The organism is Lysinibacillus sp. A4 (genome assembly GCF_024919535.1).
In the GTDB taxonomy this organism is placed as follows: domain Bacteria; phylum Bacillota; class Bacilli; order Bacillales_A; family Planococcaceae; genus Lysinibacillus; species Lysinibacillus capsici.
This window is the reverse complement of record NZ_JANWTB010000006.1, coordinates 230,687-288,357: the sequence shown is the minus strand read 5'-3', so window position 1 is coordinate 288,357 and position 57,671 is coordinate 230,687. Positions and strand designations below refer to the sequence as shown.

At 37.6% G+C, this 57,671-nt stretch carries 61 protein-coding genes and 1 other annotated feature (2 of these 62 running past the window's edge); of the genes, 51 read left to right on the top strand and 10 right to left on the bottom strand.

Annotated elements, in window-relative coordinates; genetic code table 11:
• A protein-coding gene (locus NY607_RS14485; RefSeq protein ID WP_004224775.1) for an ABC transporter permease crosses the window boundary here: on the top strand, positions 1-97 show its 3' portion. It extends 698 nt beyond the left edge of the window; the window shows 97 of its 795 coding nt (coding positions 699-795); the start codon falls outside the window, past its left edge; its stop codon occupies positions 95-97.
• 54 nt (positions 98-151) lie between these two features.
• Here NY607_RS14485 and NY607_RS14480 read toward each other — a convergent pair whose 3' ends face one another.
• Positions 152-355, bottom strand: a complete 204-nt coding sequence (locus NY607_RS14480; RefSeq protein ID WP_004224776.1) for a YlaI family protein — start codon at positions 353-355, stop codon at positions 152-154.
• Positions 356-366: 11 nt separating this feature from the next.
• The gene (locus NY607_RS14475) at positions 367-867 is read right to left on the bottom strand and encodes a molybdopterin-binding protein (protein WP_131521650.1); all 501 of its coding nucleotides are present in this window, start codon (positions 865-867) and stop codon (positions 367-369) included.
• Positions 868-1,049: 182 nt separating this feature from the next.
• Between NY607_RS14475 and NY607_RS14470 the strand changes: the two genes are divergently transcribed.
• Genes NY607_RS14470 through pyc form a run of 3 tightly spaced genes read left to right on the top strand, consistent with a single transcriptional unit; the run spans position 1,050 to position 6,020 of the window.
• Positions 1,050-1,331: an Fpa/YlaN family protein gene (locus tag NY607_RS14470; protein ID WP_004224778.1), complete on the top strand. Its 282-nt coding sequence runs from the start codon at positions 1,050-1,052 to the stop codon at positions 1,329-1,331.
• Positions 1,332-1,391: 60 nt separating this feature from the next.
• Positions 1,392-2,573, top strand: coding sequence for an FtsW/RodA/SpoVE family cell cycle protein (locus tag NY607_RS14465; protein ID WP_131521649.1), 1,182 nt, complete (start codon positions 1,392-1,394; stop codon positions 2,571-2,573).
• Between the two features lie 12 nt (positions 2,574-2,585).
• Entirely contained in the window at positions 2,586-6,020 is a 3,435-nt protein-coding gene (gene pyc, locus NY607_RS14460) for a pyruvate carboxylase (protein WP_259419893.1), read from the top strand.
• Positions 6,021-6,285: 265 nt separating this feature from the next.
• On the opposite strand, the gene NY607_RS14455 is transcribed toward pyc, so the two are convergent.
• Positions 6,286-7,209: a COX15/CtaA family protein gene (locus tag NY607_RS14455; RefSeq protein WP_048394700.1), complete on the bottom strand. Its 924-nt coding sequence runs from the start codon at positions 7,207-7,209 to the stop codon at positions 6,286-6,288.
• Positions 7,210-7,545: 336 nt separating this feature from the next.
• Here NY607_RS14455 and cyoE point away from each other — a divergent pair, with 336 nt between their 5' ends.
• From cyoE to NY607_RS14420, 7 genes are all read left to right on the top strand, one after another.
• Positions 7,546-8,463, top strand: a complete 918-nt coding sequence (cyoE, locus tag NY607_RS14450; RefSeq protein WP_131521647.1) for a heme o synthase — start codon at positions 7,546-7,548, stop codon at positions 8,461-8,463.
• Positions 8,464-8,562: 99 nt separating this feature from the next.
• Positions 8,563-9,651: a cytochrome c oxidase subunit II gene (coxB, locus tag NY607_RS14445; protein ID WP_131521646.1), complete on the top strand. Its 1,089-nt coding sequence runs from the start codon at positions 8,563-8,565 to the stop codon at positions 9,649-9,651.
• Between the two features lie 40 nt (positions 9,652-9,691).
• A complete protein-coding gene (gene ctaD / locus NY607_RS14440; RefSeq protein ID WP_131521645.1) occupies positions 9,692-11,575 on the top strand; it encodes a cytochrome c oxidase subunit I in 1,884 nt (627 codons plus the stop codon).
• Positions 11,575-12,201 (top strand): cytochrome c oxidase subunit 3, encoded by a 627-nt coding sequence (locus NY607_RS14435; RefSeq protein WP_004224788.1) that lies wholly within the window; start codon positions 11,575-11,577, stop codon positions 12,199-12,201. Before ctaD ends, NY607_RS14435 begins: the two co-directional genes overlap by 1 nt.
• On the top strand, positions 12,201-12,545 hold the full coding sequence (locus tag NY607_RS14430; RefSeq protein ID WP_004224789.1) for a cytochrome C oxidase subunit IV family protein: 345 nt from the start codon (positions 12,201-12,203) through the stop codon (positions 12,543-12,545). Before NY607_RS14435 ends, NY607_RS14430 begins: the two co-directional genes overlap by 1 nt.
• 181 nt (positions 12,546-12,726) lie before the next feature.
• On the top strand, positions 12,727-13,650 hold the full coding sequence (gene ctaG, locus NY607_RS14425) for a cytochrome c oxidase assembly factor CtaG (RefSeq protein ID WP_131521644.1): 924 nt from the start codon (positions 12,727-12,729) through the stop codon (positions 13,648-13,650).
• A 40-nt stretch (positions 13,651-13,690) separates the two neighbouring features.
• On the top strand, positions 13,691-14,152 hold the full coding sequence (locus NY607_RS14420; protein ID WP_016992774.1) for a DUF420 domain-containing protein: 462 nt from the start codon (positions 13,691-13,693) through the stop codon (positions 14,150-14,152).
• Between the two features lie 14 nt (positions 14,153-14,166).
• Here the strand turns inward: NY607_RS14420 and ytvI are convergent, their stop codons facing one another.
• Positions 14,167-15,228 (bottom strand): sporulation integral membrane protein YtvI, encoded by a 1,062-nt coding sequence (gene ytvI, locus NY607_RS14415; RefSeq protein ID WP_131521643.1) that lies wholly within the window; start codon positions 15,226-15,228, stop codon positions 14,167-14,169.
• A gap of 145 nt (positions 15,229-15,373) precedes the next feature.
• Complete coding sequence (locus NY607_RS14410) at positions 15,374-15,775, bottom strand: YugN family protein (RefSeq protein ID WP_004224795.1); 402 nt, start codon at positions 15,773-15,775, stop codon at positions 15,374-15,376.
• A 147-nt stretch (positions 15,776-15,922) separates the two neighbouring features.
• Between NY607_RS14410 and NY607_RS14405 the strand changes: the two genes are divergently transcribed.
• Together NY607_RS14405 and NY607_RS14400 are read left to right on the top strand one after the other, a co-directional pair.
• Positions 15,923-17,077, top strand: coding sequence for a CAP domain-containing protein (locus NY607_RS14405; RefSeq protein ID WP_259419892.1), 1,155 nt, complete (start codon positions 15,923-15,925; stop codon positions 17,075-17,077).
• 151 nt (positions 17,078-17,228) lie between these two features.
• Entirely contained in the window at positions 17,229-18,701 is a 1,473-nt protein-coding gene (locus NY607_RS14400; protein ID WP_048394690.1) for a UDP-N-acetylmuramoyl-L-alanyl-D-glutamate--2,6-diaminopimelate ligase, read from the top strand.
• Here NY607_RS14400 and NY607_RS14395 read toward each other — a convergent pair.
• The gene (locus tag NY607_RS14395; RefSeq protein ID WP_066037197.1) at positions 18,682-19,182 is read right to left on the bottom strand and encodes a PaaI family thioesterase; all 501 of its coding nucleotides are present in this window, start codon (positions 19,180-19,182) and stop codon (positions 18,682-18,684) included. The two genes, NY607_RS14400 and NY607_RS14395, sit on opposite strands and share 20 nt — an antisense overlap.
• Before the next feature lie 87 nt (positions 19,183-19,269).
• Here NY607_RS14395 and NY607_RS14390 point away from each other — a divergent pair, with 87 nt between their 5' ends.
• Together NY607_RS14390 and NY607_RS14385 are read left to right on the top strand one after the other, a co-directional pair.
• On the top strand, positions 19,270-19,716 hold the full coding sequence (locus tag NY607_RS14390; protein WP_004224800.1) for a YlbF/YmcA family competence regulator: 447 nt from the start codon (positions 19,270-19,272) through the stop codon (positions 19,714-19,716).
• 108 nt (positions 19,717-19,824) lie between these two features.
• A complete protein-coding gene (locus NY607_RS14385; RefSeq protein ID WP_259419891.1) occupies positions 19,825-20,877 on the top strand; it encodes a tartrate dehydrogenase in 1,053 nt (350 codons plus the stop codon).
• 90 nt (positions 20,878-20,967) lie between these two features.
• Here the strand turns inward: NY607_RS14385 and NY607_RS14380 are convergent, their stop codons facing one another.
• Positions 20,968-21,879: a glycerophosphodiester phosphodiesterase family protein gene (locus NY607_RS14380; RefSeq protein ID WP_259419890.1), complete on the bottom strand. Its 912-nt coding sequence runs from the start codon at positions 21,877-21,879 to the stop codon at positions 20,968-20,970.
• 403 nt (positions 21,880-22,282) lie between these two features.
• Between NY607_RS14380 and NY607_RS14375 the strand changes: the two genes are divergently transcribed.
• Positions 22,283-22,555 carry a YlbG family protein gene (locus NY607_RS14375; protein ID WP_004224806.1) on the top strand — a complete coding sequence of 91 codons (273 nt, stop codon included), beginning with the start codon at positions 22,283-22,285 and terminating at the stop codon, positions 22,553-22,555.
• Between the two features lie 2 nt (positions 22,556-22,557).
• On the opposite strand, the gene NY607_RS14370 is transcribed toward NY607_RS14375, so the two are convergent.
• Positions 22,558-22,947: a DUF7147 family protein gene (locus tag NY607_RS14370; protein ID WP_036077099.1), complete on the bottom strand. Its 390-nt coding sequence runs from the start codon at positions 22,945-22,947 to the stop codon at positions 22,558-22,560.
• A gap of 56 nt (positions 22,948-23,003) precedes the next feature.
• Here NY607_RS14370 and NY607_RS14365 point away from each other — a divergent pair, with 56 nt between their 5' ends.
• From NY607_RS14365 to coaD, 3 genes are all read left to right on the top strand, one after another.
• Positions 23,004-24,425: an RNA polymerase II gene (locus NY607_RS14365; RefSeq protein WP_131521637.1), complete on the top strand. Its 1,422-nt coding sequence runs from the start codon at positions 23,004-23,006 to the stop codon at positions 24,423-24,425.
• 71 nt (positions 24,426-24,496) lie between these two features.
• Positions 24,497-25,063: a 16S rRNA (guanine(966)-N(2))-methyltransferase RsmD gene (gene rsmD / locus NY607_RS14360; protein ID WP_048394681.1), complete on the top strand. Its 567-nt coding sequence runs from the start codon at positions 24,497-24,499 to the stop codon at positions 25,061-25,063.
• A gap of 1 nt (position 25,064) precedes the next feature.
• Positions 25,065-25,556 (top strand): pantetheine-phosphate adenylyltransferase, encoded by a 492-nt coding sequence (coaD, locus tag NY607_RS14355; RefSeq protein WP_237899535.1) that lies wholly within the window; start codon positions 25,065-25,067, stop codon positions 25,554-25,556.
• A 58-nt stretch (positions 25,557-25,614) separates the two neighbouring features.
• Here the strand turns inward: coaD and NY607_RS14350 are convergent, their stop codons facing one another.
• Complete coding sequence (locus tag NY607_RS14350) at positions 25,615-26,514, bottom strand: hypothetical protein (protein WP_227744967.1); 900 nt, start codon at positions 26,512-26,514, stop codon at positions 25,615-25,617.
• A 118-nt stretch (positions 26,515-26,632) separates the two neighbouring features.
• On the opposite strand from NY607_RS14350, the gene NY607_RS14345 reads away from it, so the two are divergent.
• Entirely contained in the window at positions 26,633-27,679 is a 1,047-nt protein-coding gene (locus NY607_RS14345; RefSeq protein ID WP_131521635.1) for a SepM family pheromone-processing serine protease, read from the top strand.
• Between the two features lie 44 nt (positions 27,680-27,723).
• Here the strand turns inward: NY607_RS14345 and NY607_RS14340 are convergent, their stop codons facing one another.
• Positions 27,724-28,935 carry a nucleotidyltransferase gene (locus NY607_RS14340; protein WP_259419889.1) on the bottom strand — a complete coding sequence of 404 codons (1,212 nt, stop codon included), beginning with the start codon at positions 28,933-28,935 and terminating at the stop codon, positions 27,724-27,726.
• Between the two features lie 167 nt (positions 28,936-29,102).
• Between NY607_RS14340 and NY607_RS14335 the strand changes: the two genes are divergently transcribed.
• The 31 genes from NY607_RS14335 to ileS all read left to right on the top strand — a co-directional run.
• Positions 29,103-29,636: a YceD family protein gene (locus NY607_RS14335; protein ID WP_004224818.1), complete on the top strand. Its 534-nt coding sequence runs from the start codon at positions 29,103-29,105 to the stop codon at positions 29,634-29,636.
• A 24-nt stretch (positions 29,637-29,660) separates the two neighbouring features.
• Entirely contained in the window at positions 29,661-29,834 is a 174-nt protein-coding gene (gene rpmF / locus NY607_RS14330) for a 50S ribosomal protein L32 (RefSeq protein ID WP_004224819.1), read from the top strand.
• 163 nt (positions 29,835-29,997) lie between these two features.
• Positions 29,998-30,765 carry an enoyl-CoA hydratase/isomerase family protein gene (locus NY607_RS14325; RefSeq protein WP_016992547.1) on the top strand — a complete coding sequence of 256 codons (768 nt, stop codon included), beginning with the start codon at positions 29,998-30,000 and terminating at the stop codon, positions 30,763-30,765.
• A gap of 110 nt (positions 30,766-30,875) precedes the next feature.
• Positions 30,876-31,253, top strand: a complete 378-nt coding sequence (locus NY607_RS14320; RefSeq protein ID WP_004224822.1) for a transcriptional regulator — start codon at positions 30,876-30,878, stop codon at positions 31,251-31,253.
• Between the two features lie 376 nt (positions 31,254-31,629).
• Positions 31,630-32,532, top strand: coding sequence for a ketopantoate reductase family protein (locus tag NY607_RS14315; protein WP_131521633.1), 903 nt, complete (start codon positions 31,630-31,632; stop codon positions 32,530-32,532).
• Positions 32,529-32,924, top strand: a complete 396-nt coding sequence (locus tag NY607_RS14310; protein ID WP_131521632.1) for a DUF3397 domain-containing protein — start codon at positions 32,529-32,531, stop codon at positions 32,922-32,924. Before NY607_RS14315 ends, NY607_RS14310 begins: the two co-directional genes overlap by 4 nt.
• Positions 32,925-33,319: 395 nt before the next feature.
• The gene (gene bshC / locus NY607_RS14305; RefSeq protein WP_131521631.1) at positions 33,320-34,936 is read left to right on the top strand and encodes a bacillithiol biosynthesis cysteine-adding enzyme BshC; all 1,617 of its coding nucleotides are present in this window, start codon (positions 33,320-33,322) and stop codon (positions 34,934-34,936) included.
• A gap of 253 nt (positions 34,937-35,189) precedes the next feature.
• Entirely contained in the window at positions 35,190-35,621 is a 432-nt protein-coding gene (gene mraZ / locus NY607_RS14300) for a division/cell wall cluster transcriptional repressor MraZ (RefSeq protein ID WP_048394670.1), read from the top strand.
• 62 nt (positions 35,622-35,683) lie between these two features.
• Entirely contained in the window at positions 35,684-36,634 is a 951-nt protein-coding gene (gene rsmH, locus NY607_RS14295; protein WP_048394669.1) for a 16S rRNA (cytosine(1402)-N(4))-methyltransferase RsmH, read from the top strand.
• Complete coding sequence (gene ftsL, locus NY607_RS14290) at positions 36,635-37,006, top strand: cell division protein FtsL (protein ID WP_004224836.1); 372 nt, start codon at positions 36,635-36,637, stop codon at positions 37,004-37,006. It begins immediately after the preceding gene.
• Positions 37,003-39,225 (top strand): penicillin-binding protein, encoded by a 2,223-nt coding sequence (locus NY607_RS14285; RefSeq protein WP_131521630.1) that lies wholly within the window; start codon positions 37,003-37,005, stop codon positions 39,223-39,225. The genes ftsL and NY607_RS14285 overlap by 4 nt, the downstream gene beginning before the upstream one ends.
• Positions 39,226-39,282: 57 nt before the next feature.
• A complete protein-coding gene (locus NY607_RS14280; protein ID WP_103117543.1) occupies positions 39,283-41,199 on the top strand; it encodes a stage V sporulation protein D in 1,917 nt (638 codons plus the stop codon).
• A 125-nt stretch (positions 41,200-41,324) separates the two neighbouring features.
• Complete coding sequence (gene mraY / locus NY607_RS14275; protein WP_131521629.1) at positions 41,325-42,296, top strand: phospho-N-acetylmuramoyl-pentapeptide-transferase; 972 nt, start codon at positions 41,325-41,327, stop codon at positions 42,294-42,296.
• Positions 42,296-43,645 (top strand): UDP-N-acetylmuramoyl-L-alanine--D-glutamate ligase, encoded by a 1,350-nt coding sequence (gene murD / locus NY607_RS14270; protein WP_131521628.1) that lies wholly within the window; start codon positions 42,296-42,298, stop codon positions 43,643-43,645. The genes mraY and murD overlap by 1 nt, the downstream gene beginning before the upstream one ends.
• 40 nt (positions 43,646-43,685) lie before the next feature.
• Entirely contained in the window at positions 43,686-44,765 is a 1,080-nt protein-coding gene (ftsW, locus tag NY607_RS14265; protein WP_131521627.1) for a putative lipid II flippase FtsW, read from the top strand.
• A 21-nt stretch (positions 44,766-44,786) separates the two neighbouring features.
• Positions 44,787-45,620, top strand: coding sequence for a cell division protein FtsQ/DivIB (locus tag NY607_RS14260; RefSeq protein ID WP_048394656.1), 834 nt, complete (start codon positions 44,787-44,789; stop codon positions 45,618-45,620).
• Positions 45,598-46,326 carry a DUF881 domain-containing protein gene (locus tag NY607_RS14255; RefSeq protein ID WP_131521626.1) on the top strand — a complete coding sequence of 243 codons (729 nt, stop codon included), beginning with the start codon at positions 45,598-45,600 and terminating at the stop codon, positions 46,324-46,326. Before NY607_RS14260 ends, NY607_RS14255 begins: the two co-directional genes overlap by 23 nt.
• Positions 46,327-46,449: 123 nt before the next feature.
• Positions 46,450-47,169 carry a DUF881 domain-containing protein gene (locus NY607_RS14250; protein WP_237899549.1) on the top strand — a complete coding sequence of 240 codons (720 nt, stop codon included), beginning with the start codon at positions 46,450-46,452 and terminating at the stop codon, positions 47,167-47,169.
• Positions 47,170-47,172: 3 nt separating this feature from the next.
• Positions 47,173-47,544, top strand: a complete 372-nt coding sequence (locus tag NY607_RS14245; RefSeq protein WP_004224852.1) for a small basic family protein — start codon at positions 47,173-47,175, stop codon at positions 47,542-47,544.
• A gap of 95 nt (positions 47,545-47,639) precedes the next feature.
• Positions 47,640-48,923, top strand: coding sequence for a cell division protein FtsA (gene ftsA / locus NY607_RS14240; RefSeq protein WP_004224856.1), 1,284 nt, complete (start codon positions 47,640-47,642; stop codon positions 48,921-48,923).
• A 53-nt stretch (positions 48,924-48,976) separates the two neighbouring features.
• Positions 48,977-50,134, top strand: a complete 1,158-nt coding sequence (ftsZ, locus tag NY607_RS14235) for a cell division protein FtsZ (protein WP_004224858.1) — start codon at positions 48,977-48,979, stop codon at positions 50,132-50,134.
• Between the two features lie 182 nt (positions 50,135-50,316).
• Complete coding sequence (locus NY607_RS14230) at positions 50,317-51,150, top strand: sigma-E processing peptidase SpoIIGA (protein WP_131521624.1); 834 nt, start codon at positions 50,317-50,319, stop codon at positions 51,148-51,150.
• Between the two features lie 13 nt (positions 51,151-51,163).
• Entirely contained in the window at positions 51,164-51,871 is a 708-nt protein-coding gene (gene sigE / locus NY607_RS14225; protein WP_009373518.1) for an RNA polymerase sporulation sigma factor SigE, read from the top strand.
• 114 nt (positions 51,872-51,985) lie between these two features.
• On the top strand, positions 51,986-52,759 hold the full coding sequence (gene sigG, locus NY607_RS14220; protein ID WP_004227313.1) for an RNA polymerase sporulation sigma factor SigG: 774 nt from the start codon (positions 51,986-51,988) through the stop codon (positions 52,757-52,759).
• A 131-nt stretch (positions 52,760-52,890) separates the two neighbouring features.
• Positions 52,891-53,133, top strand: a complete 243-nt coding sequence (locus NY607_RS14215; protein WP_225340754.1) for a PRC-barrel domain-containing protein — start codon at positions 52,891-52,893, stop codon at positions 53,131-53,133.
• Positions 53,134-53,252: 119 nt separating this feature from the next.
• Positions 53,253-53,957 (top strand): YggS family pyridoxal phosphate-dependent enzyme, encoded by a 705-nt coding sequence (locus NY607_RS14210; RefSeq protein ID WP_054549893.1) that lies wholly within the window; start codon positions 53,253-53,255, stop codon positions 53,955-53,957.
• Positions 53,941-54,438, top strand: a complete 498-nt coding sequence (locus NY607_RS14205) for a cell division protein SepF (protein WP_004227319.1) — start codon at positions 53,941-53,943, stop codon at positions 54,436-54,438. The genes NY607_RS14210 and NY607_RS14205 overlap by 17 nt, the downstream gene beginning before the upstream one ends.
• A gap of 20 nt (positions 54,439-54,458) precedes the next feature.
• Positions 54,459-54,740 (top strand): YggT family protein, encoded by a 282-nt coding sequence (locus NY607_RS14200; RefSeq protein WP_004227322.1) that lies wholly within the window; start codon positions 54,459-54,461, stop codon positions 54,738-54,740.
• 169 nt (positions 54,741-54,909) lie between these two features.
• Positions 54,910-55,698 carry a YlmH family RNA-binding protein gene (locus tag NY607_RS14195; protein WP_237899562.1) on the top strand — a complete coding sequence of 263 codons (789 nt, stop codon included), beginning with the start codon at positions 54,910-54,912 and terminating at the stop codon, positions 55,696-55,698.
• A 95-nt stretch (positions 55,699-55,793) separates the two neighbouring features.
• Positions 55,794-56,318, top strand: coding sequence for a DivIVA domain-containing protein (locus tag NY607_RS14190; protein WP_131521621.1), 525 nt, complete (start codon positions 55,794-55,796; stop codon positions 56,316-56,318).
• A gap of 96 nt (positions 56,319-56,414) precedes the next feature.
• Positions 56,415-56,638, top strand: a binding site (T-box leader).
• A 112-nt stretch (positions 56,639-56,750) separates the two neighbouring features.
• Positions 56,751-57,671, top strand: the beginning of a protein-coding gene (gene ileS / locus NY607_RS14185) for an isoleucine--tRNA ligase (protein WP_259419888.1). The gene runs 1,848 nt beyond the window's last position; the window shows 921 of its 2,769 coding nt (coding positions 1-921); the start codon lies at positions 56,751-56,753; its stop codon lies beyond the right edge, outside the window.

Here is a 57,671-nt window from a genome sequence, read left to right as displayed (position 1 = left end):
TGTCCTTATGTCACTTCTGATCATTGCCTTTTTTGCTACCATTATGTATCAAGTTGTAGAATTAGTTGAAAAGACGATTATTAAAAATAATGCATAGTAGAAAAAAGAGGTGTCTCAAAATAGAGGCACCTCTTTTTAATCTGTTCTTTAGTTAAAATTCTTTATCCATCTGGGGTGAAGTACGATAAAAACGGAAATTGCCTGTTTCCATTCGTGCTACAGTATTTTCCGAAATGCGATCATGACAGATATTGCACATATAAGTATGAATTGGTCGATTACGCAATTTTTTTGCTAAAGGTAAATTATCATCTAAATTATGAATCGTATCGCAAATAACGCATTTAACGCGCATTGCATTCCCTCCTATTCAGCGCGAATGGCTGATACGTTTTTAATAGGATTGTCAATATTTGAACCGTCTCTTAGTAATACATGGATTGGACCGTCTTCTAAAAGAGGCTTACCGTCTTGGCTATATTTTAAAATAAGTGTATAAGCCTCTTCTATTGTGAAAGGATATTCTTGCCCATCTTTGCAAGTTAAGACGATTGTTGTCGCTTCTGGTTTAATTTCAGCATTCTTCAAGAAATGACTTAATTCGATACCAAATGTACCTGTCTCCATTCCTTTACGGTCAAATTTCCTTTCTGATTTTAATGTAGGTGGGAATGTTGCTCCTTCCATAATTTCACGTGACCAGTGTGCTCCTACTTCACGCATATATTTGACGTCAGCATCTTCCTCAACATTTTGAGTAGTGAAGTAAGTGTTTAAATCTAATTTACGATCATCGAAAATCCACACAGTAGGATCTAATGTTAGTTGGTATGTGACTGCACCTGTGATAGGAATTATTGTTTCCATAATAGAAATCCTCCTCAAATCTTGTATATCCATGACATAGTATAACGCTAATGCCTAGAGATAATAAAGAAATATAATTCGAAATCTCTATTTTCCAATGAAGACACTTGCATTTTTATCGACTAAAAGATAAACTTTATTAAGATAGAATCGAAGAAATATCAGATAATGGGGGCGTCCTCATGGATACGAAATCACAAACTTCTTTTCAAGAGAAGGCTTTGGAGCTATTAGTTGCTGATGCAGATAAGATTGCTCGCCTTATTCGAGTACAAATGGATCATTTAACAATGCCACAATGCCCTTTATATGAGGAAGTATTAGATACACAAATGTTCGGTCTATCACGTGAAATTGACTTTGCTGTGAAGCTTGGATTGATTGAACGTGAAAAAGGCAAAGAAATTCTCGATTCACTCGAGAAGGAACTTTCTGTACTACACGACGCGTATACAGACAAATAAAAAGAAAAACTCAAACGCTTCTTTGCGCTTTGAGTTTTTTTACTAGAACGAGGTTTTCCAATGAGACAATACTTAAAACGCTATGCACAAAATTTTGATTACCCCTTATTTTTTACGGTCCTATTATTAAGTTTATTTGGGTTAATAATGATTTACAGTTCAAGTATGATGGTTGCTATTGCACAGAAAGAACAGGCACCTGATTATTTTTATCAAAAACAAGTGACTAATTTAATGGTGGCTTTCCTCGGCTTTATAGTGACCGCCTTTTTCCCATATAAACATTATGCGAATAAGAATATTATGTTGTTACTAACGGTCGTATTGGCGGTGTTATTCACATGGTTAAAATTATTTGGTCATGGGGCAGATGAAGTAGGCTCTCAAAGTTGGATTGCTATCCCAGGATTAGGGAATTTCCAGCCTTCGGAGTATGCGAAACTATTTATAATTTTATATTTTGCAGCTGCTTTTTATCGAAAAGCGCAAAAATATACGTTTGAAAAGCTACAACCTACTGAAATTTTTTATCCAATTTTTCTATGGATTTTAGTAGTTGCTGGGGTAGCCTTTGAAACAGACTTAGGAGCAGTCATTATTCTATGTGGTATTGCTGTTTCAGTGGTAGCTTCAAGTGGTATTCCATTTAAAACATTTTGGAAATTTTTCGGTGTATTAGGTGCATTTGGTACAGCTATTCTTGGTATTCTATGGGTATTTAAGGGAGAGCTACTAACAGGAAATCGAAAAGGACGGATATTATCTTACTTAAATCCGTTTGAGTATGAGGATGGTAGTGGTCATCAAGTGGTGAATAGTTATTATGCCATTGGCGGAGGCGGCTTAGAGGGACGTGGTCTAGGTCAATCCATTCAAAAACTAGGTTACTTACCTGAACCACAAACAGATTTTATTATGGCAATTATTATGGAGGAATTAGGAATATGGGGAGTTTTAATTGTCCTAGGTGGTTTAGGATTTATTGTATATAAAGGTTTTTCTATTGCATTGCGAACAAAAGATCCATTGGCACGCATGATTGCGGCTGGTATTGCGAGCTGGATAGGCTGGCAGTCGTTTATTAATCTTGGGGGTGTAACCGGGTTAATCCCGTTAACCGGTGTAACGTTACCTTTTATAAGCTATGGCGGTACATCTATAATCATTCTATCTTTAGCGATGGGAATATTGATCAATGTTTCTATGTTTGAAAAGGTAGAGAGGAAAAAAACACAATCATAAAGGGGGATACCTATGGAATCAATCAACAAAATTCTCGTAGCCAATCGAGGAGAAATTGCAATTCGTATTTTCCGTGCTTGTACGGAGCTGAATATCCAAACTGTTGCCATCTATTCAAGAGAAGATAGTGGTGCTTTTCATCGCTTTAAGGCAGATGAAGCTTATTTAGTGGGAGCTGGCAAGAAACCAATCGATGCTTATTTAGATATTGAAGGTATTATTGCCATCGCAAAAGATGCAGATGTTGATGCGATTCATCCAGGGTATGGTTTTTTATCAGAAAACGTGGAATTTGCACGTCGCTGTGAGGAAGAGGGCATTGTCTTTATCGGACCAACTTCTCAGCATTTAGATATGTTCGGAGATAAGGTCAAAGCACGTTCTCAAGCCATTGCGGCTGAGATTCCTGTTATTCCTGGTACAGATGGCCCAGTAGCCGATCTAGCAGAGGTCGAGACGTTTGCTAGCAATTATGGCTATCCAGTTATGATTAAGGCAGCACTTGGCGGTGGTGGTCGAGGGATGCGTCTAGTCCATACGCCAGAGGATCTTGCTTCCTCCTATGAAAGAGCAAAATCTGAGGCAAAGGCTGCTTTTGGTTCCGATGAAGTATATGTAGAAAAAGCAATCATAAAACCCAAACACATTGAAGTACAAATTATTGGCGATAAACATGGCAATATTGTGCATTTATATGAGCGTGATTGCTCAATTCAGCGTCGTCATCAAAAAGTGGTAGAAATTGCGCCATCTCATTCGATTTCACAAGAGTTAAGAAATCGTATTTGCGATGCTGCTGTGAAATTAATGAAGAATGTCTCGTACATAAATGCAGGGACAGTGGAATTTTTAGTCGCAGGAGACGATTTTTATTTCATCGAGGTAAACCCTCGCATTCAAGTAGAACATACAATTACAGAAATGATTACAGGTGTTGATATCGTCCATGCCCAAATTAAGGTAGCGGCAGGCTATGGACTTCACAGTGAAGAAATTCATATGCCAAAGCAAGAAGATATGCCAATGATTGGCTATGCCATTCAAGCCCGTGTGACAACAGAAGACCCTGCAAATGACTTTATGCCAGATACAGGAAAGTTAATGGTTTACCGTTCAAGTGGTGGTTTTGGCGTGCGATTAGATGCTGGGAATGGGTTCCAGGGTGCTGTCGTAACACCATACTACGACTCTTTGTTGGTGAAAATTTCCACTTCGGGTATGAACTTTAAAGAAGCTGCTGCGAAAATGGATCGTAATTTAAAAGAATTCCGTATTCGTGGCGTTAAAACAAATATTCCGTTTTTAAATAATGTGGTGACACATGAGAAGTTTTTATCAGGTGCCTTTGATACTAGCTTTATTGATACAACACCAGAGCTTTTCGAGTTTCCTGTGCGTAAAGACCGTGGAACAAAGCTGTTAAGCTATATTGGGAATGTGACCTTAAATGGCTTCCCTGGTGTAGAGAAGAAGTCAAAACCTATCTTTGTCCAGCCAAACCAACCTAAAATTGATCCTTTAATTGTACCACCAGCAGGTACAAAGCAGATTTTAGATACACAGGGAGCAGATGGCTTAGTGCAGTGGATTTTAGCACAGGAAGACGTACTACTAACAGATACTACATTCCGCGATGCTCACCAATCCCTGCTTGCAACACGTGTTCGTTCACAGGATATGTATCAAATTGCAGATGCAACAGCTCGCATGATGCATCAGTTATTCTCGCTGGAAATGTGGGGCGGTGCAACATTCGATGTAGCTTATCGCTTCTTAAAAGAAGATCCATGGGAGCGACTAGCGAAACTGCGTGAGCAAGTGCCGAATGTGCTATTCCAGATGTTACTGCGTGGAGCTAATGCTGTTGGTTATACAAACTATCCTGACAATCTAATCCGAGAATTTATCGCTGAATCAGCTTCATCAGGAATTGATGTATTCCGTATTTTCGATAGCTTGAATTGGATTAAAGGCATGGAAGTAGCAATAGATGCTGTGCGTCAATCAGGAAAAATTGCTGAAGCGGCAATCTGTTATACAGGGGATATCCTCGATGACAGCCGTGTGAAATATTCGGTGCAATACTATAAGGATATGGCGAAAGAGCTTGAAGCAGCTGGCGCCCATATTTTAGCAATTAAAGATATGGCTGGTTTATTGAAACCAGAAGCGGCGTACCGTTTAATTTCTGAGTTAAAAGAGACGACAAGTCTGCCAATCCACTTGCATACACATGATACTAGTGGCAATGGAATTTACTTATACGCTAAAGCGATAGAAGCAGGTGTTGATATTATTGATACAGCGCTTGGATCTATGGCAGGCCTAACATCTCAACCGAGTGCAAACTCCTTGTACTATGCAATGAAGGGCGGCAAGCGTGAGGTACGAGCAGATATCGATGCATTAGAAAAATTATCGTACTACTGGGAAGATGTTCGTAAATACTATAAAGATTTTGAAAGTGGCATGATCAGCCCACATTCTGAGATTTATGTGCATGAGATGCCTGGTGGTCAGTATAGTAACTTACAGCAGCAAGCAAAAGCTGTAGGGCTTGGTGATCGATGGGAAGAAGTGAAACGCATGTATTCCCGTGTAAATCTACTATTTGGAGATATTGTTAAAGTTACACCATCTTCAAAAGTGGTAGGTGATATGGCTTTATTTATGGTGCAAAATGATCTAGACGAAAATACGGTCTTAACAAGAGGAAAAACGATTGACTTCCCAGATTCTGTGATTGAATTCTTCCAAGGTTATCTTGGGCAGCCACATGACGGGTTCCCAGAGGCATTACAACAAGTAGTGTTAAAAGATCGTGAAGCAATTACAGTTCGTCCAGGAGAATTATTAGAGCCTATTCAGTTTGATCAATTAGAGGCTGTACTAGAGGAAAAGTTAAATCGTCCAGTTACGAAAAAAGATGTACTAGCTTATGCACTTTACCCAAAAGTCTTTGAGGAATATGCGAAAACAGCAGAATCCTTTGGCAATATTTCAGTTCTTGACACACCGACATTCTTATATGGCTTAAAGCTTGGAGAAATTATTGAGGTCGAAATTGAAAAAGGTAAAACATTGATTATTAAACTCGTTTCAATCGGGGAACCACAACACAATGGAACACGTGTCCTTTACTTTGAGCTTAATGGACAATCGCGTGAATTGGTGATTCAGGATATGACAGTTGAAGTTGATGGTAATCTAGCATTAAAAGCCGATCCAAGCAATCCAAACCAAATCGGTGCTACAATGCCAGGTACTGTGCTGAAAGTTGTTGTTTCTAAAAGTAGTCCTGTAAAACGTGGTGATCACCTGTTAATTACAGAAGCTATGAAAATGGAAACAACTGTACAAGCACCTAAAGATGGTATTGTTAAAGAGGTATACGCAAGTGCAGGAGATGCCATTTCAACAGGGGATCTATTAATTGAAATTGAATAAATAGTCGTGAAAAAAGGTTATATAGATGCTTTTATTAGCATCTATATAACCTTTGTTATTGTGTGTAAGCGATAAATTATTATTATACCGACTCGTAACGTTAATTTGTCTATATTTTGACATTTCTTTTCCAACATTTTTTTAGGATTATGCACTAGTGTCCATGATTATCTTCATTGTTGGAATTATAGAAGCTATGAAGAAACCAAAATTGTCATAGAAAAAAGATTCGACACATCGTTGGTGGCGAATCTTTTTTAATGGGCTATTTCTTTTTCTCATTATAATTACTTCGAGCAACTAGCATGATCATATAGCATAATAAACCGAATAAAAGGGAAATAAATAATGAATGCAGTAAAGCTACCGTTAAATTCAGTTTAGTAAGGACTACTAACATACCTGCAATAACTTGTAAAACTACTATAGTAAAGGCAATTATCCATCCATAGTATATAACACGTTGATGTTTATATTCCTTTACAGCGTGCCAAGTTATGTATGCAATCCAAATGAAAATAATAAGAACAGCTAATCGATGTCCCATTTGCACCCATTCATACATATTATTCGGGGGTGCTAATGGTGTTTCATTATAGCAAAATGGCCAATCAGGACAAATTAAGCTCGAATCTGTATGACGAACTAGCGCCCCAGTATAAACGACTAAATAAGAATAAATTGTGACAGCAATTGTATGCCAACGTAACTTTTTACCGATAAATACGTTATCGGCATCAAATTTCCGATCGACTTCAAATACAATCATAGAGAGAAGAAGAACCGCAGCAAAGGAAATCAGAGATATCCCAAAATGAAGTGCTAAGATGAAATCACCTTGCCCCCATAATACTTGAGCTGCTCCAATAAGAGCTTGCGCGATTAAGAAAAACATTGCTAAGAAACCTAATAGTTTTACTTCGCGAATATGTCCGAGCTTACGCCATGTCCAAACGGTTAATACAAGAATTGAAATAGATACAACTCCTGTTACGAGACGATGTGAGAATTCAATAAGGACTTCTGGTGTAATCTCCTTTGGAATAAGAGATCCATTACAATCAGGCCAGTTTCGACCACAGCCTAGGCCACTATCTGTTTTGGTAACGAGAGCCCCACCTAGTAATATAAGGAGCATCCCTACTGTAGCGGCAACAGCAAACCACTTCAAATACCTGTTGTGTTGCATAAAATGAGTCACCTACTTTATCTATCAACATTACAAGAACGTAATGTTTCTGCTACTAGATAATATCGAAAATACGTATAAAAAACAACTTGTAAAGAGAAGGGACTACTAGATGTCGATTCCATTTCACAAATTGTTCATAATTTCGTGCTTTAACCTTCACAATTCATTTTAGAAAATGTTTTACTATAGATATGTTGTTTTTAATTATATTTCTAGACAAAACTAATTTTTACAACTTCATCTAAATTTCACTTAATGTCTAGAAATCAATCGCAAATTTCGCTATAGTTATTGTTAGCGGAATATGCTTACAAAAATGAAAGGAGAGGTATTATGTCAAACGGTCGTACACTGGCGGCTACTAGAAATCCTGGTCCAGAAACAACATCTGTTGTAAAAGATTTCTTAGCACTAATAAAAATTGGAATCGTTAACTCGAATCTTGTCACAACGTTTACAGGGATGTGGCTGGCTTTTCAGTTTACTAGTAGACATTTCTTGCAAGAGCTTGATGTCATATTTTACACCATGCTGGGTGCGGCATTAATCATTGGTGGCTCAGGTGCAATGAATAACTTCATTGATCAGGATATAGATCCAATCATGAAAAGAACAAAGGCAAGACCGACAGTGACAGGCAGATTTAAGCCAAACCTTGTGTTGACCATTGCCCTCTCATTTTTAATTGTAGGTGAAATTTTGTTATTTGCGGCATCGTTTGCAGCCGGCATGTGGGGACTAGTAGGAATATTTGCTTATGTCGTTCTGTATTCAATGTGGTCAAAGAGGAAGCATGTTAGTAACACGGTTGTAGGTAGTATTTCGGGGGCTATTCCTCCTGTTATTGGATTCGCAGCGATTGAGCCTGCCTTAGGTCCAGGAGCACTAGCCTTATTCCTTATCATGTTTGCATGGCAACCACCACATTTCTATGCGCTTGCAATGAAACGGACTGAGGAATATCGTGCAGCTAAAATACCAATGCTACCTGTTATAAAGGGATTTAAACGTACAAAGTACTCAATGTTATTCTGGATTCTTTTATTATTACCGTTACCTTTCCTTTTAACAGAGCTTGGAATTGGCTTTTTAACTCTTGCTACTGCATTGAACTTGGGTTGGTTAATACTAGCTCTGAAGGGCTTTACAACAAAAGATGATATGAAATGGGCAAATAAAATGTTTATTTATTCGTTGAATCATATGACCATACTATTTGTATCCATCATAATATTTGCGGTGTTTAGCTAAAGTTAGGGATTCTTTCTTTTTATAAGAATTCATATAGACAGAACTGATGTCCTAGGTACACATGAAAATACAACAAAGAAAGAGGGGTTTAATTAAGCTATGATGAAAGGGCTTAAAAAATGGCGTCTTTTTTCACTTCTAGCAGTGATGATGGTTTTCCTTTCAGGTTGTGGTGAAGATTATCTTTCTACACTAAAACCATCTGGAGAAGTAGGTAAACAACAATTGAATTTATTACTGTTAACTACTGTAATTATGACGCTAGTAGTAGTAATAGTATCCGTTATTTATTTACTTGCATTCCTAAAATACCGTCGCTCACGCGTTGGTGAAAATGTTATCCCTAAGCAAGTAGAGGGTAGTCATACTTTAGAAGTGATTTGGACAGTTATTCCGATTATTTTATTATTAATTATCGCTGTACCAGTTGTTACAACTACTTATAAATTTGCAGATGTAGCTGCAATGGATGAAGTAGATGAAGAAGGGAACAAAACAGCCCTAACGATCAATGTAACGGCAAAATTATACTGGTGGGAATTCGAATATCCTAACCAAGGTATCGTAACGGCTCAAGAGCTAGTGGTACCAACAGGTGAAAAAGTTTACTTTAATTTAAAAGCTGCCGATGTTAAGCACTCATTCTGGATTCCTGCTGTAGGCGGTAAAATGGATACAAACGTAGAAAACTTAAACAAATTCTACTTAGTATTCGATAAAGAATCAAAAGATCTTAAAGATGGCGTATTTTATGGAAAATGTGCTGAATTATGTGGACCTTCACATGCATTAATGGACTTTAAAGTAAAAACGTTAAGCCCAGATGCATTTGACGCATGGGTTGATGCAATGAAAGCGACAGAAGGACAAACAGCTGACAAAGCTTCAACTGATCTTGGTGAAGCAACTTTTGCTAATAGCTGCTTAGGCTGTCATGCTATCTCTGGTTCTGGAGCAGGTGGTACACCAGGTCCAAACTTAACTACGTTTGGTGACCGTAACCGTGTTGCTGGTTTCTTAGAGCATAATGAAGAAAGCTTAAAAGCTTGGATTAAAAACCCTGAGGAATTTAAACCAGGTAACTTAATGATGAATGCTGAAGGCACTGCGCCTATCTACGGTGATTTATCTGATGAAGAAATTGAAGCTCTTGCAACTTACATCATGGGCTTATCAGTAGAAAAATAATTTTCGTTCAATGTAACAAATTTTGAGGGAGGTAAAAGTTGTGAGCTCATACACACAGAAAAAGGGCTTTGGAGCAGCTGTCTGGGATTACATCACTACTGTTGACCATAAAAAGTTAGCAGTGATGTATTTATTAGCCGGTACATTGTTCTTCGCTATCGCTGGTTTTGAAGCATTATTAATGCGTATTCAATTAATGAAACCAAATAATGATTTCATATCAGCTGGTTTTTTCAATGAATTATTAACGATGCACGGAACAACAATGTTATTCCTAGCTGCTACGCCACTACTATTCGCATTTATGAACATGCTTGTACCATTACAAATTGGTGCGCGTGACGTTGCATTCCCGTTCCTTAACTCATTAGGGTTCTGGTTATTCTTCCTAGGTGCAGTATTCCTTCACCTGTCATTCTTTATGGGTGGCGCTCCTGATGCGGGCTGGACTTCTTATGCATCATTATCTTTATACTCTCCAGGACATGGTATTGATTTCTATGTTCTTGGTTTACAAATTTCAGGGGCAGGTACTTTAATTTCAGGTCTTAACTTTATCGTTACGATTATTACAATGCGTGCTCCAGGTATGACATTTATGCGTATGCCATTATTCACTTGGACTGCTCTTGTATCAAGTGCATTAATTTTATTCGCATTCCCTCCATTAACAATTGGTTTATTAATGATGTTATTTGACCGTATGTTCGGTGGTAACTTCTTTGACCATACAATGGGTGGTAACACAGTAATTTGGGAACACTTATTCTGGATCTTCGGACACCCAGAGGTTTATATCTTAGTATTACCAGCATTCGGTTTATTCTCTGAGATTATTCCAGCGTTCTCTCGTAAACGTCTATTCGGATACTCTTCAATGGTATTCGCTACAATTTTAATTGGTTTCTTAGGGTTCATGGTTTGGGCTCACCATATGTTTACAGTTGGTCTTGGGCCAACAGCAAACGCAATCTTCGCTGTTGCAACAATGGCAATTGCGGTTCCAACAGGTATGAAAGTATTCAACTGGATCCTAACTATTTGGGGTGGATCTATTAAAGTTACGACACCAATGCTTTATGCACTTGGTTTCATCCCGTCATTCGTTGCGGGTGGTGTTACAGGGGTAATGCAAGCATCTGCACCTCTTGACTACCAATTACATGATTCTTACTTTATCGTTGCTCACTTCCACTACGTAATCGTTGGTGGTATCGTTACAGCATTATTCGGTTCAGCGCACTTCTACTGGCCAATTTTCTTCAACCGTATGTTAAACGAAACGCTTGGTAAGATTACTTTCTGGGTATTCTTTATCGGATTCCATTTAACATTCTTCCTTCAACATTTCTTAGGTTTGATGGGTATGCCACGTCGTGTATTCACTTACATGGATGGTCAAGGTTGGGATCAATTCAACTATATCTCTACAATCGGTGCATTAATGATGGGTGTAGGGGTTATCTTAATGGTAATCAACTGCTTAATGTCTATTAAGGGCAAACCAGCAGGTCGCGACCCATGGGGTGATGGACGTACTTTAGAATGGTCAATTCCACAACCAATTCCATTCTACAATTTCCGTCAAACACCACTTGTTCGTGGTTTAGATCCATGGTGGATTGAAAAACAAGAAGGTAATAAAGAAGTTACATTTGCTGAGCCACTAGGTGATATCCATATGCCAAATAACTCAGCGATTCCATTCGTTATTTCATTAGGTATGTTTATTGCAGCATTCGGTGCACTTTACAATCCAGATGCAGATAAACCATGGTCAATCTATGTATTAATCATTGGTTTAGCGATTACATTTGGTGCGATGATTGCTCGTTCTGTTAAAGACGATCATGGCTTCCATTTACACAAAGAAGAAATTCTTGAAATTGAAGAACATCTTTACGGCAAAGGAGGAAATAAATAATGGATTTCAATACTAAATTTACTCCTCATACTTGGCCAGATCATCCTGAACAAGCTACGATGGAAGGTAAAAATAAAGTCGTTGGTTTCTGGATTTTCCTTGCCTGTGAAGTTGTACTTTTCGCAAGTTTATTCGCTACTTATTTAGCGCTTAAGAACAAAGGGCCAGCTGGCATGGAGTTCACAACTCAAGGTTTATTTGAATTACCATTAGCATTTGCTATGACGATGTTATTATTAACATCATCACTAACATCTGTTTATGCAATTTACCATATGCGTAACTTTAACTTTAAAGGTATGCAAACTTGGTTAGCGATTACATTAGCTTTAGGTCTTGGATTCTTAGCACTTGAAATCTATGAGTTCAACCACTATGTGCACCTTGGTTTTACATTTAATCAATCTGCATTCGCAACAGCGTTTTACTCTTTAGTTGGGACACACGGTTTCCACGTAACTTTAGGTCTTGTATGGATTGGTACTTTAATGATCCGTAATGCTAAACGTGGATTAAACCTGTACAATGCACCTAAATTCTTCGTTGCTGCTTTATATTGGCACTTTATCGACGTAGTTTGGGTATTTATCTTTACAGTAGTATACTTGATGGGAGTGATCGGATAATGTCTTCACACGATACACCTATAGTTGCTAAGTCACAGGCACAGTATGAGTATGATCGTCATCATAATGCCGTTCATATGCGTAAACAAGTAATCAACTTTGCGATTATGATTTTCTTCACTTTTATCGCCTTCGCAGTAGTTGCAGCTGATTTTTCTAAATACTTAATTATGCCATTCGTATTATTATTGGCTGGCGTTCAAGTTGTACTTCAACTTTATTCTTTCATGCACTTAGAAGATAAAAAAACTCACTTTGGTGGCGTTATTGGTTTCTTCATGTGGATGGGAATTTTAATCGCATTTACATTCTTCTTAGCATTTTTAACAATCATTTGGTGGTAATCACCAAAAAAAGCACGTTCGTTATTTTGTACGAACGTGCTTTTCCTATGTTTTGAGGTTATGTAGGTATCGAAAGAGGCAAACACTGTTAAACTTAACATTTGTTCACCTTTCGTTCATTGCAGTATAGCTGTAAGCGTTTTATAATAGGAGTACTGAAGTTTAAAGGAGTGCGTTCTATATGCCACTTAGTATATTTGGTTTCCAAGCATTGTGGAGCCCGTATTTAATAGGGGTTCTTGTTTTTATAACAATCATCTATTTTTTAGTCACAACAAAGTGGCGTAAAGATTTTAAAGTAAGTGAACCTTTGAAAAAAGGCGAAGCTATTTACTTTGTTTTAGCTATGATTACCATCTATATTATCAAAGGATCTCCTATCGATTTAATGGCTCATATTATGTTTACCATGCACATGGTGCAAATGGCTATTCTGTTATTGCTAGTCCCTATTTTCTTAATTAAAGGGATTCCTTGGTGGGTTTGGAAGGTGGCTATTGAAGCACCAGTAGTTAGAACATTGTTTAAAGTGCTAACATTACCAGTTGTTGCTGTCTTTGTATTTATCGGTCTATTTTCTTTCTACCATTTACCGTCCATATTGGATTACATTAAATTAAACGAAACATTACATGGAACCTATACATTTGTATTATTTCTATCTGCGGTGTTTATGTACTGGCCTTTAATTCAAAATATGCCAAATAGTAATCAAATGAAGCCTTTGCATAAATTGGCGTATATTATTGCTAATGCCGTTTTAATTACACCTGCTTGTGGATTAATCATCTTTGCCCCAAATGCAATGTATGAGACATACACAAACGGTGATGCATGGTTAAAGGCAATGGAGCTTTGTGTACCAGCCTCTACATTGTCAGGATTATCTTTATCTGGACCAGAGCTATTTACAGACATGAAACCAGTTGCAGATCAGCAATTAGGTGGCGTATTAATGAAAATCCTACAAGAGCTTATTTTTGGTGTACTAATTGGTACAATCTTCACAAGATGGTATCGATCCGAGCAAAAAGATCCAGATAAAATCACTGCTGACGCTTTAGCTGCCCACCAAAAGAAGTGGGAAAGTCAACAGCAACATTAATTGAAGAATAGAAATTTACTTTGTGTAAGGGGTTTTGACAATGGAATTGCAAATTTTGCCTACTATTAGTACATCGTTTATCGTTATTAGTGCTGTACTAGTAGCGATAGGGTGGGGCTTAATTATAAAAAGAAATGTAGAGGGACATAAGAAAGTGATGCTTGCTGCAGGTGTTGCGGCACTTATTTTCTTTATCATCTATGCGTCCCGTACAATCTTTATTGGAAATACAGCTTTTGGCGGTGGAGAAGATTTAAAACCATATTATACGTTCTTCTTGATTTTCCATATTATTTTAGCGACATCTGGAGCTGTGTTTGGTATCGTTAGTATTATTTCAGGTTTGAAAATGAACATAAAATTACACAGACGAATTGGGCCAATTACAAGTATTATTTGGTTCTTTGTTGCCATAACAGGTGTATTAGTTTATTTATTATTGTATATTTTATTTGAGCCTGGTGAAACAACATCAGTAATTAAAGCCATTTTAGGATTTTAAAAAAATCTCCCTCCTTATTTCTGTGCAGGAGGGAGATTTTTTATCGTTGGTTGGAATAGTGAAAGCACTACGACAACCAGTAATGGACCAATTAATATTCCAATAAATCCAAAGATTTTAAAACCAATAAACATGGCAATAAAGGTATTCAAGGAAGAAAGTCCAATTTTATCGCCAATAATTTTTGGCTCAATCATTCGTCGGACTAGAAATTGTCCAATGGTTAGTAAAATTAAGACAGCTGCATATAAATAATCGCCAGCAAAGACCTGATAGACTGCCCATGGGACTAATAAAATAAATGAATCAAGAAAAGGGATAAAGTCTAAAACAACAAGTAAAAGTGCTAACAGTATAGGAAATGGTGTTTTTAAAAAATAAAATGCAGCGAATGATATAGCAAAGATCCCTATCCCTACAAGTAATTGAGCTTTCAGAAATCCAAATAAGGCTAGCTTAACACGTTGGCCAATAAAGATAATTTTTTGATGGTAGTGAAAAGGAACGGGCGATAATAATTTACGATTAATTGTTGGTAATTCTAAAAGCAACATATACAACACAATCCAATAGACAAATATATCAAAAAGACGTGTGGGAATATATGTCAGTAAAGTTGACCAAACATTGACGTTCGTTAAGGATAAAGAAAATTTTTCGATGGATGCTAATGCTTTTGCAATCATAAATTGAATTTGTGAAACTAGCTCTACAGGTAAATGATAGGTGTAATTGCTGAGCTTAGATTGCATTTGAATCCATAGTGCGGACAATTGATTGAGATAATCAGGTATATCAATAATAAAGGATGAAAATTGTTTCCAGCTTATATAGAGGATAAGTGTACATAATAATAAAGATATACTTAGAAAAAACAAAAAAAAGAAGAAGACAACGATTTTTCGTTTTTTTCTAAACCGTTTACTCATTCGAACGATGATTGGTTCTAACAATAACGCGGTTAAGTAGGCAAGTAAAATTGGTAATGATATGGAGATGGACCAAAGGATCAGTATACCCATTGCGATAACAATAATGGGATGACGAAAAAAAGGACGATTAAAAAATGATAACATTTTTCTCACCTACATCTTGTAATAGATATAGGTAGTATGAGAAAAAAAATATTTTTTACTCAAAATAAAAAAGACTGGACCACCAGTCTTTTTACAACCATGAAGCTATTTACGCTTTCTTGCAGTCACTTCAATGTACGAAAGATTAGCGTGCGTTCACAGGTTCAAAGTTATTTTTATTTGTAGGCTCGATTGAGAATTGATCTAACTCTAATTTAACCTTTTTTAAGATTTCTTCACATTTTTTTACAAGGTGTGCTGGATAAACCTCGTCATCGCCATATTCAACACCATGTGGATAATAGTATTTACCAAGGACTGGTTTCATTAATGTAAGGATGGCATCGTGTGCACCTACGTCACCAGAAATAGCATATGCGAATACGCGTAGGTAATAACGACCTTCACGAGTATCGAATCGTTTATCGAATGTCATACGCTCGTAATCCCAGCCGCCATCACATTCTAAACCATGCTTTTTCATAATGCTGACAAGTAGCTCTTGATCAGCTGTTAAATTTTCAAGGTTAGTATTTTCAAAATACATGTATAGTCCTCCTTTAGGTTCTCGTACAAAGTATACGCTCATTTTTATAATAGAGCATATTCGACATTGTTGCAATGACAACATTGTGTCAACCCAATTACAATTGATATAATAACTTACAATAATGGTGATGAAAAGGAGTCCTCTATGAAAGCTTTATTCCGCATTTTAATGGTTTGTGGTGCAGTTGCATTAATTGGCTTTATGTTTTTTAATACCCCTAAGGAAAATGAGCCACTAGAAGGCCCAAATACCAATTCGAATATCATACCTCAAACACAGCTAAAGCAGGAATCTGCAATAGGAGCAATGACACGTCCACAAACGGGTATATCCACATTGATAGGAAAAGGCACACAAGCTGTTTTAGAACGATATGGGGAGCCTGCAAGAAAGGAGCCGTCTTCATTTGGTTATCAATGGTGGGTCTATAATGAAGATGTTTCAACTTTTTTTATGATTGGTATTGATAATAATATTGTGACACAAATTTACATAGCAGGACAAGAAATTGATGCATTTCCTTTTAAAGTGGGCCAAAAACGTGATGAAATATACAGAATGACAATCATTGATTATGAGGTAGCCGCCACTGTAGGCGAAAATATTTTCATTTTCTCCATGAGTGAAGAAGATATGCAAACAAGGCTACTTATCAAATTTGATGGTCTTTACGCACAGCTTTACATAGATCGGGAAACAAGTGAGTTGCAGGGGATACGATATACAGATAGTGAAACACTTGTCCTTCATCAGCCATATGAAATGAGCTATCAAGGGGAGCTTGTTAGACGTACTCCTCCTTCCTCTTTCTTACAGCAAGAAATTGATGTGGCTAGCGCTAAACAATTAGATGATTTGCTAAATGTAACAAGAGTCCATCATGATTTACTTCCTTTAGAAATGGATGAATCATTGGAGGAAGCAGCAAGAATGCATAGTGAGGACATGAAGGTGCAAAATTTTTTAGCGCATGAATCTCCAACCTATGGGGATCTAAAAAAACGATTACAGACGCAAAAAATCGAGTATAGTGAAGCGAACGAAAACCTGGCAACTGCTTATTTTGATGCGATTGAAGCCATGCATGGCTGGACAAATTCTCCTGAACATAGAAAAGTTCTTTTGAATGATCGATATACCCGCGTTGGTTCTGGCGCCTTTGTAGATTATTATACACAAATATATCTTGAACCTACTACACAAGAAGTGGGTAGAGAAGAGCAAGATAATGAAGAGACGAAAAATGAAAAACAAGATAGCGAAGAATCTACAGATAAATCAAATCAAACCTTACCATAACAGAAGAATATTCAGATGAAGACAAGCTTTCAACAAACGGGCTTGTCTTCATTTTTTATGTGGAGTTTTTCCTTCTTTTAGGCTTCTACATTTTTCGTCACACCGTTACAAACGCCGTCATATGATAGAGAACTGAAAGGGGGAATTAGGTTTGCAATTAGCAGAGTTATTAAAAGACTGGCCATGTAGCGTGACGGGAGGATCTATACGGACAGAAATTACTGGTGTAGAGGACTATGCACAGGCGGTACAACCTGGTGATATATTTATTGTGCGAAAAGGTAAAAAAACATCGGGAAGTCGGTTTGTCAAAGAGGCATTGGCACGTGGAGCTGCTGCCATCGTTTCAGAAGAAAGTATCTCTTTGCCAATTATAGATAAAGAAATTCCTTTTGTATGGGTTCCAAATACAGCATTATTTTTATCGTATGCAAGTGCGAAGCTTGCTGCTTTTCCAGCAGAAGCTTTAACTGTTATCGCCATTACAGGTACAAATGGAAAGACGACAGTGAGCCATTTTGTTAGTCAGCTTCTAAATGCACTACATAAACATGCAGCAGTTATTGGAACGGTTGGCTTTTTCATCAATGGTGAGAAACAACAAACGGCTTATGAGCAATTAACAACATTGCAAGCTAAAGAATTACACCCCATTCTTAAGCAATGTGTGCGAAAAGGTGTGACCCATGTTGTATTAGAAGCTTCTTCAATGGGGTTGCAGCAGCATAGGCTCGATCATTGTGACATTGACTGTGGTGTATTTTTAAATTTATCAGAAGATCATTTAGAAGATCATGGAGGTTTAGAAGCTTATAAACGTGCCAAGAAACGTTTAGCGGATTTATCAAAAAAGCTAGTATTAAATGGAGATGATAATTTTTGCCGTTCTGTTGGTATTTATGATAAGAAAAAATCTTGCTCATTTGGTTTTGATAATCACAATGATTTACATATTCAAATCGTCAGTGAATCAGTTGGAAAAACCGTACTTTGTTTACAGACTTCCGCGAGTGAGCATATTGTAGAAATTCCTTTTGTCGGTAAATACCATGTGCAAAATGCTGTTGCATCCTTAATGGCTGTATGGCGCTTAGGTGTCCCTATGGAAGATATAGTTGGACATATGTGGTCGTTAAGGCTACCAGAGGGCAGGCTAGAGAAGATTGAAAATCCATTAGGAATTGATGTTTATGTAGATTATGCCCATACAGCAGAAGCATTGCAAGCGGTATTGCAAACCTTTGATCGCTCTAAAACAATTTACCTTGTCTTCAGTTGTGGAGGAAATCGAGACAAGGCGAAACGCTTTGCAATGGGGGCAGTAGCAAGTAAATATGCTGATGTTATTTATTTAACAACAGATAATCCTCGTGATGAAGATCCTATTGTGATTAATGAAAGTATTATTGCTGGATTTACAGAGCAACAATATTATGAAATTTATTTAGATCGCAAACTTGCGATCCATCAAGCATTAGCAAAGGCAGAAAAGGGAGACATTGTCCTTGTTGCCGGAAAAGGGCATGAACAAACACAGCAAATTAAAAATCAAAAGTTCCCTTTTTCCGATCAACAATGTATTAAAGACTATTTTGCGAGTTTAATTACGGACGACGCTGAATAACGAAGAAAGATCCTGTAGCAATGGCAAGCCTGCGACCAGTCTCATCTTCAACATCACATTCCATGACAAGCGTTTGGCGTCCCTTATGAACAAAACGACCACGTGCAATCAATTCTTTATTTGTAGTGGTAGCAATATACGATATATTCATGTTCGTAGTAACTACATTATAGCCCTCAGGCACAGAGCGCGAAGCAAGCCCTCCCATAGCGGCATCGGCAATCGTTGCAACAATACCTCCGTGTGGCACCTTTATCGTATTATGAATGACCGGTGTAATAGGGATACGGACCTCACTGACCTCAGGCTCAAATTTACCTACCATATGTAAAGTAGCATTAATATAACGACGGTGAATGCCTTGCTGTTTCTCCCGTAGGCCATTTAAAAGATGTAATAAAACTTCTTCATCTTCCTCGGTACTGTCTTGTAAAATCTCGGCCACTAACTGTTCAACCTGCTCCTTAGATGTTGTCATCATTTGGAAAACCTCTTTCATTAAAATTATCATTAATGTAAAATTACCATAAAATCTGTTATGATGGGAAAGAGATTGGGGGAATTAAAGATGATGATGACCTCTGACTGGGTAATCATTTTGGATGAGGCGGAAGCGCTTTGTGAGATGATTCTTTCCTCAGAACCTGCGATGGCGCTACAACAAGCGTATGAAGCTGTATATAGTGATGCACAAATTGTAGAGGCTATATATGCATTTAATCGCATGAAAGAGCAGTACGAAGATGTACAACGTTTCGGAAAATATCATCCGGACTATCATACAATTATGAAGTCGATTCGCCAACAGAAAAGGGCACTTGACTTAAATGAGAAAGTTTCAGCCTTAAAAATTGCTGAAAACGATTTTCAGGATTTACTGGATGAGATTAGCCTATTAATAGGAAAAACGGTCTCTGAAGCGGTAAAAGTTCCTGTTAGTAATCCATTCTTTGCATCTGGTTCATCTTGCGGAGGTGGATGTGGCTCGGGCGGTTCATGCTCTTGCTCAGCGTAAATAGGATGTGTATATAACATATCTCTTCTAGACTGTAGACAACTCGAAGGCAATAACTGAGTTAGTTTACAGTCTTTTTTAATAATTAAATTGAAGGAGGAAGCATTAATGAAAACTTATCGAATTGCAGTAATACCTGGGGATGGGATAGGAAAAGAGGTTGTGCCAGCTGCAATAAAAGTTCTTAATCAGGCAGCGTTGTTAGATGGACGCTTTCAATTTGAATGGACAACTTTTCCATGGGGCTGTGAATACTATTTAGAGACAGGAAAAATGATGCCTGAGAATGGCATTGAACTGTTAAAACAGTATGACCAAATATTTTTAGGTGCAGTTGGTATGCCTAATTTGGTTCCGGATCATGTATCATTATGGGGCCTTCTCATTAAAATTCGACGTGAGCTACAGCAATCTATTAATGTACGACCTGCAAAGCTACTTCAAGGGTTACCATCACCTTTACGACAACCAAATGATTTTGATTTTATTGTTGTAAGGGAAAATTCTGAAGGGGAGTATGCTGAAAGCGGAGGAAGAATACATAGTGGTCAAGATGAGGTGGCAATCCAAAATGCTGTTTTTACAAGAAAGGGTACAGAACGGGCGATGCGCTATGCATTTGAATTAGCCAAAACACGTAATGGACATGTGACAAGTGCTACAAAATCAAATGGGATTACATATAGCATGCCTTTTTGGGATGAAGTGTTTACTCAAGTAGGAAAAGAATATGAAGAGGTAGGTCAAGCATCTAATCATATTGATGCACTAGCAGCATTTTTAGTGATGAAGCCAGAAAATTTTGATGTTATCGTAGCATCGAATTTATTTGGGGATATTTTGACAGATCTAGGCGGTGCCATTATGGGAAGCATTGGTATTGCACCTGCAGCAAATTTAAACATTGAAGGGCTATATCCATCAATGTTTGAACCTGTCCATGGTTCTGCACCAGGTATAGCTGGTCAAGGAATTGCCAATCCTATTGGACAAATTTGGACAGGTAAGATGATGCTCGATTTTCTTGGTTATCAAGATGTGGGAACAAGGATATTGAATGCTATAGAGCAAACATTAGCGCGGGGTATAAAAACGCCTGATTTGGGTGGAGCTGCCACACTACAAGAAGTAACTGATGCAATCATAGATTATTTAACTTAAGTATTACTGTAATGGGAAGCAATAATGGATCTAACATTTACATGAAAGGGAAGCACATCAGTTCAGTGTGCTTCCCTTTCATTCCTGGTCTTATTTAGACTCTTGAGCTTGTAATAACTCAACTGCAATATCCGGACGATCTGTAATAATGCCCTTTGCCCCATTATTGAGTAATTTTTTCATCGTATCTAGGTCATTGATTGTCCAATAGTGGACAGGAATATTGAGGTTGTTTAAAAACTGAATAAATTTAGGAGAATCTAATGCAATAACCCCTGACTTTGGAGGGATTTGAAAAACATCCACTTTAGGGTGATATAAATGTCCAAACTGACTTGAGAAAGAAGCAAATGCTTTTCTGACATCTGATTCACCTGCACCAAGTGCTACTTGATTTTGAGCATATAAATTAAAACGATCTATTTGCTCACCATAAAAGCTTGTCACAACAACACGTTGTTCAGCTTGTAGTTCTTCAATTAAGCGCCAAAGTTTAGAAGGCATGAGACTCCCTTCGTAAGTATCTGGAGCATCTTTGATATCAATGTTGATTAACATGTTTGGATAGGTTTCAAGCAACTCACGTAAAGTTACGACATCTAATTTTTCCTCTCGATATGGGAAATTTCCTTCTAAATCTTCAAATTGGTAGCCATGATTTAAGGCATTGATTTCTGCCAACGTCATATCTGCAACGAGCCCATAGCCATCCGTTGTACGTTCAACTGTCTCGTCATGGAAAACAATAATTTCCTCATCTTTCGTTAGGCGAATGTCGATTTCAAAGCCATCAACACCTAGCTGTGCAGCTTTTTCAAATGCGACCATTGTATGTTCTGGTGCTAAAAGAGCTCCGCCACGATGTGCAAGAATTATGGGGCGTTCGAATTGTAATGCTTGTTTACCTTCACGTTGCTGTGGTTTTGAAATAGCTTTACTGCCTGCCCAAGCTGCTGCACTTGCTGCTGCAATTGCAAGCGCAATTTTTGTTTTCTTACCCATATTCGTCCTCCTTAACAATTATCTCATATAAAAAGTAATAGTGAATTCATTGTTTAATCAATAGTAGTAAATACAGGGTCTACTATTAAAATTAGTTACTAGTATAAGTGAATGATGATTTTTTTTATGCCGATTTTTTCCATCATATTGAAAAACAATCATTATGGAGGTGCAAATGTCTTGTAAAGTGTTCATTTGAGGCATGATCATCTTTCAGCATTCTTCTGTTCCTGTAATGATGCTACAATTGAATTTAATTAAAACAACTGATTCATCTTCACGATGTTCAACGTCGTATGCTTTTCCATTATAACGGAAAATTGAGCGTTCTGTCAGCTAAACTCTGTTGCTATCATTTTCTGGTCTATGGTATTCTTTTATGTAAGAAATGAGGGAATCCACTATGAACGAACGACAAGGGCTAATCGTTTACGTCCATCAATTAAAACATGCGAAGTCACTTCGGAAATATGGTCATGTTCTTTATATTTCTAGAAGGCAAAAATACGTAGTGCTTTACTGCGATCGTGAGGATATTGACATGATGACAACAAAACTACAACGCCTTCCATTTGTGAAAGACGTTGTGGCGTCTTATCGTCCTTTTGTAAAAACTGAATATGAAAATGCAAAACCAGATAAAGCAAAGGAATATGACTATAAAGTAGGTCTATAAACTTATGTTAATGCGGGTATATAGTTATTTAGTCTTAATATACCTATTAAGTATTGATAAAATAGTTTTGATTCCGAAAATATAGATGAGTGCTTTATTTCTACAACTACTGCTTTTCGACCGAGTTGTTCTATTTGTGCTTCAAACATTTTTTGTCGCTGTGTTGGCTGTTCTTCATTGTATGGGATGCCCTCTCGACAAATATAAATAGGCATGAACTTACTTTCGCCGACTGGTTTAAGGGCGACAGCTAAAGAAATCACCTTCTTGTCTTCTTTTGTAGATGTTAGTAAAAAGGCTTGATGAAAACGTTCCTGGTTGGTTTTAATAATTTCGAGTAGCTCGTAAACATCACCATAGCCTTCACCTAATTCTATAAATTGTTGTGGCATAATAATTGCACATCCTTTCCACTACTCATAGTATCATGCTGCGGGAGGTCAAGCACATGAAATTTGCATTAAGCTTTTTTTCTATTTTAGCACTAATCATTACAGGAACGGTATTTTTTCAATACCATGCTTATTCATCTGATTTAGAAACAGGCATAGGGGATTTTCATTATTCTCAGGAAATAGAAATTGTCTATCGCGAAAATAGCTTAGATATTCGACAACATTTTAAAAACCTACCAAATCAAAAGGTGAAAATTAAATGGCCTGAAAAAGCAACAAACGCGAGTTGCTTTATTGAAAATGAAAAAAGCTGTGATCGTTTATCAGATGAAGTTTCTTACTTTGCAAAAGGGGAGACAAAATCACAATCTGTATCATACATAATTCCAATTGAGGGTGGCTTAAAAAATAAGATGCTCCTTCAAAATGTTTTTGCTACACTAATAAATGGTGAAGCATCGTATTCAATTGTTTCAATTTCTACAGACAGTAAGGTGAAAGGACAATGGGTTACAGGTTTGCCCCTAGTAGGTCAACAACAACTTGTACTTGTCAATTACACAATGTTTAGAGGAAACGGTACTATTCAAGATTTATATTGGCAAGCCGGGGAGCTTAAAGCGCAAGAACAGACACCTGTGTTATCAATTTATGCCCAGCAAAAAGTCCCTCATGATTTTCTAAAGTCATTAGAAAATTTACAGCTTCTAAGTGATGAGCATATTGCAATTATTCAAGAAAAAAGTCCAGTAGCAGTTCATGACGAAAGATTGTTATTTTTACCAACACTTACTGAACAAGCTGTAGAGCAAGAAGTGATTTTATCACAAATTAAATCACAATATAATTTTGTAGATTCCCCAGAATGGTTGTCTGAGGTTGTGGCATCCTATTTAATAAGCGATCCCATTGGTGGAGAAAAAACAAAGAAAATCATCAAGACATTAAATAATTACATGACGGATACTCAACAACAAGCTTGGCAGGAAACATTAAAAAAGCTTGGAGATGAAACGATTTCACCTGATACAATGGACAAGTACTTATCACAGGTATTAGATGCCAAGACATCTTATTTTGCATTAAATGCAGCTCAGCAAAATGGAACCTATCCACTTTTATTTGAGGATGCACGTGATGTCTATGTGGATGATACATTGAAGGAAGATGTTCATGTAATTCTCTATGAGGGACAGGTGTTGTATACGGCAGATACATTATTGCCTTACCTTGGCTACTCAGCTGAGGAAGGAAAGAATGGCTATTATGTAAATAGCGAGCATCGTACATTCCGCTTCCCTAAAGAGCCTGGATTTTATGTATTCAACCAGCGTAGGTATTCATCAATCTCTGAACCAATCATAAAGATAGCTGATCATTATTATGTAGAAGAAGCTTGGTTACAGCGATTATTCCTAGTGGAACTACAAAAAAAGGAAGAACGCATTCAAATATTAAAACAAGAGCAACAATAACTTTTGCAGCGGAGGGCCAACCTTTCGCTGCAAAATACTTTATATAGACGAAAGTACGGTGAGATGCTGATATGAGAGTTGTAGCAGGAGAGCGCAAAGGAATGCCGCTAAAAGCAATAGCAGGAAATACGACAAGGCCTACAACTGACAAAGTAAAGGAATCCATTTTTAATATAATTGGGCCATTTTTTGATGGAGGTTTGGCGCTAGATCTGTTTGCTGGAAGCGGCGGCTTGGGGATTGAATCATTAAGTAGAGGAGCAGAACGTGCTATTTTTATTGAGAAAGATCCAAAAGCATTCCAGGTGCTACAAGAAAATATAAAAAAATGCCGTTATGAAGAATATACAGAGCTTTTTCGTATAGATGCAAAGCGCGCTGTGAAAGCGCTATTAAAGCGTGATATTACATTTAAACTCGTTTTTTTAGATCCACCTTACCATCAGCAGGAGTATTATGACCTCGTACAGATTTTGGTCGATAACCGTAAAATACAACAAGATGGTATTATTTTATGTGAACATGCAAAAGAGATAGGATTACCTCAAAATTTTGGGGAGTTTGTTTTAACAAGACAAGAAACCTATGGCGGAACAATTATTTCTGTTTATCGCTGTACAGAGGAAGAGGGAGAATAAGTTGTCTGAAAAAATTGCTGTAGTTCCTGGAAGTTTTGACCCTGTAACATTCGGCCATTTAGATATAATTAAACGTGCGGCTGATGTGTTTGATATCGTATATGTAGCAGTATTAAACAATTCAGCAAAGAATCCTTTGTTTTCTGTAGAAGAACGTATGGCTTTGATGGCTGAAGTGACAAAAACCTTACCTAATGTTCGTATAGAGAGTTCTTCAGGCTTATTGATTGATTATGCTAAGGAAAAAAAGGCGAGGGCGATTGTTCGTGGTTTACGAGCAGTTTCGGATTTTGAATATGAGATGCAAATTACATCCATGAACCGTTTCCTAGATGAAACAATCGAAACATTTTTCATCATGACGAAAAATCAATATTCGTTCCTAAGTTCTAGTATAGTAAAAGAGGTTGCGAAATATGGTAGTGATGTTAACGAGCTAGTCCCTACATGTGTCGTAAAGGCTTTAAAAGAAAAATATGGTTTTACACATTAAGGATGCAGAGGATGTCAAAAGATCGATGACATCCTCTTTTTGATATTTAGAGCGATTGTTATTTTAGAAAAAACAGAGCATAAATAGTGGGTACAATGATTATGCTAAGGAGGCGGAATTTAATATAAGGTCGTACAGAAAGTTTTGCAGATTTGGCGATAACAAAAATTTGTAAGTGAATACTTATACTTTGCATCGTTAACAAAATCACAACAAGTAAATGGATATACGGAAGATCTGGAAATGCTGTAACTGTCATTTTAAGACCGTTCGTTACCTCCAGAACAGCTGCTATGGAAAGCTCAATCGTATAGGGAAGCTTTGGTATAAGCTGATCTAAGCCTTGTTGTACAATGGTTTGAATCGTTGTGAAAAAGATGATGGTTGTACCAACTAGCAGAATGGTTGGGGCAGTTTCTTTAATACTTTCCGAAAATGGAGCACTATAGAGTGGTGTGTTGTGTACGGAGATATTAGGTGAATCAGTTTTGCGAAAGAAAAAGTAGCCAGTTACTAGGCAACAAATATTAAACGTATGTAGTAAACATAAAAACAACCATCCAAACGTATTACTGTGTAATAAATCAAGGCTTACAAAACCTAATACAAAAAGTGGACTGGGTGCATGACAAACAGCTAGCAAGAAATTTGCCTCTTTAGGGTGTAATTGACCACTATTTTTCAAATAAACAATAGTAGTTGCGCCAGTTGGATAGCCTCCAAGGGCACTAATAATGTAGGCTTGTACGTATAAAGAAGCCCTTTTTGTTTTGGTACGCATAGGGGCTGTTAAACGCAGAAGCCATTGTGTTAACACAAGATACGGCAATAAGTACGGAAAAAGTGCTTCCATGAAAAGATTTACGCCTAAATCAGTACCACTGTGAGCAGTTTGTGGGAATAACAAGAGTAAGAGAATTAGAATTACGCAGAGCACTATTTGAATTGTAGCAAACATGTTATCATCTCGTTTCAACTTTTTGTCATTCACATAGGCAAATGCTAAAATCAATATATGTGAGAAAGGCAAAAACATGAACGTATGGTTTTGCAAGCGTCCTAGGAGGTGTTTTCAAGTGAAGAAAAAAATTGGTATTTATGCAGTGTTAATAGTCGTGATTTGTTGTATGATGTTATACCGACTAGACGCGTATATTATGAAACCTGGAAGTGCCTACGATGTCAGTAAATTTGTTACTGTGGATAGTAAAGAGGCAGATAGTAAGGGGTCTTTAAGTTTAATGACAGTTGCTATGCAGCAAGCCACACCATTTTCGTATTTGTGGGCAAAAGTTCAAAAATATCAAAAGCTAATGGATATTGAACAAGTACGAAATCCTTTAGAGGATGATGAGGAATATAATATTCGACAGTTAAAGTTAATGTCCGATTCACAATTTAATGCCAAATATGTAGCCTTTCAAAGAGCAGGGCTAGAGACAAAGGTTCTTTTTAATGGTGTATTTATATTAAACGTTTTAGACGGAGGAGCTTCGGACGGTATTTTAAAAGCTGGAGATGAAATTGTTGAGGTTGATGGTCAAAAAATAACTAGCCAGCAAATGCTTGTGGATCTATTAAAACCTAAGCAGCTTGGCGATAAGGTAACCATTCAATTTATACGTAATGAAGAACAACATCAGGAGACTATTACACTACAGGAAATTCCTAACGCCCAAGAACATAGAGCGGGTTTAGGTATTTCCTATACTGAAAGCAAATCGATTGAAACTAATCCGAAGGTAACGATGAAAACAGAGGATATCGGTGGACCTTCTGCTGGACTGATGTTTACACTTGAAATATTAGACCAATTGCTTGATGAAGATTTAACAAAAGGCTATGCAATTGCTGGTACAGGTGAAATGCTAATAGATGGATCCGTTGGCAGGATTGGTGGAATAGACTATAAGGTTATTGCCGCTGATCGTGACGGCATGGAAATCTTCTTTGCACCAGATGATGAAATCTCTCGAGAAATGAAGGCGAAGTATCCAGAGCTAGAATCGAATTATGCAACGGCTGTCAAAACGGCAAAAGAGATTAAAACAAAAATGAAAATCGTTCCAGTGAAGAGCGTTGACGATGCTATCAATTATTTAAAGCAACTTCAACCAAAATAATATAAAGGGATGCTAAGAGGACCTTAGCATCCCTTTTGATGCCTTTAGCAACGAATAGGTGGTGTTTGATAATCCTTCGGCAGCGTAAGATTCTTTGTTCCTTGCTCGATACTTAAATTATAAAGCTCTGCTGCATGTATATCGATAGCTAACATCGCATCATTGGTAGCTGCAACTCGACTGATTAAGGGTAATTCTATATTCTTTTTTTGCTGTCCTAAATAAGCTTGTCCCATCGAACTCATACCCAATAGCCGAATAAAGGAGGGCGCGTTAAAACTTTGAAGCTGCTGTTTGGTAAACCCTGTATAAATATGTGTTATCATCCGTTGAAGGCGGGTCCAGGTATAACGCTTAGATTTTATTTTTTCCATAAAGCTATAAAATGTAGAACTGGTTTTGGCAGCTTTGACAATTGCGTTTTCTATGCCCTCAGTTACTTCTGCATAACGAGTAAGCTCTGAAGGAGTATGTCTTACAATGGTGAACTGTAATAACGGCCAAAATGTTTCCCAGTTTGCAAATTGGTTATACTTTGTATGCCAGTCAGTTAAATATTCAAAAGTAGCAGTAGGAACAACATTTTGTACACTTTGTAAAGAATTTGTAGAGGCAAGGGCTTTACGTATGCCAGTGGCACTGGCGATTGATGCATCTTCCTTTAAAGCATCATGATATCCTGCTGCAACGCGAGGAATTGTTAGTGGTTTAATGTTGCTGTTAAGTGTCCTCGCTGCTTCAAGATAATGAAAGCCCAATATATTATTTGGTTGTGCAAGATCGATGTATGGAGCAGGGTACATCTGAGAAAGCTGTTCATAGGCGTAATGTAGGCTTTTTGGGTAGCTGGCACCTGTTTTAAGGCTGTCTTTAATGAACTGGTCATATTCTGTACGGTGGCTGTCAATCAGCTCAAAAGTGTTTAGAAAGGGCTGAATAGAGCCGTCTTCACTTCCAAAGGCAAAAGAGTTGCAACCAACAGCACTTAATAAGGAAATGGCTCCTTTTGCGAAATCTGTGGCAGGTGCTGTACTATAGACATAAGGCAGTTCAATAACAATATCTACACCGCCAGAAAGCGCCATTTTAGTACGTGTCCATTTATCTACCATGGCAGGTTCTCCACGTTGTAAAAATGTGCCGCTCATAACAGCGATTACGAGATCTGCCTGTGCTGCTTTTTTAGCCTGTTCTAAATGATAAGCATGTCCGTTGTGAAAAGGATTATATTCTACAACAATTCCAACTGCTTGCATGCTTCTCCCCCTTATAATTTGTGTCTTTATTTTAAACTGTTAGGAGTAAATACACTTCTCATAGTATATAATTATAGGTGGGTTTTAAAGTGGTGACAAGAAATTATCTTGACATCTATTTTTACACATTATATAATCAACAGTGTTGTCTCGAGGTGATTAAACGAATGAAATGGTCAATTCATCAATTATCTAAATACCGCCAAAACGGGATGCCAATCGATGCCTTTGTCCAGCTGGACGAAGTGATGGAGCGAAACCAGGATATTCGAGCAATTTCGCCCGTTCATGTAAAAGGGCTATGTACTTTTGGTGCATCGCAAATGACATGTCAGTTAACTGTGACAGCAACGTTAACACTACCATGTGCTCGCACATGGGAGGATGTTGAGTTTCCAATTGAAGTTGAGACAGTTGAAATTTTTAGCTGGATTGACGAAGATAAACGAGGAGACGATGACGGAGACATTCACTATATTGACGGTGAAGTCATCGACATGAAACCGGTTCTTGAGGAATTAGTTTTGCTTGAGGTACCAATGCAAGTGTTCAAGGAAGATTCTGAAGGACAAGTGCATGGTGGTAAAAATTGGTCTTATGCAACAGATGAAGACGTAGAGCTACACAAAAAAGCTGACGAACAAAAAGTGGATCCAAGACTAGCTGCTCTAGCTAAGTATTTTGATCAAACAGACGAATAGACGATCTGTAAGGAGGTGCCATCAATGGCTGTACCATTTAGAAGAACTTCTAAAACTGCAAAAAGAAAGCGTCGTACGCATTTCAAATTATCTGTACCTGGTATGGTAACTTGCCCTAACTGTGGTGAGGCTAAATTATCACACCGTGTTTGCAAAGCTTGCGGACAATACAAAGGTAAAGAAGTAGTAAGCAAATAATACAGTGTTTGCTCACTTAAAAGGCTAGTAGAGAGACCATGGCTCTTTACTAGCCTTTTTGTTTGCTTAAAAAGACGGAATATTTCGTTGATTATGAAGTTCTTTACAATAGTGAAATAATTGTGTGATACAATTTATTCATTGCGACAAAGGGGGTAGTGATATGTCTTATACGATTGACAATCATGATGGCATTATGACGTTTACCATTAACCGTGAAGAGAAACGGAATGCTGTCAATGATGAAGTGATGAACGGTCTTCAAGAAGTCATTACATATATTCGTGGGCATGAAGATGTGCGTTTCTTAGTAGTGACTGGTGCTGGCGATAAATCGTTTTGCTCAGGAGGGGATTTATCTGAGTTTCATTCATTGGAAACAGAGGATGAGGCATTTGGTATGTTAAGTAAAATGGGGAAAATATTATACGACCTTGCTACGCTTCCTGTACCAACTATAGCACTTATAAATGGTACTGCTGTTGGAGGGGGCTGTGAGATTGCAACAGCTTGTGATTTTCGTTTAGTAGCTAGCCATGCGAAATGCGGATTTATTCAAGGGACACTAGCCATTACAAGTGGCTGGGGTGGTGGTACATATTTATTTGAACGAGGTTTGCGTCATGATCGTGCAATGAAGATGCTAGTGGATGCGAAGCCTTACCCTGCGCAATTATTATATGAGATAGGGTGGGCTATGCGTGTTTTTGAAGGCTCAAAAGAAGATGCCTTGAACGATTTTATTGAACATATGCGAAAGATTCATCCTTCTGTTCATAAAGCTTATAAGGAGATTGAGCTTCGAAAGTGGCGTGAACGAAATATGTATGAGCGTGTGATGGAAGAAGTTCGTACCTGTGCAAAGTTGTGGGAAAGCGAAGCGCACCATCAAGCGGTTAATAATTTCTTGACAAAGAAGAATAATAAGTAATGTATAAAGACAGTGATGTGAGTAAAACATCATCACTGTCTTTTTTCATGCAATGATTCTATTTTGCTTGCTTTTGCATATAGTAGTAAAAAATGCGAGGGTGATAGATTATGGAATTGAAAAAAAGAAAAGATCAATGGACAAAGGAAGATGATGAAAGACTAGCAGAAATCGTATTGCATAATGTGCAAAATGGCAAAACACAGCTAGAGGCCTTTGAAATGGCGGCCATAGAACTAGGTCGTACAAAACAAGCGTGTGGTTTCCGTTGGAATAAAACATTGCGTGGTCAATATAGTCAGTCACTATTAGCTGTGCGAAATCAGCCCCAACAATCTATGCGAAGTCATTTGAAATTAGCGTTGACAAGTTTTGACGAATTAACGGAGGCTTATCAAACGCTTGAAATGAAGCATCGTGAATTGCAAAATGAGCATGAGAAGCTAGTGAAATGGCTTCAGCAAGGTTATTCATTAATGAAAGATTAAAATTATGATTACGTGGCTGTAGAACATGAATTACATTGCTTTTCTTTTATGGACATAAAACCCTTTCTGTATATCGTCAATAATCAGTCTATCCTGTATAATAAAAGAACCTGCGTAGAAGGTGCCTTAGATGTATTCTAAGGCACCTTATTCTTATAGTTTTATGAATGTATGCTATTCGGAGGTGAAGCATTATATGGTTGTTTTAAAGTCTGCTGATATAGGAGGCACGCCAAAAAGTGCGTCAACCTCTTTAATGGTGTGAATAATATCGTGTTGCTCTAAAGTATCACAGAGTGTTTCGAGTTTTTTGGACAATCTGGATGTAATGACGCCGAGGTAACAATGATCAGTAAAGATGGAAAGGGTGTAGACAATGAAAGTAGCGATAATTGGGGCAGGGGCAGTTGGTCAATTAACAGCAAGTTTTTTAGCGGAGTCTGGTGTACCAGTAACGTTGGTTGCCAGAAGGCAGGAACAAGTAAATGAACTAAATGCCAAGAAGTTAACACGTATCAACGTTGATGGGACTAAAACTGTGCAAAGGATTGTTGCTACTACAGATTTGGCTAATCTACCAAAGCAAGATTTACTAGTGATTGCTGTTAAATACGGACATTTGCAAAAGCTCTACAATCAATTAGCCTTATTTCCAAGTGATATGCCGTTGCTTTTTATGCAAAACGGCTTAGCGCATTTGGAGGAGGCGCTACTCTTGCCACAAAAAAATATCGCCTTTGGTTCAGTGACCTTTGGAGCTCAATTGATGAACCAATCGACGGTTCAGCATAGAGGAGTAGGACTATGTAAAATAGCGATAGAACGAGGAGAACACCAGGCTTTTCAACAGCTACTACAATTACAACATTCCTTATTTCCTATTGAATTGGCTAGTAATGCAGAGCAAATGCTTTTTGCAAAAGCGGTGCTTAATAGCTTAATTAATCCATTGACAGCTGTATTGCAAGTAAAGAACGGAGAGTTAGTGACTAATCAACAAGCATTTTTACTGCTAGAACATATTTATCGAGAGCTTACAGAAGCTTTTGAAGAAATTGAACACACCATATCTTTTAGTGATGTGATAGACTTATGTAGGAAAACAGCCAACAATACTTCATCTATGCTAGCGGATCGTCTGCAGGGTAGAAAAAGTGAAATCGAAACAATTGTTGGTGTCATACTAAATAAAGCTTTAGCAAACGGTCATAATTTACCTACTTTGCGTACTTTATATCATCAAGTGCTTGCAATAGAGGAGAGCGGTGAAAGAAGTTGAAAGACCTTTTACATATAGTTATTAGTATCCTTATTTTTTGTCCAATTGTTCTTTTCGTAATTGTTTATCTGGTTGGCAGGAAAGTTAAAATTCGTGGCACACATGCTTTTGGAGCAGCCTCTGATGTTACGACATTGTGCTTGTTTTTTTCTGTTCCGTTAGCCATCGGCGTACTTTGGCGTGTGAATGTTGGGGCTCTTTTGGTAATACTCGCGATAATGATGGCTATGATTTTTACATATATTGATTGGCGAACTAAAAAGGAAATAGAAGTAAAGCCGTTATTAAAGAAAATTTGGCGTTTTTTATTCTTAATACTTAGTACAGCTTATCTAGTGATATGTATCGTGGGTGTTATTCAATCCATTATGGAATATTTACAGGTTGTCTAAGCATTTTCTTTTCATGTTGAAGCTTTAAGCGTTAAAATAATAGCATTAAAATAGTTATAAAAATCATTCTATGGGGATGAGAATATTGATTGCATTCATAAACCTTCGTAACTAGAAGCGTAGTTCAGTGACATGAGGATGTGAACCAGCACATGTTTTTTGTACCGAAAGCAAAGTTAGGTATAGAAAATCCTTCTCGAGGGAGAGCAATGGCTTTTAAATCGAAATGTCTGCTGCAACATTGTTGCCTAAAAGCCGCTAATAGATGCCGCGGATTTTTTGAGCAATTTGAATGTCAAGGCGACATTGAAAGCCTTATGTGCATAGTATGAATGAAATTCAATTTCTTGTTATGAGTAAGGAAATGATTTAGTGAGTAGAGGAGTTTATGTTAAATGAAACTGGAGTCAATCCAAGTACCTATAAAAAATCATGTACTAGCAGATTACTGGTCGCCAAATACTGCCATTCATCAATTTTTTGAGTATGAATACAATGATCAAGCTTTTGAGAAAAGAGCGGAGCATTTAGCGCGAAATTCCCGTGATCAAAAAGAATTAACTACAATCATCCGTCAATTTATGGAGCCGCTGGGGTTATCAAAAAAAGCGAATGAACATTTAGAACAACTAGAGCAAGGAGCTATGGTAATAGTTGGTGGACAACAGGCAGGTATCTTAACAGGCCCTCTTTACTCCGTTCATAAAGCTATTTCAGTTATTGCATTAGCGAAAGAGCAAAGTACGAAGCTTCAACAGCCTGTTATTCCTGTTTTCTGGATAGCTGGAGAAGATCATGACTTAGAAGAAATCAATCACACCTATACGGTCCATGGGGAATTGCTGAAAAAAAGAGCTTATGGAGAGCGCTCTAGACGTAAAACGATGGCTTCTGCAACAACCCTAAACAAAGAGTCGATGACGCAATTAATTAATACAATTATTCGTGATATTGGAGAAACAGAGTATACAGAAACGTTGATTAAGCAATTAGTTGACGCATTGAACAATAGTGAAACATTTACAGATTTCTTTGCCTGTCTAATGAATCAGTTATTCAAAGAAGAAGGCTTATTATTAATCGATGCCGCCAACTTTCAATTCCGTCAATTTGAACATAAATATTTTGCTCAAATCATTCAATCCAATGAAGAAATTGCTAGAGTAGTAACGGAAAAGGAGCAAGAGCTTGAATGTGCTGGCTATGGTAAGCCTATTTTAGCAACATATGAAGCCGCTAATTTATTTTACGTAGAAGATGGGGAGCGACATCTTTTAGAAAGAAAAAATGATCTGTTTGTTAATTTAGCGGCAAACCTTAAATTTACACAAGAAGAGCTATTAGAAGTGGCGCATAATCATCCTGAACGTTTAAGTAATAATGTAGTAACTCGCCCGTTGATGCAGGAGATGACATTGCCAGTATTGGCGTTTGTTGGTGGCCCGGGAGAGCTAGCTTATTGGGCGACACTGAAAAATGCATTTTCAGTGTTAGATTTACAAATGCCGATTTTTGCTCCGCGCCTACATATAACTATTGTCACTCGTCATGTAGAGCAATTATTACGCGAGCATCAACTAACTGTTACTGACGTATGGGAAGGGAAAGCATTACACCTGAAAGAACGTTTTATTGCAGATGTACAGGACAGTGAAGCCAAACGCCAAATTCAAGCTATGCAGCAGTTGTTAGTAGAAAAATATGAAGAGCTAGCCTCCTATTTAGAGAAACAGCATCTGCAATTAGATAAGATTCTTGAAAAAAATCAAGAAAATCATGCGAAGCAATTTGACTATCTACAGCAAAAAATTGAACAAACTGTATTGGGTAAGCATGAAACGACGATTCGTAAATTTATGACACTGCAAAATGAATTATATCCTAATGATGGTTTCCAAGAGAGATCCTTTAATCCGTATCAATATTTCAATGAGTTTGGACCTATGTTAATTACTGAAATGCTGAAGCAAAATTATAGTATCGGTAAACACCACTATTTACTTTATTTATAAAAATAAAAATAGATACTTTTTACCTAATTAGTAATTTGATATCCTGTGAATTTGATGAATAATGTCGAGATAAATAGTATTTAAAGAGCTATCCTACCAGGGGTGGCTCTTTTTTTGTATCATTTAGCACATGTCAAAAAAATTCCTAAAGGTCTAATTGCATATTAAGTGATAAAATGTCAAGTTTTTTTTAAAAAAAGTGGAGGAAAGTGGGGGGATGTGGTACATTATTTAATAAAGTGGGGTGAGTAGTATGTTCATGGGAGAATATCAACACTCCGTTGATGCGAAAGGGCGATTAATCGTACCGGCAAAATTTCGTGAAGCTTTAGGCGAAACGTTTGTTGTCACAAGAGGTCTCGATAACTGTCTATTTGGCTATCCTATGAATGAATGGCGAAAACTCGAAGAGAAATTAAAAGGTTTACCAATGACCAAAAAGGATACACGAGCATTTGCGAGGTTTTTCTTTTCTGGAGCAACAGAGGTAGAGATAGACAAGCAGGGGCGTATCAATATCCCAACTACCCTTATGCAACATGCACATTTAGTAAAAGAATGTGTGGTGTTGGGTGTTTCAAATCGAATCGAGATTTGGGCTAAGGATGCTTGGGAAGCTTACTTTAGTGAGTCTGAACAATCTTTTAATGAAATTGCAGAAAATATGATTGGCTTTGATTTTTAACTTGTAATAGGCATTACAACGTGATAGTTGAATGAGGTTAAGGCCTGAGAGGAGCGAGTGGTATGTTCGATCATACAACCGTGTTATTAAAAGAAACTGTTGATGGGTTGAACATAGATCCTGATGGTGTATATGTGGACTGTACACTAGGTGGTGCGGGACACAGTGAATATCTAGTACAACAATTATCAGATAAAGGCCGCTTAATTTGTTTTGATCAAGATATGACGGCTATTGAAAATGCGAAAATTCGATTAGCACCTTATATAGAGCGTGTTACATTTATCCATTCGAATTTCCGTTACTTAAAAGAAGAACTATTAGCTCATGGCATTAAGCAGGTTGATGGTATTTTATATGACTTAGGCGTATCTTCTCCACAATTAGATACACCTGAGAGAGGCTTTAGTTATCACCACGATGCACCACTTGATATGCGTATGGACCAAACTGCAACACTGACAGCATCAGATGTTGTTAATCAATGGGCATACGAAGATCTTGTTCGTATATTTTTCCGTTATGGAGAAGAAAAATTTTCTAAACAAGTTGCTCGTAAAATTGAAGAGGCACGAAAAACAGCGCCGATTGAAACAACTGGTCAACTTGTAGAATTAATTAAAGAGGGTATTCCAGCAGCGGCACGCCGAAAAGGTGGACATCCGGCAAAGCGCATTTTCCAAGCAATAAGAATTGCTGTTAATGATGAGCTAGGCGCAGCAGAGGATTCATTAGTCGATGCGATTGATATGATTAACGTAGGGGGGCGCATTAGTGTCATTACGTTCCATTCATTGGAGGACCGCCTATGCAAGACAATCTTTAAGGAAGCGTCATCATTACCGGAATTACCGCCAAATTTACCTGTAATTCCTGATGACATGAAGCCAACTTTAAAGCTTATTACACGAAAGCCTATTATTCCTTCTGATGAAGAATTGGCAGTTAATAATCGTGCGCGTTCAGCGAAGCTTAGAGTGGTGGAGAAAATTAACGACAAAGGGCGTGAGTAAATGGCAGCAGTTCGTGTAAGGCAACAGCACCAACATCAACAAGTGCAACAACCGATAACACCACCTAGTCCACAACCCACTATCATACGTCGTAAAAAAACGAACCAGAAGTTTGAAAAGACAATGCTAATTGTTTTAATTGGCATTATTGCTGTACTAGGAATTCTTGTATTAAATAAACAAGCAGCGATTCAAACAACAAGTATAGACATTCAAAAAATCGAATCAGAAGCAGAAGAGATTGCGAAACAGAATGTTGACTTAACGGTTCGTGTAAGTGAACTTTCTACATACGAAAACATATGGAAAAAAGCCAAAGAACTCGGTTTAACTCAAAATGAGAAAAATGTAAAGGTAGTGCCGGGAGAATGAAAAAAAAGAGATTTCGATTCCAATGGGGAGCCTTTCTATTATTAATTTTTTATGGAGGGCTCTTTTTTCTATTATTCACAAGAATGGTGACATTACAGGCTACAGGTGAAGTGGAAGGACAAGAGCTTGCAGCGAGAGCAGCAGCTAAGTATGGTAAGGAAAGTGTAATTACAGCTAATCGTGGGAAGATTTATGATCAAAATGGACAAGTAATTGCAGAGGATACATTGAGTTATCGCATGATTGCCATTGTAAGCGAAAAGGCTACAACAGATCCAAAGAATCCTCGACATGTAGTAGATTCGGAGAAAACGGCAAAAGTACTAGCGAAATATATTCCAGCGATGAAGGAAAAGGAAGACGAGATTGTTAAAAAATTGAACAATCGATATAGAAGTGATGGTGAACCTTTATATCAAGTTGAGTTTGGTAGCGCAGGCCGTGGCATTAGTCACGAGGTCATGAGTAAAATAAAGGAAGAAAAATTACCAGGAATTCTCTTTGTGAGTGACTTAAAACGGTATTATCCAAATGGTGTATTTGCCTCTCATTTAATTGGCTATGCTCTCAAAAAAGATAATGAAGATGGCACGGTTACAACCAAGGGAGAAATGGGTCTAGAATATACGTATGATAAAGAATTAACAGGCGTTAATGGCAAGGTGGAATATGAGACAGATGCTTTCCGCTATTTGCTTCCAAACAGTGAGAAAATGATTACACCTGCAAAAAATGGGGACGACATTTATTTAACACTTGATAAAACAATCCAAAGCTTCTTAGAGGAAGCAATGACAAAGGTTGAACAGGAATATAATCCTGAGTCCATGACCGCGGTAGTAGCAGATCCGAAGACTGGGAAGATTTTAGCAATGTCACAGCGTCCTACATTTAACCCAGAAACACGTGAAAGTCAAAATATGAAGTGGCTGAATGAGGTGATTGAGGAGACAATTGAGCCTGGCTCAACGATGAAAACTTTCACGCTTGCTTCAGCTATCGATACTGGAAAATGGACACCGAATGATAGGTTTATGTCAGGTTCATATACAGTATTTGACCGTACGATTCGAGATCACAATAGATATGGTTGGGGTCCAATTACTTATTTAGAAGGTTTTCAACGCTCTGCCAATACTGGTATGGCCCATTTATTAACTAAGATTGGCGATGACGTATTTATTGATTATCTGGATCGCTTTGGTTTTGGGCACAAAACGGGAATTGATTTACCGAATGAAGCAGCGGGTACTATTTTATCGAAGTACCCTATTCAACGAGTAACAACAACTTACGGCCAAGGTTCAACAGTAACACCTATTCAGTTAATCCAAGCGATGACTGCTATTGCGAATGATGGCAAGATGATGCAACCGTATGTTATCGACCGTATTGTTGATTCTTCTACAGGGAAAATTATTCAAAATCATGAACCAGTTGAAAAAGGACAGCCGATTAAAGCTGATACAGCGAAACAAGTACGAGAAATCCTAGCTTCAACATTAACATCAAAACATGGGACAGCGAAGGATTTTATATTGGAGGATTATGAGGTTGCAGGGAAAACGGGGACTGCCCAAATTCCGAAAGCTAGTGGTGGATATCTTTCAAACCAATACCTTTATTCATTTTTAGGCTTGGCTCCTGTAGATGATCCACAGCTAATTGTATATGTCTCAGTGAAAAAACCTAAGCTGAACAATGAGCTTGGATCTGTACCAGTATCAAAAGTCTTTAATCCAGTTATGTTAAATAGCTTAAAGCACCTTAATATCAATCCAGACGATGTTCAACATGTCAATAAAGTCAGCATTCAGGACTTTACAGGTCAAAGTGCTGAAGCGGTTGAAGTAGAATTAGCCAATGATGGTTTACAACCAATTGTTGTTGGTAGTGGTGGTAAAATTATTGAACAATATCCATCGAACACTCAAAAACTGGTAAAAGGTAGTTTTGTATTTTTAAAGACAGATGGCGAGGTAACATTGCCAGACTTTACGAATTGGTCATTACGTAATTTACTAGTCTTCAAATCTATGACTGGACTAGAGATGGAAATATTCGGCGAAGGTTTTGTAGCAAGTCAAAGCGTTTCAGCTGGAACCGTCATCACTGATAGTTCCCCGATTGTTGTTAAGCTTAAAACACCTGCCGAAAGCTTTGTACAAGACGTTGAAGCTGCCTCTGAGGGCGAAGTTGAAGAAGTAGAGGATGAATAATACTGAATAGAAGTCCACTTTATTTCATACGTTGTAAAAAACAAGGTGTGATGTCGAATGAAGTGGATTTCTATCCATTCTAAAAAGCGTTTACGTATTTTATATGTGTTGTTTATGTGTGTAGCAGTGGCAATTGTTGTTAGGTTGTTCTTTTTGCAAGTGTTAGATCAAAAAGAATTGACTACCAAGGCAGAGGAGAACTGGGACAGGGAAATTCCATTTGCGAATGAACGAGGGCATATAACAGATCGAGATGGAGAGAGTATTGTAACTAATAAGCTAGCGCCTACTTTATATTTCATGCCTTCACAAAGCAATGATATTGAAGGAGCTGCTGAAAAAATTGCCCAGGTTCTCGAAGTGGATAAGGCGAAGCTATTAGAGAAAATGCAAAAAAAAGCGTACTTAGTGAAACTAGCACCTGAAGGCAAAAATATACCTTATGAAAAAGCAGTAGAATTACAAGGCATGCAAATTGAAGGGTTATATAGTGGTGTTGATTATTCTAGGGATTATCCTTACGGCACGCTATTATCTCGATTTTTAGGTTTTACAGGGTATGATGCCCAAGGATTAGCTGGAATAGAATATGAATATGATAAATTTCTGCAGGCTAATTCTTCTGCGATCCGTCTCTTTACAGATGCAAAAGGTAATAATTTGCCTAATGTTTCAAGTGCTTGGAAAGCAGGAGAGGATGGTGCTACGATCGAGCTAACAATTGACGTTGATGTACAGCAAGTCGTAGAGCGTGAGATGTCGCAAGCAATGAAGCGCTATGAAGCTGACCAAGCACTAGCGATTGCGATGAATCCAAACACTGGCGAAATTTTGGCATTAGCCTCTTATCCTACTTTCCATCCAGCTGAATATCAATTAGTAGAGCCAGCCATCTACAATCGAAATTTACCTGTATGGATGACGTATGAGCCAGGTTCTACTTTTAAAATTATTACCCTTAGTGCTGCGTTGGAAGAAAACCTAGTGGATTTGGAGCATGAAACCTTTTATGATCCAGGTTATACGATGGTGGCGGGTGCAAAGCTTCGCTGTTGGAAACGTGAAGGACATGGGCATGAAACCTTTTTAGAGGTGGTTGAGAACTCCTGTAACCCAGGCTTTATAGAATTAGGTCAGCGCCTAGGCAATGAACGACTACTACAATATATTAAAGACTTTGGTTTTGGAAAAAAGACAGGGTCTAATATAGCTGGTGAAGCATCGGGTATTTTATTTTCTAAGGATGCCTTTGGTCCTGTTGAGCAGGCCACCACTTCATTCGGGCAAGGGGTAGCCGTGACACCTATTCAACAAGTTCAAGCAGTAGCTGCTGCCATAAATGGAGGCAAGCTTTATACGCCATATGTTGTGAAAAAGGTATTTAATCCAAATACAGGAGAAGTCATACAAGAAACACAACCAGTTGTTAAAAATCAGGTAATTCGTGAAGAAACCTCTGCTAAGGTTCGAGGTGCTTTGGAATCAGTAGTAGCGAATGGTTCAGGTCGACAAGCCTTTCGAGATGGACTGCGCATTGGTGGTAAAACTGGGACAGCACAAAAAGTTGAAAATGGCCGTTATAAAAGTGGAGAATACATCGTATCCTTTATTGGCTTTGCACCAGCAGACAATCCGCAAATTGTTGTCTATGTAGCTGTTGACAATCCGAAAAAGACAACCCAGTTTGGTGGTGTTGTAGCAGCACCTATAGTGGGGCAAATTATTGAGGATGTTGCGCCTTTTGTAGGTATTGAAAAATCGAAGGAACAACTGGAAAAGGATTATCGTTATGGTGACCCAATTACTGTGAAGGTACCGAATTTTATTGGTCAAACAAAGGATGATATTGCCAAGCAATTTTATCCATTCCGTATTGAATGGCATGGAGAAGGGACTAAAATTGGTAATCAATTACCTGAAGTGGATAGTGTTATCAAACAAGATGGTACCATTCATTTATATTTGGAGAACTAAAATAACTTTACCTTTAAAAATTGGGAAAGAACCACTATTATTATGAAGGGTAGTAATAATAAAATGAAAGTTAATGCTTTTTTCTTAAAGAAGAAAGTGAAACAAGATTTAAAGGAGATTTTTCAATGAAACTCGCAACAACACTTACCATTTTAGCTCTTGCTTTTATAGTAACAGTTATCCTGGCACCAATTAGTATTCCACTTCTTCGTCGTCTCAAGTTTGGGCAAAGTATTCGAGAAGAGGGACCAAAATCACATATGAAAAAAGCTGGTACACCAACAATGGGGGGAATCATTTTCTTAATATCCATCCTCCTAACAACTGTTGGTGTAGGTAGCTTTTTAGATTTATTAACGACACAGACCGTAGTACTTTTATTAGTATTAGCAGGATTCGGCTTAATAGGTTTATTAGATGATGGTTTAAAGGTTGTATTTAAAAGAAATTTAGGTTTAACCTCTCTTCAAAAATTGATTGGTCAAATTGTTATTGCTATTCTTGCGTATTTCCTTCTACATGTAGGATCGTTTGATACAACGTTAGCTATTCCTTTTACGGAGTGGACAATTGATCTTGACGTATTCTATGTAGCCTTTTTAATTTTCTGGTTAGTAGGCTTCTCCAATGCAGTGAATTTGACAGATGGACTAGACGGGCTAGTGGCGGGTACTGCCTCCATTGCCTTTGCAGCATTCGGTGTTATTGCGCTATTCCAAAGTCAGGCAGATATTGCACTATTTTCGTTTGCTGTAACAGGTGCTTTATTAGGCTTTTTATTATTTAATGCAAATCCTGCAAAGGTATTTATGGGGGATACGGGGTCATTAGCATTAGGTGGAGCATTGGCTATGGTATCTGTCTTAGTAAAAGAAGAATTCTTGCTTTTACTAGTTGGTTTAGTGTTTGTGATCGAAACACTTTCCGTTATTTTGCAGGTAGGTAGCTTTAAGCTTCGAAAAAAGCGTATTTTTAAAATGAGCCCTATTCATCATCATTTTGAATTATCGGGTTGGTCAGAATGGAAAGTAGTACTTGTCTTCTGGTCAACTGCCTTAGCAGTAGCATTAATTGCAGTCTTATCGGAGGCGTTCTAATGAAAAACTATACAGATTTACAACATAAAAAAGTACTTGTGTTAGGTCTAGCAAAAAGTGGTGTGGCCGCTGCGGAAATTTTACATGAGCTTGGTGCATTTGTAACAGTAAATGATTCAAAACCATTTGATGAAAGTCCAGATGCACAAGGGCTATTACAGAAGGGGATTACTGTAATCTGTGGTCGCCATCCTGAAGATTTACTTGATGAAGGCTTTGAGTTAGTGGTAAAAAATCCAGGTATACCTTATAGCAATCGAATTGTGGCTGATGCCCTTAGTCGAGAGATTCCAGTCTGGACAGAGATTGAGCTAGCTTTTTTAATTAGTGATGCACCATTTATTGGTATAACAGGCTCAAATGGCAAAACAACGACGACAACTTTAATATTCGACATGTTAAGTAACGGAAGTAAAAATCCGTTAATTGCTGGAAATATTGGGACAGTTGCTTGTGGCGTCGCAAAAGAAGCTAATCAAGATGATATCATTGTAACAGAATTGTCTTCTTTCCAATTGATGGGGATCAAAACATTTAAGCCTAAAATTGCTATTTTGACAAATCTTTATGATGCGCATCTAGATTATCATGGAACATTTAATAACTATGCTGAAGCGAAGTTTGGCGTAACTCGTAATCAAGATGACAGTGATTATTTTATTTATAATGCCGACCAACCGATAGTGGTTGGATATGCAGCACAATCTCATGCACAGAAGATTCCATTCAGTTCGAAGGGGCGTACTGCAAATGGGATTAGTGCAGATGATACAACAATTTATTGGCAAGGTGAACCATACATGGATCGCGCGAGCATTGCCTTGCCTGGTAAGCATAATTTAGAAAACATCCTAGCAGCTGTGGCAGCCTGTATTTTAGTTGGCTGTGACAAAGAGAAGATGGAAGAGGTTTTAGCGACATTTGGTGGAGTTAGACACCGTACACAATTCGTACGTGAATGGAACGGTCGTAAGATTTACAACGACTCTAAGGCAACGAACTGTTTAGCGACAAAGAGTGCTTTAGATGCTTTCCAAGCTCCTGTCATTTTACTCGCAGGTGGCTTAGATCGTGGACATTCTTTCGAAGAACTTCGCCCTTGTATGAGTCATGTAAAGGGTGTTGTTGCGTTTGGAGAAACTGGCTTACGATTTGTAGAATTTGCAAAATCGTGTGGTGTCGAACATACCGTCATTGCTCAAAATGTAGAAGATGCTGTTCAATATGCAGCACCGATGTCTTCAGAAGGAGATGTTATTTTACTATCTCCAGCATGTGCAAGTTGGGATCAATATGACAGCTTTGAAATACGTGGAGATGTTTTTATTGATGCTGTAATGAAGCTGTAATGAGCCTGTAACTATTTTAGAATATACTTGACTTGGAAGGATGGCATTACTGAGAGGTAAAGAAAGCTACTTATTGCTCGTCACAACTTTGATGCTATCAATAATCGGCATTATTTTCGTCTATTCTGCAGGTACCTATTGGAGTGCCGTTCATTATAGTGGAAAAATGCCGTTTTATGTGAAGCAAAGCGTATACTTTGTGGTAGCCATTATCGTATTTTTAATCACGATTCGATTAAATATTTTGAGAGAGCAGTCCTTTTGGAAAATGGCCTATATATTTTCGTTAATTTTACTCGTTCTCGTACTGATTCCTGGTATAGGATTGGTGCGAAATGGTTCGCAAAGCTGGATTGGTGTAGGTCCATTAACAATACAGCCAGCAGAGCTAACGAAAATTACCGTCATTGTGTACTTGAGCCATATATTAGCCCAACATAAAACGGGCACTCCTGTTGTTAACTGGCGACATGGTTTCATCCTGTTACTTCCTGTTGTTCTTATCATGTTGCAGCCGGATTTTGGCTCAGTATTTATTCTCGTTGTATCTGTGTTTTTATTGTTTTTTGTCGCTGGCTATCCGCTCAAACTATACGCTATGATTATGCTTGCTGGCGTCGCTGGATTAGTAGGTCTCATAGCGACAGCGCCTTATCGTCTAAAGCGTATAGAAGCATTTCTTGATCCATGGGCTGATCCCTTGGTTAGTGGGTTCCAAGCGGTGCAATCTTTAATGGCTATCGGTCCAGCAGGAATTTTTGGGCATGGCTTTGGACAAAGCCGACAAAAGTTTCTGTATTTACCAGAGCCTCAAAATGATTTTATTTACGCCATTATTTTAGAAGAAGTTGGATTGATTGGTGGCCTCGTTATTTTAGCGCTTTTTGTACTAACGATTTATGCAGGCTATAGATTTGCTGTACAGGCTAAAAACCGAACGTCCTATTATGCGATAATCGGGCTAGTCACAATGCTTATGGTGCAGGCTTTTCTAAATATAGCCGTAGTAATAGGTTTAGTGCCAGTAACGGGTGTTACATTACCTTTTATTAGCTATGGTGGAACATCTTTAGTAACAATGTGGTTAATAATAGGTATTATTTATCAATTAGCGAAATAAATATAAAGGAGGAGTACTTTTGTGGAGAAAGTAATTGATATAGAAGAACGCATACCTACGCTAAAAAAGCGACGAAAAAAGCGTACAAACCGGAAATTTATAGTGCTAATATTACTTTTCTTTATTGTGTTAGCAGTACTCCTTTATTTTCAGTCTCCATACAGTAACATCAATAAAATTACAGTCAATGGTGCTAAGCTAGCGAATGACCAATATTATTTGGAGGCAAGTACTCTTGCACCAGGAAAATCAATGTGGAGTTTCAAAGTGGAAGATATTGAGCAGATTTTATTAAAGGATAAATGGGTAAAAGAAGTACAGGTTAACCGTAACTGGCTACAAGGCGTAACAATTGATATTAAAGAATGGAAAAAAGTTGCGTACTTAGCTGGAGATGGGACTTATTATCCTTTGCTAGAAAACGGCAAGCGCTTTGAACAAACGGGAAATGATACACCCATTGATGCACCTGTTTTTATCGGGATAACTGGTGAAAAGACAATTAATAAGCTTGTTGAACAGCTAGCACAATTAAAGCCAGAAGTATTAGCTTTAATTTCTCAGGTTAACACGAATAGTAATGAAGCAAATCCAAATGCAGTCAAGCTTTATATGAATGATGGCTACGAAGTACGTGCTGTTATTCAGACACTAGCGGAAAAGTTAAATTACTACCCCTCTATTGTCGCACAAATTGCTAACTTAGAAAAAGGTGTGATTGATTTAGAGGTCGGTTCATACTATCGTCCCTTTAACGAGGAATACAACAAGATTAGTATTGACATGGAAGTAAATGCAGATGGTGAAATGGTTAACCAGGAAGTGACAGAAGATGAACAACAAGAAGACGAATAGCAAAGGTAGTTTTTTTACTAGAAAACAATTCGAATTACTAATTGTTTGTGTAACAACAGGATTTATCATCGGCTATTCATACAACCAGGCGAAAGATAATCGAGAAGCAGGCACTCTTAATTCTGAGCTTTTTGAGCAAGAAGATTCTTATCGTGAGGAGCTAATCACTCAACAAGAGCGCAATAAAGAACTCACGGAAGAACTAAATAATTTACAAGAACAAATTCGAAAGTATGAAAAATCCTTTGCTTCAAACGAAAAGGACTATAAGAAGCTTGTTGAGCAAGCAGAAGATTTACGGCTTTTACTCGGTGAACTAAAGAGTGAGGGGAAGGGCATACGTATAACCCTTCAAGATGGAGACTATGATCCAAAATCCTTAAATCCAAATGACTATATTGTCCATGAAAGTCATGTATTTAAATTGTTAAATGAACTAAAAATTTCAGGCGCACAAGCTATTGCTATTAATGGACAACGTGTATTAGCGAGTTCTTATATTCGCTGTAATGGCCCAGTAATAACAATTGATGGTACACAACATCCAGCTCCGTTTGTGATCGAAGCGGTTGGTGATTCAGATACATTAATAGCTTCTTTAAACTTAAACGGGGGCGTGGTGGATCAATTATTAAATGACAATATTGTGGTGTCACTTGAAGAAAATCAGAAGCTTACCATGCCAAAAGTAAAAATAGAAAGTTAGGACAAGTTCTATACTTTAAATTTCATGTTTAATTTAGCCTCCAGTTATATAGTCGATTGTAGAAAATTATACAATGCAAAGTCGTATTCTGAGGGGCATACGATACGTCTAGGAGGGGCTATTTTGAAAAGAAATATGTACACCCGAATAACGATCGTGCTATTTATTATCGGTTTGATGATAGCGGTACAATACAATACCATACAAAAACCAGCTGAGCGAGATACACGAGATATTTGGGCAATAAGAGAGGAATTAGCACAAGAAAAACAAAGACATTCCGCACTACTGGCAGAAATTCGCTCACTTCATGAAGTAGTGGATCGCTATGAGCAATCTGAAAAAGTAAATCAGCAAGCAGCCTTAAATGAAACATTAAATCGTTTAAAGCTGCAAGCAGGATTAACAGAAGTTATAGGGCCAGGTGTTGTACTTCGAGTTGAACCTGCACCTGAACTGATAGAAATGGGCTATGAAATTCAAGAGATTTCACCTGATTTGTTAACTCAATTATTGAATACCCTTTTTAAGAACAATGCTACTAATGTCTCAATTGATGGTAATCGTGTAGTACAAACAACAGCCATACGTGATATCAATGGTAAGACAACGGTAAACAGTATACCACTGTCTTCGCCTTCATTTGAGATATTTGTTGGGACAAGCGATTATAAAGCAGCGCAAAAAATGTATAATTCCTTGCTGGCCTCAACATTTATAGACTCATTTTATTTAGACAATTTTAATTTAGTAATTGAAGAACCAATTGAACAGTTACAACTTCCAGCATTTGATCAGCCGTTGACAAATGATTATTTAGCAGAGGTAAAAAAAGGAGATTAATATATGTGGCTACCATTTTTAGGTTTGATATTTGGACTTGCCCTTGGCTTGTTAACAAATATACAAATCCCCTCTATGTATGAAAATTATCTGTCAATAGCTGTTTTAGCAGCTTTAGATACATTATTTGGAGGTATTCGTGCTCAATTACAGCAAGTTTACGATGATAAAGTTTTTGTATCAGGATTCTTTTTTAATATAGTTCTAGCAGCAGGATTAGCTTTTATAGGAGTGAATTTGGGGATAGATTTGTATTTAGCAGCGATTTTCGCTTTCGGAGTACGTTTATTCCAAAATATAGCAATCATTAGGCGTATATTACTAACTCGGTTAGATGAGAAACGTCACAAGCGGAAAAAAACTTCCATAGAATGAGAGAAAAATTGACCAAAATACTCGATTTGCTTAGACATTATGCGAAGTTTACAATAGAATGAAAACAAGAGCATTTTTCAAGGAGGTGCAGCGAATTGAATCAGCAAGATTTATACATTTCCCTTGATATTGGGTCCTCCTCTGTCAAGGTATTAATAGGTGAAATGAGTGACGGGCAATTACATGTAATTGGCGTCGGAAATGTAAAGTCGAATGGAGTTCGAAAAGGTGCGATTGTTGATATTGATGCAACAGTACAATCTATTCGAAAAGCAATAGAACAGGCCGAACGAATGACTGGTTATCAAATCCATGAAGTCGTTTTAGGCGTTCCAGCTAACCAGACGATGTTACAGCTAGTTAAAGGTGTTGTCGCTGTAAATAGTGAAAATAGAGAAATTACAGATGATGATTTAGACAGAGTGGTAGAATCTGCACAAGTCATGTCAATACCTCCTGAACGTGAATTAGTTAACATCATTCCAAGACAGTTTATTGTGGACAACCTTGATGAAATTAAAGATCCTCGTGGTATGATTGGCATCCGTCTTGAAATGGATGCAACAATGATAACGACATCCAAAACGCTTTTACACAATGTTCTTCGCTGTGTTGAGCGAGCGGGTTTAAGTATACGAGAAATATATTTGCAGCCATTAGCATCAGGCTACTTTGCATTAACAGAAGATGAAAAAAACCAAGGAACTGCCTTCATTGACTTAGGTGGCGGATCTACAACAATTGCAGTTTTTGAAGAGGGATTATTAACGCATACGGGTGTCATACCAGTTGGTGGTGATCATATAACGAAAGATATTTCAATCGTTTTAAAAACACCAACAGAACAAGCAGAACAAATTAAACACCAGTTTGGACATGCCTTTTATGATGACGCATCAGATGATGAACTCTTTGAAGTGCCTGTCGTGGGTACAGATTCTACTGATCAGTACAGCCAACGCTATATATCGGAGATTATCGGTGCTAGATTAGAAGAATTACTAGAGTTAGTTATAGATGAATTAGCACGTTTAGGTGTTAGAGATTTACCAGGCGGTGTAGTTTTAACTGGTGGTGTTGCAAAGCTTGAGGGGATTGCCCAATTAGCACGTCAAATTCTACAAACGCGTGTTAGAATCTATACACCCGATTATATCGGTGTTAGAGAGCCTTCATTTGCGACGGCAGTTGGACTTATTCGTTACGCCTATTTAGAAGATGATTTTTACGGTAAAAGTACGAATACGCAGCCTGTTGAATATGCAGTTGTAGGGGCTCAACCAGCTATAAGCAAAAAGCAAGAGTATTCTGCACCTTCAGAACCAAAAGAAAGCGTAATTGGGAGAGCAAAAAAATTATTTGATAAGTTTTTTGATTAACTAGAATGCGTAATGAATGATACAGAGTCGAGTTACCGTGGGAGGAAAAAGAGATGTTAGAATTTGATACAAGTGTTGACGAACTTGCAGTAATAAAGGTCATAGGTGTTGGTGGCGGCGGTAACAACGCTGTCAATCGAATGATAGAACATGGTGTACAGGGTGTTGACTTTATCGCAGTTAACACGGATGCACAGGCATTAAATTTATCCAAAGCGGAAGTAAGGCTACAAATTGGGGCTAAATTAACGCGTGGATTAGGTGCAGGTGCAAATCCAGAAGTAGGAAAAAAAGCTGCTGAAGAGAGCAGAGAACAGTTAGAAGAGGTTTTAAGAGGCGCCGATATGGTATTCGTGACTGCTGGTATGGGCGGCGGAACGGGTACTGGAGCAGCTCCAGTGATTGCACAAATTGCACGTGAATTGGGAGCCCTAACAGTAGGTGTTGTCACTCGTCCATTTACTTTTGAAGGTCGTAAACGTCAAACACAAGCAATCGGTGGAATTGGCGGTATGAAAGAAGCAGTAGATACACTGATTGTGATACCAAACGACAAGCTACTACAAATAGTTGATAAATCAACACCGATGTTAGAAGCCTTTAGAGAAGCCGATAATGTATTACGTCAAGGTGTACAAGGTATTTCAGATTTAATTGCTACACCTGGTCTTATTAACTTAGACTTTGCAGACGTGAAAACGATTATGTCCAACAAAGGTTCAGCTTTAATGGGAATTGGTATTGCAACAGGGGAAAATCGAGCTTCTGAGGCTGCAAAGAAAGCTATTTCAAGTCCATTGCTTGAATCATCCATTGATGGCGCTAAAGGTGTTCTTATGAACATTACAGGTGGTTCAAATCTTAGCTTATTTGAAGTACAAGAAGCAGCAGATATCGTAGCTTCTGCATCAGATGAAGAGGTAAATATGATTTTCGGTTCTGTAATTAATGAAAATCTTAAAGATGAAATTATTGTTACAGTTATTGCGACAGGCTTCACCGAGGAAGCTTTACAGCAACAACGACCTACAGCAAAACCAACACTTAACATGAACAGACAATCTGCTCCACAGCAACAAGCACCTATTCGTGAACAACGACAAGAAATGCATGTTCAACATGAGCAGCCACGTCAAAATCAGCAAAATTATGCACAGGATGACATGCTTGAGGTTCCGGCATTTTTACGTAACCGCAAAAATCGTGGTTAATTAACTTCTAAAAAGCTCGTATTTTACATATGTAAAATACGAGCTTTTTATATTGACTGCCATGATGTTCGAATGTGTAAGGAAACCATGTTTTTTGTCAAAACATTTTTAGGAAATGATGCGATTGTTTGACAATATTTGTGGGAGTAACGTGCTAACTTTGTAAGTAGGAGGCGGCTGTTATGTATGGAGAATGGCTGGTGCTCATTAATACGCTTTTTAATCTAGCGATACTCACGTTTACGGCAAGAGTAACAGGAGTCCTTGTAAAAAATTCAAGATTATTAATGAGTTCTATTTGTAGTAGTTTTGTAGCTGTCATTGGCGGTCAAATGCTGTGGACGACAATTCTGAGTTTTATATTGTTAATTGGTATAGCGTTTCACTTTAAGATTCGAAGCTTTCAGAAGCAAGGACCGATTGTATTAACAGCAACGATCGTCATTGGCGGATTGTTAACAGCGCTACAACCTTTTTTAAAAAATCTTTCTGCCACCCATTTCATTATGATTTGCTTTTTGCTTGCAGTTTTAAATCTTATTGCATTTTATAAGCAATGGGGTTTTGTAAAGCTAGAACGCTTAAGTGGTCAATTTGTATTTGATACAACTTTAACAATCTTTGGGGCAAAAATACCACTTTCTGCCTTTGTAGATACAGGAAATCAAGCCATTGAGCCATTATCAGGAAAGCCGGTTCATTTTGTTTCCTATACTGCTTTGAGACCACATTTACCTTCAGCGTTCCGGGAATCATTAATGAAATGGCAAGAAACAGATCCGTACAATGTATCTATGTTTTCAGAAGATTATCAGCGTTATATACGATTTATTCATGTCAATACAGTACAGCAGCAAACCGTTGTCCTTGGTTTTCGCTTTGATGAGTGGCATATAAAGGGGGAGCCTTCGCAAGTGAAAATGAATGAATATATCGTATTAACCAAAAAAGCTAAAAATTTTCCACATAGCACAGCAGCAATTTTACATTTTTCAGCGCTTTCAAATAACTCATAGAGGGGGAGAACTATTGCTTCTTAGGCTACTTGCTAGCTTGAAAAAATTATGGAGTAAGTTTCGGAGTCGTGAAACGTACTATATAGGGGGAAATGATTCATTGCCAGTGCCATTAAGTCGAGAAGAAGAAGTTACAGTCATTGCATCCTTTATGAATGGTGATTTACGAGCTAGAGACACACTAATTGAACGTAATTTACGTCTTGTTGTTTATATTGCTAGACGTTTTGATAATACGGGAACGCCAATCGAAGACTTAATCAGTATTGGCTCCATTGGTTTAATAAAGGCAATTGAGACGTTCAATACGGATAAAAATATTAAGCTTGCAACATACGCATCACGCTGTATTGAAAATGAAATTTTAATGCATTTACGAAAAACAAGTCGTATGAAGGGTGAAGTATCCTTAGATGAACCATTAAATTCTGATGCAGATGGAAATGAATTATTACTGTCAGATATTTTAGGAACAGAAGAGCATATTATTTTAGATAATGTAGAGAAAAAAATTGAACGTCAGCATATGTTCCACGCTATTAATTTACTAGGTGCGCGTGAACGTTATATTATGGAATGTCGCTTTGGTCTCAATGGAAAAGTTGAAATGACACAAAAAGAAGTTGCAGATCATTTAGGCATATCGCAATCATATATTTCCCGTTTAGAAAAGAAAATTATTCAAGATTTACGTGAAAATTTAAATCAACCAATTTCTTAGAAAGGGAAATTTATCCTACCTAAAATTGGTCGCAGCTTTTGTGCATATTCTTGTTTCTCTCGGACAAACTGATGTCACGGTTTAGTCAGAGAATAACATCCGGAGGAATCGAATATGCGAACAAAAGTAGATCTTTGCGGCTTAGATACATCGACTTTGCCAATTCTAAAGCACGAGGAAATGAAGGAACTCTTCATCCGATTGCAAGCTGGAGAAACAGAGATTAGAGAAGAGCTTGTGATGTGCAATTTAAGGTTAGTGCTTAGTATTGTCGGTAGATTTGCCTATAGAGGTGAACAGGCAGATGATTTATTTCAAGTTGGCTGTATTGGCCTCATGAAAGCCATTGATCATTTTGATTTAAAGCATAATGTAAGATTTTCGACATATGCTGTACCAATGATTATTGGTGAAATTCGTCGCCATCTGCGTGATCATCATGCATTACGTGTATCTCGCTCTCTAAGAGATATAGCTTATAAGGCAATGCAGGCAAAAGAGCAATGGATAACCGATAATTTGCGAGAACCAACGATTGAAGAAATTGCCGAGATGATTGACATGAAAAAGGAAGACGTTTTATTTGCTTTAGATGCCATTCAAGATCCAGTTTCATTACAGGAACCCATTTATTCAGATGGCGGAGATGCCGTTTATATGATGGACCAATTACGTGATGATGATGTATCAGAGGATCAATGGGTTGCCTATGTGTCGGTAAAGGAAAGCTTGCAAAAGCTAGATGAACGTCAGCAAATGATCGTTGCCAAACGATTTTATTATGGAGAGACCCAAACTGAGATTGCCAAAGAACTTGGGATTTCTCAAGCACAAATATCACGTCTTGAAAAAAATGCAATTGAAACAATGCAAAAAGATTACAAATAAAAAAATGCGCATCGTATAATTCGGTGCGCATTTTATCTTCATTCAATGAACAAATGATACATAAATATAAAGTAACAGCAAAGTTTGATGGTAGTAGAAATGTTTATACGAAAGTAAACAATAGAGGAGGTATGTCATTGCGTTTTTCGATGTTACAACAAAAAGAAGTCATTGAAGCAGGAAATGGACGATTTATAGGCTTTGTAATAGATGCTGAAGTATCAAAAGAAACAGGCTATGTGACAGCATTTTTGATTGCAGAGCCTCGCAAATATCTTGGTTTTTTTAAAGGTGAAGAGTCTGTGAGAAAAGTGTATATGAAGGATGTGCTTGTTGTTGGTAAGGATGTCATTTTAGTCAAAGCCCTTTCCTAAGACATAGGCACATTAAAATTGTGAGAATTGTATGCTGACATAGGTCAGGCTATTCATTGATAAATCAAGCATTGCTTGTTACAATAAAAGAAACTATTGTTGTAAAGTTGGGAAAAACAGTGACAAAAATCTTAACAAATTTAAACAAACTAAATGATTTAATAACAGCAGCAGAAAAAAAAGGGAATCGTGAGGGCGAAAAAGTCCAAATAATTGCCGTGACGAAGGAAGTTTCTGTTGAAAGAACACAAGAAGCAATTGAAGCAGGGCTCACTCATTTAGGAGAAAACAGACCAGAGGGCTTACATCGTAAAATTACTGAGATACATGCTGATGTTCATTGGCATTACATTGGGTCGCTTCAAACACGTAAAGTAAAACAAGTGATTAACAGCATTGATTATTTACACTCCTTAGATCGTTTGAGTTTGGCAGAAGAAATTGAAAAAAGAGCCGAACAACCTGTTAAATGTTTTGTACAAGTAAATATTTCTGGTGAAGAATCAAAACATGGTTTAACTATCGAAGAAGTTTTGCCTTTTGTAGAAGCATTAAAAGGTTTTACGAAGATTCAAGTTGTAGGTTTAATGACTATGGCACCAAACACCGAAAACGAAGCAATTATTCGCTCTGTTTTCAAGCAATTAAAACAATGTCAACAGCAAATAGCCGAGCAAGGATTCGCACACGCACCTTGTACCGAGTTATCAATGGGCATGTCTAATGACTTTGAAATTGCGGTAGAGGAAGGGGCTACTTTTGTTCGAGTCGGAACGGCTCTTGTTGGAAATGAAAGAGGGGAACAGGATGAGCATGAAAAATAAGATTAAAAACTTCTTTTACCTTGAAGAAGAATTAGAAGAAGAAATCACGCAAGCTCCTATTCAGCAACAACAACCCATACAACAACAGCAACCGATTCATTCAGTTAAGCCAAAAAAAATGATGAAAGAACGCAAAGCACCTATTCATGAAATCATGCCACAAAGCACAGCAACTCCTAATAACATTGTCAGTTTGCAGGCAGCTATGAGTTCTAAGGGAGCAAAAGTTGTTTTAATAGAACCGAGAGTTTATGCAGAAGCACAAGATATCGCAGAGCATTTAAAAAATAAACGTGCAACAATTGTCAATTTGCAACGTATCGAAAGAGAGCAAGGCAAACGCATTATTGATTTTTTAAGTGGCACAGTCTATGCTCTTGCTGGAGATATTCAACGTATTGGTAAAGATATCTTCCTTTGTACGCCAGATAATGTAGAAGTGACTGGTGAAATTACAAACTTTATTTTAGACGATAATTAATAGCGAGGATTGTAGTTTATATGACTTTTTTTATTATACTTGGTTATGTATCATTAGCATTTAAGATTTACTCATTCATGCTAATTGCATATATCTTAATGTCTTGGGTGCCTGCCGCTCAAAATTCAGCAATTGGTCGCATGCTTGAAAAAGTTTGTGAGCCATATTTAGGTATTTTTAGGAAATTCATTCCGCCTCTTGGTATGATTGATATTTCGCCAATTGTGGCCATCTTTATGCTGAATTTTATAGAAAGAGGGCTTTATATAGTCATTCAGAAAATATATTTTATGTTCGCTTAGAAATAAATCCTCACGTTTTGGTGGGGATTTTTTATTTATTTTAATTATCCTCGCTACAAAGCGACTAATAAAAAATATTAAAACAATGACGTCCAAACGTTATGAATTGGGAATACTAAGTTTCCAACTAACAAAGCAAAAAGGAACTAGTGAAAGAGGAGACAACAAGATGGAACACTTAATCCAGCATTTTCGAAAAGATGAACAGCCCTTTATTGAACAGGTAATAAGCTGGCAGCGTGAGGTTGAAGATCGTTATGCGCCTAAGCTGACAGATTTTCTTGATCCAAGACAGCGTTTTATTGTGACATCGATTATCGGGCAAGATGATACGCTAAAAACTGCATGCACAGGTTTATTTGAAGAGGCGGAGAGGCAGCGTATGCTTATTTTTCCTACTTACTATGAAGTGATAGAGGAGGACTTTCAGTTAGTGGCATTTACGATTCAATATCCAGTGAAATTTGTCCAATTACGACATCCTGATGTTTTAGGTGCGTTGCTTTCATTAGGTTTAAACCGTGGCAAGTTTGGTGATATTCGGGTAAATGATCAGCAGGTGCAATTCGTTGTAGCCCAAGAGGTAGCAGAATATGTTCGGTTACATTTAACAGGTATTGGTAAAGTTAAGGTGCATATTGAGTCTTTAAAAGAAGCGGATTCCCTTATTGTAAATGAGGAAGAATGGTTGGAGGAATCTCATACAGTATCTTCCATGCGCTTAGATGTAATTATTGCGACTGTATTAAATGTATCACGCCAAAAAGCTCAAGCTTTAATAACTGGAAAAAAAGTTCGTGTAAATTGGACAGAAAGAGATACAGTTGCTTTTGAATTACAGGAGGGAGATATTTTATCGATACGTGGAAGTGGACGGATGAAAATTATTATGACTGAAGGCCGAACTAAAAAAGATAAAATCCGTCTTCAAGTCGGTCGATTGGCCCAAAAAAGCTGAAAGTGAAGTAAATTTCATTAATTTTTACTGCTAAGTTGTCGGAACAATTGTATAATAGAAATTACGAATGTACATGTAAAGGAGAGAAGGATTGTATGCCATTATCACCTATTGATATACATAATAAGGAGTTTACAAAAGCCTTCAGAGGTTATGCTGAAGATGAAGTAAATGAATTTTTAGATCAGATTATTAAAGACTATGAAATTCTGCTTCGTGAAAAAAAAGAGGTTGATAAGCAATTAGAGATGGCTTTAGAACAAGCGAGACATTTCAACTCCTTAGAAGAAACTTTGCAGAAGTCTATTGTCGTTGCACAAGAAGCGGCTGATGAAGTGAGAAGAAATTCTCAAAAAGAGGCAAAACTCATTGTAAAAGAAGCTGAAAAAAATGCTGATCGAATTGTCAATGAAGCTTTGACGAAGGCTCGTAAGGTGACGATTGAAATTGATGAGCTTAAAAAGCAATCTAAGGTATTTCGTAATCGTTTCAAGATGCTTGTAGAAGCACAGCTGGATTTACTTAATGCAGATGACTGGGATCATTTGCTGCAATATGATATCGATTTAACAGAAATTCAAGCATCTGTTGAAGAAGCACAGGATTCTGAGGATATTTAACTTTTCATTTTAATTGCTGTAATTGACAAATGAAACTTGACGCGATTGTTTGAATTTCATATACTTTGTAATAGTAATTATTTTGAACAGATATGCATAAAAGCAGAGACGAAGACAGTATTTGTTAGGCGTTGTTAAGCGATTTGGGGACAGTGAGAGCCCAAACATACAACTAGCATTGAACATCACTTCTGAGCTAAATAACTGAAAAAAGTAGGTTATTTCGTGATGCACGACGTTAAACGTGCTTTTAAGAGGTAGTGCAATTTTTTGTACTACAATTAGGGTGGTACCGCGAGTAGAAGCTTCTCGTCCCTTAGTGGGATTGAGGGCTTTTTTTGTTTGTTTCCGAATCGTTTTAGATAAGTTTGCCAATAACTGTCTTATGAGAAAAATGTCTACCTGTTTGTGTAAAATAAAGGAGGAATTTTAATGGTTGAATACAAAGATACTTTATTAATGCCAAAAACAGATTTCCCAATGCGTGGAAATTTACCGGCAAATGAGCCAAAAATGCAAGAAAAATGGAATGGCATGGATATTAACAAATTACAGATGGAACGTACGGAAGGTCGACCAGAATTTGTTCTACATGATGGTCCTCCCTATGCAAATGGTGATATCCATATCGGCCATGCTCTAAATAAAGTATTGAAGGATATGATTACACGTCATCGCTCCATGACTGGCTACCATGTCAATTATATTCCAGGTTGGGATACACATGGTTTACCAATTGAGCAAGCATTGACTAACAAAGGTGTAAAACGCAAAGAGATGTCAGTAGCAGCATTCCGCCAACTTTGTGAAGAGTATGCTTATGAGCAAATTGACAATCAACGTGCCCAATTCCGCCGTCTAGGCATTCGAGGTGATTGGGAAAATCCATATATTACATTAAAGCCTGAGTTTGAAGCTCGTCAAATTGAAGTATTCGGTAAAATGGCGGAAAAAGGTTATATCTATAAAGGGTTAAAGCCGGTTTATTGGTCTCCTTCTTCTGAATCTGCTTTGGCGGAAGCTGAAATTGAATATAAGGACATCAAATCTCCATCCATTTATGTAAGCTTTGCAATTAAGGATGCGAAGGGTGTTGTTCCAGCAGATGCTAAATTTATCATTTGGACAACAACACCATGGACATTACCAGCAAACTTAGGGATTTCTTTGAATCCTGAATTTATCTATGTAGTAGTTGCAGTGGCTAATAAAAAATTCATCATTGCCAAAGAGTTATTAGAGTCAGTGGCAACTACGCTTGGATGGGTAGACTATGAGGTTGTCCAAGAGGTAAAAGGAGAGGCATTAGATCGTATTGTAGCACAACATCCATTCTACGATCGTGAATCGCTT

What these genes read in the sequence shown, in the direction of transcription:
- murD (WP_131521628.1), top strand. Translation starts at nt 42,296, where the DNA reads ATGAAAAACTATACAGATTTACAACATAAAAAAGTACTTGTGTTAGGT.
- rpmF (WP_004224819.1), top strand. Translation starts at nt 29,661, where the DNA reads ATGGCTGTACCATTTAGAAGAACTTCTAAAACTGCAAAAAGAAAGCGT.
- NY607_RS14480 (WP_004224776.1), bottom strand. Translation starts at nt 355, where the DNA reads ATGCGCGTTAAATGCGTTATTTGCGATACGATTCATAATTTAGATGAT.
- mraY (WP_131521629.1), top strand. Translation starts at nt 41,325, where the DNA reads ATGAAACTCGCAACAACACTTACCATTTTAGCTCTTGCTTTTATAGTA.
- ytvI (WP_131521643.1), bottom strand. Translation starts at nt 15,228, where the DNA reads ATGTTATCATTTTTTAATCGTCCTTTTTTTCGTCATCCCATTATTGTT.
- NY607_RS14380 (WP_259419890.1), bottom strand. Translation starts at nt 21,879, where the DNA reads ATGGGTAAGAAAACAAAAATTGCGCTTGCAATTGCAGCAGCAAGTGCA.
- sigG (WP_004227313.1), top strand. Translation starts at nt 51,986, where the DNA reads ATGCGAACAAAAGTAGATCTTTGCGGCTTAGATACATCGACTTTGCCA.
- NY607_RS14335 (WP_004224818.1), top strand. Translation starts at nt 29,103, where the DNA reads ATGAAATGGTCAATTCATCAATTATCTAAATACCGCCAAAACGGGATG.
- rsmH (WP_048394669.1), top strand. Translation starts at nt 35,684, where the DNA reads ATGTTCGATCATACAACCGTGTTATTAAAAGAAACTGTTGATGGGTTG.
- NY607_RS14365 (WP_131521637.1), top strand. Translation starts at nt 23,004, where the DNA reads ATGAAATTTGCATTAAGCTTTTTTTCTATTTTAGCACTAATCATTACA.
- NY607_RS14195 (WP_237899562.1), top strand. Translation starts at nt 54,910, where the DNA reads ATGGAACACTTAATCCAGCATTTTCGAAAAGATGAACAGCCCTTTATT.
- NY607_RS14420 (WP_016992774.1), top strand. Translation starts at nt 13,691, where the DNA reads ATGGAATTGCAAATTTTGCCTACTATTAGTACATCGTTTATCGTTATT.
- NY607_RS14320 (WP_004224822.1), top strand. Translation starts at nt 30,876, where the DNA reads ATGGAATTGAAAAAAAGAAAAGATCAATGGACAAAGGAAGATGATGAA.
- NY607_RS14385 (WP_259419891.1), top strand. Translation starts at nt 19,825, where the DNA reads ATGAAAACTTATCGAATTGCAGTAATACCTGGGGATGGGATAGGAAAA.
- NY607_RS14230 (WP_131521624.1), top strand. Translation starts at nt 50,317, where the DNA reads ATGTATGGAGAATGGCTGGTGCTCATTAATACGCTTTTTAATCTAGCG.
- NY607_RS14405 (WP_259419892.1), top strand. Translation starts at nt 15,923, where the DNA reads ATGAAAGCTTTATTCCGCATTTTAATGGTTTGTGGTGCAGTTGCATTA.
- NY607_RS14190 (WP_131521621.1), top strand. Translation starts at nt 55,794, where the DNA reads ATGCCATTATCACCTATTGATATACATAATAAGGAGTTTACAAAAGCC.
- NY607_RS14475 (WP_131521650.1), bottom strand. Translation starts at nt 867, where the DNA reads ATGGAAACAATAATTCCTATCACAGGTGCAGTCACATACCAACTAACA.
- NY607_RS14470 (WP_004224778.1), top strand. Translation starts at nt 1,050, where the DNA reads ATGGATACGAAATCACAAACTTCTTTTCAAGAGAAGGCTTTGGAGCTA.
- NY607_RS14465 (WP_131521649.1), top strand. Translation starts at nt 1,392, where the DNA reads ATGAGACAATACTTAAAACGCTATGCACAAAATTTTGATTACCCCTTA.
- NY607_RS14340 (WP_259419889.1), bottom strand. Translation starts at nt 28,935, where the DNA reads ATGCAAGCAGTTGGAATTGTTGTAGAATATAATCCTTTTCACAACGGA.
- ftsL (WP_004224836.1), top strand. Translation starts at nt 36,635, where the DNA reads ATGGCAGCAGTTCGTGTAAGGCAACAGCACCAACATCAACAAGTGCAA.
- cyoE (WP_131521647.1), top strand. Translation starts at nt 7,546, where the DNA reads ATGTCAAACGGTCGTACACTGGCGGCTACTAGAAATCCTGGTCCAGAA.
- mraZ (WP_048394670.1), top strand. Translation starts at nt 35,190, where the DNA reads ATGTTCATGGGAGAATATCAACACTCCGTTGATGCGAAAGGGCGATTA.
- coxB (WP_131521646.1), top strand. Translation starts at nt 8,563, where the DNA reads ATGATGAAAGGGCTTAAAAAATGGCGTCTTTTTTCACTTCTAGCAGTG.
- NY607_RS14395 (WP_066037197.1), bottom strand. Translation starts at nt 19,182, where the DNA reads ATGATGACAACATCTAAGGAGCAGGTTGAACAGTTAGTGGCCGAGATT.
- NY607_RS14410 (WP_004224795.1), bottom strand. Translation starts at nt 15,775, where the DNA reads ATGTATTTTGAAAATACTAACCTTGAAAATTTAACAGCTGATCAAGAG.
- NY607_RS14350 (WP_227744967.1), bottom strand. Translation starts at nt 26,514, where the DNA reads ATGTTTGCTACAATTCAAATAGTGCTCTGCGTAATTCTAATTCTCTTA.
- NY607_RS14315 (WP_131521633.1), top strand. Translation starts at nt 31,630, where the DNA reads ATGAAAGTAGCGATAATTGGGGCAGGGGCAGTTGGTCAATTAACAGCA.
- NY607_RS14280 (WP_103117543.1), top strand. Translation starts at nt 39,283, where the DNA reads ATGAAGTGGATTTCTATCCATTCTAAAAAGCGTTTACGTATTTTATAT.
- pyc (WP_259419893.1), top strand. Translation starts at nt 2,586, where the DNA reads ATGGAATCAATCAACAAAATTCTCGTAGCCAATCGAGGAGAAATTGCA.
- NY607_RS14285 (WP_131521630.1), top strand. Translation starts at nt 37,003, where the DNA reads ATGAAAAAAAAGAGATTTCGATTCCAATGGGGAGCCTTTCTATTATTA.
- NY607_RS14325 (WP_016992547.1), top strand. Translation starts at nt 29,998, where the DNA reads ATGTCTTATACGATTGACAATCATGATGGCATTATGACGTTTACCATT.
- rsmD (WP_048394681.1), top strand. Translation starts at nt 24,497, where the DNA reads ATGAGAGTTGTAGCAGGAGAGCGCAAAGGAATGCCGCTAAAAGCAATA.
- ftsZ (WP_004224858.1), top strand. Translation starts at nt 48,977, where the DNA reads ATGTTAGAATTTGATACAAGTGTTGACGAACTTGCAGTAATAAAGGTC.
- NY607_RS14370 (WP_036077099.1), bottom strand. Translation starts at nt 22,947, where the DNA reads ATGCCACAACAATTTATAGAATTAGGTGAAGGCTATGGTGATGTTTAC.
- ctaG (WP_131521644.1), top strand. Translation starts at nt 12,727, where the DNA reads ATGCCACTTAGTATATTTGGTTTCCAAGCATTGTGGAGCCCGTATTTA.
- NY607_RS14245 (WP_004224852.1), top strand. Translation starts at nt 47,173, where the DNA reads ATGTGGCTACCATTTTTAGGTTTGATATTTGGACTTGCCCTTGGCTTG.
- bshC (WP_131521631.1), top strand. Translation starts at nt 33,320, where the DNA reads ATGAAACTGGAGTCAATCCAAGTACCTATAAAAAATCATGTACTAGCA.
- NY607_RS14455 (WP_048394700.1), bottom strand. Translation starts at nt 7,209, where the DNA reads ATGCAACACAACAGGTATTTGAAGTGGTTTGCTGTTGCCGCTACAGTA.
- NY607_RS14390 (WP_004224800.1), top strand. Translation starts at nt 19,270, where the DNA reads ATGATGATGACCTCTGACTGGGTAATCATTTTGGATGAGGCGGAAGCG.
- NY607_RS14430 (WP_004224789.1), top strand. Translation starts at nt 12,201, where the DNA reads ATGTCTTCACACGATACACCTATAGTTGCTAAGTCACAGGCACAGTAT.
- ftsW (WP_131521627.1), top strand. Translation starts at nt 43,686, where the DNA reads ATGGCATTACTGAGAGGTAAAGAAAGCTACTTATTGCTCGTCACAACT.
- NY607_RS14200 (WP_004227322.1), top strand. Translation starts at nt 54,459, where the DNA reads ATGACTTTTTTTATTATACTTGGTTATGTATCATTAGCATTTAAGATT.
- NY607_RS14255 (WP_131521626.1), top strand. Translation starts at nt 45,598, where the DNA reads ATGAACAACAAGAAGACGAATAGCAAAGGTAGTTTTTTTACTAGAAAA.
- NY607_RS14435 (WP_004224788.1), top strand. Translation starts at nt 11,575, where the DNA reads ATGGATTTCAATACTAAATTTACTCCTCATACTTGGCCAGATCATCCT.
- NY607_RS14205 (WP_004227319.1), top strand. Translation starts at nt 53,941, where the DNA reads ATGAGCATGAAAAATAAGATTAAAAACTTCTTTTACCTTGAAGAAGAA.
- NY607_RS14215 (WP_225340754.1), top strand. Translation starts at nt 52,891, where the DNA reads ATGTCATTGCGTTTTTCGATGTTACAACAAAAAGAAGTCATTGAAGCA.
- NY607_RS14375 (WP_004224806.1), top strand. Translation starts at nt 22,283, where the DNA reads ATGAACGAACGACAAGGGCTAATCGTTTACGTCCATCAATTAAAACAT.